Origin of the sequence: Mesorhizobium sp. M1423, from assembly GCF_040317575.1 — a bacterium.
GTDB lineage: Bacteria > Pseudomonadota > Alphaproteobacteria > Rhizobiales > Rhizobiaceae > Mesorhizobium.
Window position 1 is genome coordinate 220,465 of the sequence record NZ_JAMYKU010000001.1, and the last position, 56,126, is coordinate 276,590.

Below are 56,126 nucleotides of genomic sequence, written 5' to 3' on the forward strand. Positions count from 1 at the left end.
GGCTGTGGCGATGGAGGCGGAAGGAATGCAGCGTTTCGGGGGTCTTGTTCAGGCGATCGGCGGCTTTGCCGGGGATCGCAGCGGAAATTTCGCGGTGCTGTTTGGTATAATCAGCTCGGTGCTGGCGCTGAGTGTCGGCTTTGCCGTCAACGTGTCCCAACTCTACAATGTGAAATCGAGCCTGCAAGGCGTCGTCGACGCTGCGGTCACCTCGACGGCGCGCGACCTGACAACCGGCGTCATCAGCGAGGCCGACGCCAGCAAATCGGTGCAGGCCTTTCTCGATGCCAACAGCACGGCGGGTATCCTGCAGGACAACCAGATCGTTCTCGACAAGCTGACCGTCGACCGGACTGCAAACACGGTTCAGGCGGATGTCCATGTCAATGTCAGCTACTATTTCCCGCTTTTCGGCACGAGTGGCATGCAAAGCGTTCCCGCATCGACGATGGCGCTCTATTCGGACAAGCAGATCGAAGTCGCAATGATGCTCGATGTGACCGGGTCGATGGCCGGCCAGAAAATCATCGATCTGCGGACGGCTGCGGCGAATGCCGTCGACAGTTTCCTGGGCGGTCAGGACCCCTCCAAGCCACGAGTGCGGGTTGCCATCGTGCCTTACGCAAATTCGGTGAATGCGGGTACACTTGCGCCCAGCAGCGTCTATGTGGAAACCAGCACCAGCCAACGCAAACAGGCGCCGGCCAATGACGCCGTGCAATATATCTCGGGCTTCATCCGTCCGGACAATTGCGCCACCGAACGCAAGGGGATCTATCAATATTCGGACGCGGGCCCCGACGCCAGCATGGTCAACCGCGACTACCTGCTGTCGTCCTTCGCTTGGCAAACCGGCACCGCCGCCTGCCCGGCCGCCACGCTGATGCCGCTGACGGCGGATGCGACGGCGCTCAAGACGGTCATCAAGAATTTCGTCGCATCCGGCGGCACCGCCGGCCATATCGGCGTGCAGTGGACCTGGTACATGCTGTCGGAGAACTGGGGGAGCATCATGAGGACTTCGCAACGGCCGGCCAAGATGGATCCAAAAAAGGTCGCCAAAATCGCGATCCTGATGACCGACGGCGAATTCAACCTATCCTACTTCGATGCGAGCACGGTGAGCGACGTTTACAATGACGCCGGTAAGGAGCCGACCCGCACGGCCGCCAAGACACTCTGCGCTGCCATGCGCAACAAGGGCATTGAGGTCTTCACCATTGGGTTTGACCTAAACGAAACGAATGCCAAGGCGACGCTCCAGGATTGCGCCAGCCCGGACACCGCCAAGATCAAGCACTTTTATCAGGCGGCCAATGGAACCGAACTCAACCAGGCTTTCCAGGATATAGCGCGCAACGTCGAGATGTTGACCGTAACCAGATAGGGGACAACAGCCCAAAGGAAAAGGCCGCCGCTTCTTGCGAAGTCGGCGGCCTTCCGTGTTTCCGTCCATGGCGCGGTTCCTGGCGGCGACACTGGTCGCCAGCCGCGCATCTCGCGCCTTAACGGGAAGACTGCTTCCCGAAAGTGCAATCCGCTGAGGCCACGTTCTGGAAAACGAAATCACTCGACATCGGATCACCTCCTTTCGATTTGTTGAACACTCCCCCATGATGGGGTGTCACCCGGGAAATGGCAAGGCGCGGCATCCAAAAATCCTGAACAAGCGTGCTTGCGCACCCAGGCGGCTTGCGGCCGGCCGATCTGGCAGGCAAGATCGAGCCGCTATTGTTCCGGACCGCTATTGTTCCGGGCCACTATTTTGCCGGGTAAGGGAGGACGGGGATGGAGGCAGCCGAGAGAGCGGCCCGGATTGTTCGGACGGTCATCGAAACGATGAAGCCGGGTTTTGCGGTGAGGCTGTGGACGGGCGAGCGGATCGGCCCGGCTGCCGGCCCGGTGCTCACCATCAACGACCAGGACATCGTCTGGCAGATCGTACGTCGGCCCTCTTTATCGACGCTGATCGAGATGTGGATTGGCAAGGCGGTCGACGTCGAAGACGGATCGCTGTTCGATTTCTATGCCTTGCCCACGCACGGCAAGCTCAGGACGAAGCTCAAGACACTGCCGAAGCTGGCGATCCTGCGCGACCTGCCGGCGGTGCTGTTTTCGCGAAAACAGATGACGGCGCGAACCGATCTTTCCGGCCGCAATCCTTACGTCAGCGGTTCGAGCAAGGAGGCGATCCAGCATCACTACGACATTTCCAACGCATTCTACCGGCTCTTCCTCGACGAGCGCATGGTCTATAGCTGCGGCTACTTCAAGGACTTCGCCAACGATATCGATCAGGCGCAGAGAGACAAGCTCGACCATATCTGCCGCAAGCTTCGGCTGAAGCCCGGCGACAGATTGCTCGACATCGGCTGCGGCTGGGGAGCGATGCTCATCCATGCCGTGAAGAATTATGGCGTCGTCGGCCACGGCGTTTCGCTATCGGAGGCACAGACCGAGTTCGCCCGCGAACGCATCCGCGCTGAGGGGCTGGAGGATCGCATCACCATCGAGATAAAGTCCTATGCCGAGCTGTCCGGTTCCTTCGACAAGATCTCGTCGATCGGCATGTTCGAACATCTGGGGCTTGCCAACCATGCCGCCTATTTTTCGACCATCCATCGCCTGCTCAAACCCGGCGGCATCTATCTGCACCATGCCATCACCCGCCGCGACAAGGGCAGCATGAAGAAGACGCTGCGCAAGGGGCCGGAATTCAAAGCGCTGATCAAATACATTTTTCCGGGCGGCGAACTCGATACGATCGGCATGACGCTCGGCAATCTCGAGGCGCACGGCTTCCTCATCTATGACGTCGAAAACTTGCGCGAGCACTATGCGCGCACCTGCCGGCTATGGGCCGAGCGCCTCCACGCACGCTTTGACGAGGCCATCGCCGAGGTCGGCGAATCCAAGGCGCGGCTCTGGCTGCTTTATCTTACCGGCTGCTCGATTACCTTCGAACGCGCCTCGGCGCAGATTTTCCAGACCGTCGCCACCAGGCGCGCGCGCGGCCCAAGCGGCCTGCCGCCGACGCGGGCGGATTTATACTAATAGCTACAGGAGACGCATCGTGGCGCCGATCTCGACGCGGGCCGGTCGATCGACAGTGCAGTAGACGCCGAAATTATGGGCGTTGTGGCGGACCAGGCTGCGCAGGATTGCCGGGTCGTGGTCGAACCCGTCCTGGCCAATGATGGTGAAGCCGCAGCGGCGGCACGGCTCGGAGATGGTCAGGAGCAGGTCGCCGATCGCCAGCTTGCGCCCGATCCATTCGGTTTCGGGGAATGACCCCTCGATCTTCGGCATGTCGACGACGATGTTGGGGCGGAAGCGGCGCGGGTCGGCGGTGCCGTCTGGATGCAGCAACTTCAACTGCGCCAGCGAAGCGGTGGTCAGCAGATGAATGGGGGCTTTGACATAGCGTTCCGCCAGCAGGGGACCGGCGTATCCCGGTGTAGCATTCTCGCGGCGGAACGGCCGGATGGAGGCCGCAAAGCCGAGATAGGCGGAAATGGCGCGGTCGCTATCAGCGCCCGGTGCGGCTAGCCAGTCGCCATCCGGGACCGCAACCTCCAGTGCGCCGGCCGGCGACAGCCGGGTTCGGATGCGGGGCACCTTGTGCCATTTCACTTCGCGGTCCGGCCGTGCGATTTCATTGTTCGACGTGTCGATAAGACCAAACAGGCGGTCGCCTTCAACGGTATGCCGGGCGACCGAGATCGCCTGCTGGCGCTCGCCGGCGAGCGAGCTCGCGGGATAGCGCCAAAGCTCGGTGACGGCACCCAATATGGCTTGCATCAGCTCTTCTTGTTCTGCCGATTGGCGATCAGGTCGTCGACGACCGCCGGATCGGCCAGCGTCGAGGTGTCGCCGAGCGCGGCAAAATCGTCCTCGGCGATCTTGCGCAGAATGCGCCGCATGATCTTGCCGGAACGGGTCTTCGGCAGGCCGGGCGCGAACTGGATCTTGTCGGGCGAAGCGATGGCGCCGATCTCCTTGCGGACATGGGCGACGAGCTCCTGGCGCAATTCCTCGCTTGGCGTCTCGCCGGCCATCAGCGTGACATAGCAGTAGATGCCCTGGCCCTTGATATCGTGCGGGTAGCCGACGACGGCCGCTTCCGAGACCTTCTCATGCGAAACCAGCGCCGATTCGATCTCGGCGGTGCCCATGCGGTGGCCGGAGACGTTGATGACGTCGTCGACGCGGCCGGTGATCCAGTAGTAGCCGTCAGCATCGCGGCGGCAGCCGTCGCCGGTGAAGTACCTGCCCTTGTAGGTCGAGAAATAGGTCTGCACGAAGCGGTCGTGATCGCCATAGACGGTGCGCATCTGGCCCGGCCATGAGTCGGCAATACAAAGATTGCCGCTGGCTTCACCCTCCAGCACCTTGCCGTCACCATCAACCAGCTGCGGGTTGACGCCAAAGAAGGGCCGCGTCGCCGAGCCCGCCTTGAGGTGGGTGGCGCCCGGAACCGGCGTGATCATGATGCCGCCGGTCTCGGTCTGCCACCAGGTATCGACGATCGGCACCTTGCCGTTGCCGACAACGTTGAAATACCATTCCCAGGCTTCCGGATTGATCGGCTCGCCGACGGTGCCGAGCACGCGCAGCGACTTGCGTGACGTTTTGGTGACATGGGCATCGCCGGCGCCCATCAGCGCGCGCAGCGCCGTCGGCGCGGTGTAGAAGATGTTGACCTTGTGCTTGTCGATCACGTCCCAGAAACGCGACTGCGACGGGTAGTTCGGCACGCCTTCGAACATCAGCGTGGTGGCGCCGTTGGCGAGCGGCCCGTAGACGATGTAGCTGTGGCCGGTGACCCAGCCGACATCGGCGGTGCACCAGTAGACGTCCCCGTCGTGATAGTCGAAGACATATTGGTGGGTCATCGAGACATAGACGAGATAGCCGGCGGTGGTGTGCAGCACGCCTTTCGGCTTGCCCGTCGAGCCCGACGTGTAGAGGATGAACAGCGGATCCTCGGCGTTCATCTTCTCGGGCTTGCATTCGGCCTTAACCGTCGCGACCTCGTCATGGTACCAGACGTCGCGCCCGGCGGCCCAGCCGGTCTTGCCGCCGGTGCGGCGTACTACCAAGACCTTTTCGACTTTCGTTCCGGCCTTGGCGGCGATCTCGATCGCCTTGTCCGTGTTCTCCTTCAACGGGATAGGCTTGCCGCCGCGCAGGCCTTCGTCGGCAGTAATGACGAAGGTCGACTTGCAATCGTCGATGCGTCCGGCCAGCGCGTCCGGCGAAAAGCCACCGAAGACCACCGAGTGAATGGCGCCGATGCGCGTGCAAGCAAGCATCGCATAGGCGGCCTCCGGGATCATCGGCATGTAGATGGTGACGCGGTCGCCCTTCTTGACGCCGTGCTTCTTCATCACATTGGCGAGGCGGCAGACATGTCCGTAAAGCTCGTTATAGGTGATCTTCCTGTCGTCGTAGGGATTGTCGCCTTCCCAGATGATGGCGGTCTGTTCGCCGCGCTTCTTCAGATGCCGGTCGATGCAGTTCCAGGAAACGTTGGTCTGGCCATCCTCGAACCATTTGATTGAGACCTTGCCGTCGAAGGACGTGTTCTTGACCTTGCTGTACGGCTTGAACCAGTCGATGCGCCTGCCGTGCTTGCCCCAGAACTTGTCCGGGCTCTTGACGCTGTCGGCGTACCATTTCAGGTAGGTGTCATTGTCGATCAGCGCGTTCTTCTTCCACGCCGGCTGGACGCGATGGACATGAACATCGGACATTTCTTCGCCTTCCTCCCGAAACCAAACCGCCGGCTTGACTGCCGGCAGGATCGCAGCGTTGCGGCCGCGAATTCGCGCGCATTATTAACAGTTCGGCGATGACGGCAACATTAGACGTTGGATTTGCGCGGCGGGATGCCGCAGGTCCCTTCCCGGGTGGTGTCAGCACTCTAGCGAGACGGCTGCTAACCGCATGTTTTTGCGGCATAAATCTGGCTCGACCGCAGAAATATCAATAGACGATTAAGCAAATGGGGTGCACAATTTCAGGCTGGGAGGAAAGAGAATCAACCAGGGGACCGCAATGCGCGACCATTCCGAAATGGACCTGATGCTCAAGGGCTATGGCTTGACCACGGCCAAGATTCTTTATCACTTTCCCGATCATCCGCATCTGCTGCAGAGCTTCATCTGGCAGGATTACGACATCGCCCCGAAATTTCCGGTGCTTATCCGCTTCATCGAGTTCTGGCAGGCCAAGCTCGAAGGCCCGCTGCATTCAGTCAGCTACACGCACCAGAAGCTGATCGCGCCGAACGAATGGCGCAAGGTCGACGGCGAGTTCGTGCTGCATTAAAGCAAGCGGGCGGCAGCCTGGGAGCCGCCGCCCAGCTTTTGGAGCGTCAGACGGCGGGCGGGTTCAGCCGGGCAAAACCCTCCTGCCGGCGATAGGGAAAATACGGGTAGGGTGCGGTGACCTCGCTTGCCGTGTCCAAGATTTTCATCTGATCCGGGGTCAACGACCATCCGACGGCGCCGAGATTCTGGCGCAACTGCTCCTCGTTGCGCGCGCCGATAATGACGGAGGCGACGGTCGGCCGCTGCAGCAGCCAATTGATGGCGATCTGCGGTATGGTCTTGCCGGTTTCCTCGGCGACAACATCAAGCGCGTCGACGACCCGATAGAGATGCTCGTCGTCGACGGGCGGTCCGAAGCTTGCCGTGTCGTGCAGCCGGCTTTTCTCGGGCAGCTTCTGGCCACGGCGGATCTTGCCGGTCAGGCGGCCCCAGCCGAGCGGGCTCCACACCAGCGCACCGACGCCCTGGTCGAGGCCGAGCGGCATCAACTCCCATTCATAATCGCGCCCGACCAGCGAATAATAGACCTGGTGGGCGACGTATCGGGGATAGCCGTATCTGTCCGCCAGGCCGAGCGACTTCATCACTTGCCAGCCGGAAAAATTGGAAACGCCGACATAACGCAGCTTTCCGGCGCGCACGAGCCTATCCAGCGTCGATAGCACCTCCTCGATCGGTGTTGCGGCGTCAAACGCGTGCAGCTGCAGCAGGTCGATGTAGTCGGTGCCAAGACGCCTCAGTGCGTCCTCGACGGCCTTGATGAGGCGCGAGCGGGACGAGCCGGCGTCGTTGGGACCGTCGCCCATCGGCAGCGAGGTCTTGGTCGAGATCAGCACGGCATCGCGGCGGCCCTTCATCGCTTCGCCGAGCACCTGTTCGGAAGCGCCATTCGAATAGACGTCGGCGGTGTCGAACAGGTTGACGCCCGCCTCCAGGCAGATGTCGACCAGCCGCCGGGCTTCCGTCGCATCGCTGTTGCCCCAGGCGCCGAACAGCGGCCCTGACCCGCCGAAGGTTCCAGCGCCGAACGAGAGCGCCGGGACTTTCAGGCCCGATACGCCAAGATTTCGATAATCCATCTGTTTCTCCTATGGTGTACAAGGGTTCTTCGAGTTGCTACGAGCGGGCGGGTGCCGGTTCACCGAGCGTTGGGCGATCGAGGCGTAGCGCCAGCGCTGCCACGGAAAGCGCCGAGAGCGGCAGCAGGGCCGCGACCCAGGTGACGGCGCCGAGGCCGGGGCCATGGGCGATGACCACGCCGCCGAGCCAGGCGCCGGCCGCATTGCCGAGATTGAAGGCGGCGATGTTGAAGGACGAGGCGAGGCTCTGGCCGGCGCCTTGTGCCTTTTCCAGTACCCACATCTGCAGCGGCGCCACGGTGGCGAAGGCGGCGGCGCCGAGCAGGCCGACATAGATGACGGCCATAACCTGGCTGTGCAGGGCGAAGGTCATGGTGCCGAGCACCAGCGCCAGCACGACGAGACTGCCGAGAACGGAAGGCACCAGCCAGCGGTCGGCGAACTTGCCGCCAGCGAGGTTGCCGGCGATGAGGCCGCCGCCGAAGACCAGCAGGATCGGCGACACCGCTGCTTCCTCAAAACCGGTGATCTCGGTCAGCAACGGGGCGATGTAGGTGAAGACGGCGAAGACGCCGGCATAGCCGAGCACGGTGGTGGCAAAGCCAAGCAGGACGGGCGTGCGGCCGAGCACGGCGAGATCGGCGCGCAAATTGCTTTGCTCAGGCGCTGTCTGGCTGCGCGGCACCAGCAGCAGGATGATGGCGAAAGCGACCATGCCGACCAGGGTCACCGCCCAGAAGGTCGCGCGCCAGCCGAAGGCCTGGCCGAGCCATGTTCCGAAGGGGACGCCGAGGATGTTGGCGATGGTCAGGCCGGTGAACATCAGGGCGATCGCCGATGCCTTCTTGTTGGGCGCCACCAGTTCGGTCGCCACGACCGAGCCGACGCCGAAGAAGGTGCCGTGGGCGAAGGCGGTGAGCACGCGCGCACCCATCAGCGTCCAGTAGTCTGGGGCCAGCGCGCACGCGAGGTTGCCTAGCGTGAAGATTGCCATCAGCGCCAGAAGCACGGTCTTGCGCGGCCACCGGCCGGTGGCGATCGTCAGCAGCGGCGCGCCGATGACGACGCCCAGCGCATAGCCGGAAATCAGTTGGCCGGCAGCTGAGATCGAGACGCCGAGATCGGTGCTGACGTCGAGCAGCAGGCCCATGATGACGAATTCGGTGACGCCAATACCGAAGGCGCCGGCGGCAAGAGCGTAGAGAGCAAGAGGCATGGCGGTTCCCACTTCGATGACGGCCAGTTTCGACGACGGGCGCCGTGTCCTCTCACGCCCGGCCCGAAAGATCGTGATGCACCGAACTGTGAACCAGCCTTGCCTAGGGCACATTGCCTGTGAAATAGATTCACCAATGGCCAGGCCCGACATCAACCGCTCCGGCGAGATCGAAGTGTTCGTCCGCGTCGTCGAGGCCGGCAGCTTTTCGGCCGCTGCACGTGCGCTGCGCATGAGCCCGTCGGCGGTTAGCAAGCTGATCGCGCGGCTGGAGGGGCGTCTTGGCGCCCGGCTGGTCATCCGCTCGACGCGCAAGCTGCGACTGACACCGGAAGGGGCGGCCTTCTTCGACAGCGGCGTGCGCATCCTGGCCGACATGGCGGTAGCCGAGCGCGAGGCAGCGGCGGGCGCCGCGCCGCGTGGCCGGCTGCGGATCAATAGCTACGTGCCTTTCGGGCAGCACCGGCTGATCCCGCTTTTGCCGCGTTTTCTAGAACGATACCCCGAAATCTCGGTCGATCTGGTGTTGACCGACAGTGTTATCGACCTGATGGAGGAGCGCGCCGACGTCGCCATACGTGCCGGCCCGCTCGGCGAATCACGGCTAGTGGCGCGCAAGCTCGGGCAGAGCCGAGTGGTCGTCGTTGCCGCGCCATCGTATCTCGAAGCGCGTGGCACACCCAAGACGCCCGCCGATCTCGATCGTCACAACCGGATGGGCTTCTGCTTCGCGCGCCACGTCGAGGGCTGGCCTTTTGTCGACGCGGCCGGCAAGCCGATCACCATATCGATCGTTGGAAACACGCTGGTCAGCGACGGCGAGGCGATGCGGTTGATGGCGCTCTCAGGGGCGGGCATCGCCCGGCTGGCACGCTGGCACGTGGAGGCCGACATTGCCGCCGGCCGGCTGCTGCCGCTGCTGGAAGAGTTCAACCCCGGCGACGAGGAACTGACCCATGCGGTTTATGTCGGCCAAGGCAAGCATTTGCCGGCGCGGGTACGGGCCATTTTAGATTTCCTGGCCGAAACCGCGCGGCTGGGCTGAAGCGGAAGGCATTCGGGAGCCACTTGGCTCCCGAATTTGGCTGCCGAAATGTCACGTCGACAAGGAACTACTTCTTTGGCGTGAACGGCGCCGGCCTGCGGCCCGCCGCCTGGCGTTCGAGCATCCAGCCCGGATATTCGGGCGGGAGCGCGCTGACTTCGTCGAGACGAGCAAGATCGTCGGCATCGAGCTTCAACTCGGTTGCCGCAAGGTTCTGTTCCAACTGGTCCATGCGGCTGGCGCCGATGATGACGCTCATCACGAACGGTTTGGCCAGGACAAAGCCGAGCGCCACCGTGGCGACGCTGACGCCGTGCTTGGCGGCGATCTCGCGCATGACGGCGACCGCTGCCCAGGCACGGTCCTCATTGACCGGCGGGAAATTGAAGCTGGCGCGGCGACCTTCGCCATTGCCGGGGGCACCGGGTCCGTACTTGCCCGAGAGCAGGCCGCCCGCCATCGGTGACCAGACCATCAGCCCGAGCTTCTCCTCGTTGAGCAGCGGCACGATCTCGCGCTCGAGATCGCGGCCAGCGATCGAGTAATACGATTGGACGGTTTCGAAACGGGCAAAGCCCTTGCGCTCGGCAATACCCAACGCCTTGGCGATGTGCCAGGCCTGCCAGTTCGAGACGCCGACATAGCGGACCTTGCCAGCGGCAACCAGGTCGTCGAGCGCCCGCAGCGTTTCGTCTATCGGCGTGACCGTGTCGGTGCCGTGCAGCTGATAGAGATCGATATGGTCCAGCTGCAGCCGTTCGAGGCTACCTTCGACCGAATCCATGATATGGCCGCGCGAAGAACCGCGCTGGTTCGGGCCGCCGCCCATGGCGCCGTGAACCTTGGTGGCGATGATCACGTCCTGCCGATTGACGCCGAGATTTCTCAGCGACTGGCCGAGAAGCCGTTCCGAGGCGCCGAAGGAATAGACATCCGCCGTGTCGAAGAAATTGACGCCGGCGGCGAGCGAGCGGGCGACGATCTCGTCGACGCCCTCCTGGTCGAGACTGGCGATCAGGCCCCATTGGGCATTCTCGCCGGCGGCGCCGAATGTCATCGTACCGAGGCAAAGTTCGGAGACGAACATCCCCGTATTTCCAAGTTGATTGTAACGCATGGTGGCTCCAGAGGCTTTGGGATAACTCGAACCATATAGGAACGAAACGTTCCGTTTCTATTGCTGGCATAGTCAGCGTCAGCCTGTGGCCTAAGGCCGGCTGCGCCTCATCTGGCGCCGAAAATCGCCGATCCAACCCTGACACTGGTCGCGCCGAAGGCGATCGCCGTTTCGTAGTCGCCGGACATGCCCATAGAGAGCTTGTCAACGCCGGCCTCAAGCCCAAGCTTTTCTAGCAGCGCGAAATGCGGACCGGGGTTCTCGTCCGCCGGCGGAATGCACATCAGCCCTTCGATGGCGAGGGCGTGAACCGAGCGGCAGCGGGCGACGAAGGCGACCGCCTCGCGCGGCTCGATGCCGGCCTTTTGCGGCTCGGAACCGGTGTTGACCTGGACGTAGAGCCTTGGCGTCCTGCCCTGCCTGGCGATTTCCTTGCCGAGTTCGGCGGCGATCTTTTCACGGTCGACGGTTTCGATGACGTCGAACAGCGCCACCGCTTCCTTTGCCTTGTTCGATTGCAACGGCCCGATCAGGTGCAGCTCGATGTCGGGGAAAGCTTCCTTCAGCGCCGGCCACTTGGCTTGCGCCTCCTGGACGCGGTTCTCGCCGAAGACGCGCTGGCCGGCCTCGATAACCGGACGGATATCGGTGGAATCGAAGGTTTTCGAGACCGCAACCAGCGTCACCGCCCCGGCCTCGCGTCCGGCCTCGCGCTCGGCAGTGGCGATCCTTGCCTTGACGGTGAAAAGCTGTTCGACGGCGCTCGCCATGCCTATATCCTGCCTGTGTTTGGCTTTTCGCCGGATCGCCGCAGTTGACGGGTCCGGTAATCCATGGTGAACACCGCGACGACATTTCCTGAGCCGCCCGGGCATTGTCCGGCGGCTCGCGCATGCTTTTAAGTGAAAAACACCCGATGGCAACCGAACGATACAATCCGCGCGCGTCAGAGCTCAAATGGCAGAAGGCCTGGGACGCCAAGAAGCTGTTCGAAGCCGACAACGATGACCCGCGCCCGAAATACTACGTGCTGGAGATGTTCCCCTATCCATCGGGGCGCATCCATATCGGCCATACCCGCAACTATACGATGGGCGACGTGGTGGCGCGCTACAAGCGGGCCAAGGGTTTCAACGTGCTGCACCCGATGGGCTGGGACGCCTTTGGCATGCCAGCCGAAAACGCAGCAATGCAGAACAAGGTCCATCCCAAGGACTGGACCTATCAGAACATCGCTGCCATGCGCGAGCAACTCAAGGTCATGGGCCTGTCGCTCGATTGGGCACGCGAGTTCGCTACCTGCGATGTCGATTATTACCACCGCCAGCAGATGCTGTTCCTCGATTTCGTCGAGAAGGGCCTGGTGACGCGCAAATCCTCCAAGGTCAACTGGGATCCGGAGGACATGACGGTGCTTGCCAACGAGCAGGTCATCGACGGGCGCGGCTGGCGCTCGGGCGCGCTGGTGGAACAGCGCGAGCTGACGCAATGGTTCTTCAAGATCACCGACTATGCGCAGGATCTGCTGGATTCGCTCGACCAGCTCGACGACTGGCCGGAAAAAGTGAAGCTGATGCAGGCGAACTGGATCGGCCGTTCTGAAGGCCTGCTGATCCGCTGGCCGCTGGCCAAGCCAGTCGCCGGCGAGCATGAGCTCGAAGTCTATACGACAAGGCCCGACACCATCTTCGGCGCCTCCTTCATGGCGATTGCGGCCGACCATCCGCTGGCCAAAAAGGCGGCCGAAGACAATCCGGCGCTGGCAAAGTTCATCGACGAGGTCCGCCACATGGGCACGTCGGTGGCGGCCCTGGAGACGGCCGAGAAGAAGGGCTTCGATACCGGCATCCGCGTCGTCCATCCGTTCGACGAGAAGTGGACGCTGCCCGTCTATGTCGCCAATTTCGTGCTGATGGACTACGGCACCGGCGCCGTTTTCGGCTGCCCGTCCGGTGACCAGCGCGACCTCGACTTCGCCAACAAATACGGCCTGCCGGTCATTCCAGTGGTGATGCCGGAAGGCGAGAATCAAGGAAGCTTCCAGATCATCGACGAGGCCTATGTCGGCGACGGCGTGATGATCAATTCGCGCTTCCTCGACGGCATGAAGCCGGATCAGGCATTCGACGAGGTGGCGAAGCTGCTCGAACAGAAGACCATCGGCAACCGGCCGATGGCCGAGCGCAAGGTGAATTTCCGCCTGCGCGACTGGGGCATTTCGCGCCAGCGCTATTGGGGCTGCCCGATCCCGATGATCCATTGCGAGGATTGCGGCGTTGTGCCGGTGCCGAAAGCCGACCTGCCGGTCAGGCTGCCTGACGATATCGAGTTCGACCGGCCGGGCAATCCGCTCGACCGTCATTCGACATGGCGGCACGTCAAATGCCCGCGTTGCGGCAAGGATGCGCGGCGCGAAACCGACACGATGGACACGTTCGTCGATTCGTCGTGGTATTTCGCGCGCTTCACCGCGCCCTGGGCCAACGATCCGACCGATCCCAAGGCCGCGACTGAATGGCTGCCGGTCGACCAGTATATTGGCGGCATCGAGCACGCCATTTTGCACCTGCTCTATTCGCGCTTCTTCACCCGCGCCATGCGCGAGACCGGCCATGTCGATCTCGCCGAGCCGTTCAGGGGCCTGTTCACGCAAGGCATGGTGGTGCACGAGACCTATCGGGTTGGCGGCGCCTCGAACGGCCGCTGGCTTGCGCCGAGCGAGGTCAGGCTGGAGGACGCCGACGGCAAGCGCCGCGCCTTCGAAATCGCCACTGGCGAAGAGGCGGTGATCGGTCCGCTCGAAAAAATGTCGAAGTCGAAGAAGAATACCGTTAGCCCGGAAGAGATCACCGACGGCTACGGCGCCGATACGGCGCGCTGGTTCATGCTGTCGGACTCGCCGCCCGAACGCGATGTCGAATGGACCGACGAGGGTGCGGCCGGCGCGCATCGCTTCATCCAGCGCATCTGGCGGCTGGTGTTGACGGCTGCCGATTCGCTCGCCGGAGTTCGGCCAGAGGCGGCGAAGGACGGCGAGGCCGGAACAGTGTCCAAGGCCGCGCACAAGATCCTCAAGTCTGTCGGCGAGGATATTGAAAAGCTCGCCTTCAATCGTGCCATCGCCCGTATCTATGAGCTCGCCAATGCCTTGACCGTACCGCTCAACGAGGCAGCCGAAGGCAAGGCCGGTCCGGCGCTCCAAGCGGCCTGCCGTGAAGCCGTCGAGATCCTGGTGCACCTGATCGCGCCGGTCATGCCGCATCTGGCCGAGGAGTGCTGGCAGACGCTCGGCGGCACCGACCTTGTCGCCGAACGGCCCTGGCCGGACTACGATCCCTCGCTTGTCGTCGACGCCGAGATCGTGCTGCCGGTCCAGGTCAACGGCAAGAAGCGCGGCGATTTGACAATTGCCCGCGACGCGGACCAAGGTGCGGTCGAAAAAGCGGTTCTGGCTCTCGACTTCGTGCAGAAAGCGCTCGAAGGTAAGGCACCGCGCAAGGTGATCATCGTGCCGCAGAGGATCGTCAATGTTGTTGCCTGATCCGAAAAAAGCGGAGCTGACGCCGCGCCGTATCATGCTCTACGGGCTGCTCGCTTCGGTGGCGCTGGTTTCCGCCTGCACGGTGCGGCCGCTCTATTCAAGCGCGCCGCTGATCGCCGGCTCTCAGGTCGGCGCTGCTGCCGAACTGGCATCGATCTCGGTCAAGCCGGTCAAGACCCGCTACGCCCAGCAGGTCCGCAACAATCTGATCTTCGCGCTCGGCCAGGGCGCCGGCGAGCCTGCTTCGCCGGTCTATTCGCTTGATCTCGGCGTCTCCGAACTCGTCGAATCGGCGGCAATCGAGCAGGTCACGACCGACGAGGACGAGCCGACCGCCGGCACAGTGACGCTGACCGCCAACTATGTGCTCAGCGATGCCAAGACCGGCACGGTCATAGCGAGGGGCAAGCGCTCTATCCCGTCCTCATACGATAGGCCGCGCCAGGAATTCGCGTCATATCGGGCGCAGATCGACGCCGAGAACCGCGCGGCGCGCGAACTGGCGGATGTGCTGCGGCTGTCGATCGCCCAAGATCTGATCAAGCACGGCAAGCCGGCGGCAAGCTAGGTCTTTCCATCCTGGATTGAAGCGCTCCGTCTGTGGCGGATTGCGCTGTCAGCAAGAGGCCGATTGCTCGGCCTTTTTTGTTCGACGTAGGATATTTCGCTTCAGCCGATCTTCTGGCCGGTCTTTGCCCAGTCGGCGAGAAACTGCTCCAGGCCCTTGTCGGTCAGCGGGTGCTTGACCAGCGCCTTGAGCGTCGCCGGCGGGGCGGTGATGACGTCGGCGCCGATCAGTGCCGCCTGTTTGACATGGTTCACCGTGCGCACAGAAGCGGTCAGGATTTCGGTCTGGAAATCATAATTGTCGTAGATGGTGCGGATATCGGCAATCAGTTCCATGCCGTCCCAACCGCTGTCGTCGATGCGGCCGACGAAGGGCGAGATGAAGGAGGCGCCGGCCTTGGCGGCGAGCAGCGCCTGGGTGGCCGAGAAGCACAGCGTGACGTTGACCATGCGGCCGTCCGACCGGATGTCCTTGCAGGCTCTCAGGCCGTCGAGCGTCAGCGGCACCTTGATGCAGACATTGTCGGCGATCCTGGCCAGGATCTTGGCCTCCGTCATCATATCCTTGTACTCGGTGGCAACGACTTCGGCTGAGACCGGTCCCTTGACGATCTCGCAGATCTCTCTGGTGACGTCGGCGATCTTGCCGCCCGATTTCAGGATCAGCGACGGATTGGTGGTTACGCCGTCGAGCAGCCCCAAATCGTTCAGCTCACGGATTTCCTTGACATCGGCGGTGTCGACAAAAAATTTCATGGCGGTCTCCTGAAGATTTTTCATGTGCAGGTCATGCACATTCGGGGTCGGACTTTGATCTAGACCAAAGTCGGGGCAAGGTCACGCCTCATGATCGAAGATTCGCCCTTTGTCGCGGCCGCACCGGTGCTGGTCCCAATGCCTGCTGAGCGCCCCTACACCTATGCTGTGCCGGCTGGCATGCGCGTGGTGCCGGGCTCGATCGTGCGCGTTCCGCTTGGGCCCCGCCAGGTCGCCGGCATCGTCTGGGACGGCGCCGTCGAAAAGGTCGACGCGAAGAAATTGCGGCCGATCGAGCAGGTTTTCGACTGCCCGCCGATCGACCGCGCGATGCGGCGTTTTGTCGATTGGGTGGCGCAGTACACGCTGTCGCCGCCCGGCATGGTGGCGCGCATGCTGCTCAGGGCGCCGGAGGCGTTCGATCCGGAGCCGTGGATCGAAGGGCTGCAGCGCACCTTCGCCAAGCCCGACCGGATGACGGAGGCGAGGACGCGCGTGCTGGAAACGGCCGAAGGTGGGCTCGCCTGGACGCGGTCGGGCCTGGCGCATGCGGCAGGCGTGTCGTCGACGGTGGTGGACGGGCTGAGGGCGCAGGGGGTATTCGAGACGGTGATGATCCCGCCGCGGCCGGTGGTCGCAGCACCCGATCCCGGCTACGCCGTGCCGGCACTGATGCCCGACCAGAGCGATGCCGCCGAGATGCTGCGCGCCAATGTCGCGGCCGGCATATTCGGCGTCACTCTGCTCGACGGTGTAACCGGATCCGGCAAGACGGAGGTCTATTTCGAGGCGGTTGCGGCCGCGCTCGATCGCGGCACGCAAGTGTTGATCCTGCTGCCGGAAATCGCGCTGACCCACGCCTTCCTCGAGCGCTTTCAGGAGCGGTTCGGCGCCAAGCCGGCTGAGTGGCACTCGGACCTGCCGCCAAGAATGCGCGAAAAGGTCTGGCGGCAGGTGGCGGAAGGCGGCGTGCGGGTGGTCGCAGGCGCGCGCTCGGCGCTGTTCCTGCCGTTCAGGGAGCTTGGGCTGATCGTCGTCGACGAAGAGCACGACCCCGCCTACAAGCAGGAGGATCGCGTCTTTTACAACGCGCGCGACATGGCCGTGGTGCGCGGCCATATCGGCGGGTTTCCGGTCGTGCTCGCCTCGGCGACACCGTCGGTCGAAAGCCGGGTCAATGCCAGCCAGGGCCGCTACAGCAGGGCGGTGCTTTCGGCGCGCTTTGCCGAGGCGGCACTTCCCGATCTCAAGACGATCGACATGCGCCGTGCGCCGCCTGCACGCGGCGGCTTCCTGTCGCCTGTACTGCTCGGCCATATACGGCAGACGCTGGAAAGAAAGGAACAGTCGCTGCTGTTTCTCAACCGGCGCGGCTATGCGCCGCTGACGCTCTGCCGGGTCTGTGGCCACCGCTTCGGCTGTCCGGTCTGCTCGGCCTGGCTGGTCGAGCACCGCTTTCGCGGTCAGCTCGTCTGCCACCATTGCGGGCACAATGAACGCCGGCCCGAGGCCTGCCCGGAATGTGGCACGCTCGATCATCTGGTCGCCTGCGGGCCGGGCGTAGAGCGCATCGCCGAGGAGGTCGTCGCGCATTTCCCTGATGCCCGCACCATCGTACTGTCGTCCGACCTGATGGGCGGCGTGCGGCGGCTGCGGCTCGAGCTCGAAGCCATAGCCAATGGCGAGGCCGACATCGTCATCGGCACGCAACTCGTCGCCAAGGGCCACAATTTCCCCAACATGACGCTCGTCGGTGTCGTCGATGCCGATCTCGGCCTGGCCAATGGCGACCCACGCGCCGCCGAGCGCACCTTCCAACTGCTCAGCCAGGTGACCGGCCGCGCCGGCCGCACCGGCAAGAAGAGCCTTGGCCTGCTGCAGACCTTCCAACCCGACCACCCGGTGATGCGGGCGATCGTCTCCGGCGATGCCGAGGCCTTCTACGAGCGCGAGATCGCCGAACGCGAGCGGGCGGGGCTGCCGCCCTTCGGCCGGCTCGCCGGCGTCATCGTCAGCGCGGCGACCCGGGCGGAAGCCGAAGGGCACGCCCGCGGCCTGCGCCGTGCCGCGCCGCAAGCCATCGACCTGTTCGTCCTCGGTCCGGCCGAGGCGCCGCTGTCATTGATCGGCGGCCGCCATCGCTTTCGCCTACTGATCCAGGGCGAGCGGCGCGCCGATATGCAAGGGTTCATCCGCACCATGCTGGCCGAGGGACCGAAGATAAGGGCCTCGGTGCGGGTCCAGGTCGATATCGACCCGCAAAGCTTTTTGTAAGGTGTCGATTACCCTTTCGAGACGCGTTCGGTGAATGGGTTCAGGTAAGGCACGTCGAGAATCGCAAAATGCCGGGTGTTGGCCGTCAAAACTGACAGGCCGTGCAAACGGGCGGTAGCTGCGATCAGAATGTCCGCCAGTCCCGGATTGGCGCCTCTGGCGATAGTGGCGTCTTCCAGTTTTCCGGCTTCTCGCGCGATTGCTAAATCGATGGGAAGGATGCGCTGGTTGAACTCTAGAAGCAACCTTTCGAACCACTCATTGATGCGCTCCGCCTTCATATGCCCGCCCGCCCGCTTCAGTTTCGCGATTCCTCGTTCCACCTCCAAGATGACGATCGACGAGAGCTGCCAAGAGCCGCGTTCTCCTTGTACAGCAACCCAGTTCTGCACGTGTGACGGAAGCAGAGGCCGACCAGGTGCAAATGCCGAGAGAAAAGACGTATCAAGCAGATAGCCGGTCAAAACTCCACTTCCCGCGACGGCGATTCGTTTCGCTCAAGCTCGATGCCGCCTGGATACCGAAGCAGGAAATCCACGAAGTCTTTTTGGCTGTTCTGCGGATAAAGTTTCCGTCCCTCACCGATTGGCACCACCATGACTGCGGGCTTGCCGTGCTTGGTGATAACCGTGGGCTCACCGTTCTCAGCGGCCTCCACGAGCGCGGAAAGGCTGGCCTTTGCCTCTCGCAGTTGCATCGTCTTCATGCGCGGAACCCCTTGTGGTCTCATGTAGTCACAATATAGGAATTGTGCAGAAAAAAACAGCCCATTGTTTACGTCCTGTTAGCCCGGTCGAGACAACGGTCGCGCTCGCGTTGAGCTGACGCGCCCTGCAAATTGCCGACGGCCCATCTGGCGCATGTCAGTTGCTTCGCTAGAATGCCCGAAATTTTGAATATCCATTTACGAGGGGACAAGGATGGAATTTGCGTTTCCATGGCCGATGAGCCAGGGCGAGTGGCTGGCATGGTCGAGCGCGGTCGCGACTCTATTGCTCGGCCTGTTGCTATTCCTGGCTCCACAGCTGGCGTTCCGCATCCTGCGGCTGCAGGTCAGACCGGAGAAGGCAGCGGCGATCGCCGAGGGGCGCGGCCGGATGTCGGGCTTCTATCTCGGCGTCAGCCTGTGCTGCATCCTCTTGGCGCAGCCGCTGCTCTACATGGCGCTCGGCTTCTCCTGGCTATTCACCGCCTTCGGCCGGCTGCTGTCGATGATGTCGGACGGCGCCAATACGCCGTTCAACTGGGCATCCATCGTCGTCGAGCTGGTGCTGGCGGCGCTGCCGCTTGCGTTCGCCTTCGGCTTTTTGCCCTGAATCACAGAGCAATCCGGGGTTGGTTGCTGAACTCGGCGAGCGGATGCGACAATAGTGCCTGAAAACCATGCCGGACGACGCATTGCGGTCTGAAAATGCCTGTGCTAGACGGCAATCGACTTTCGACCGGGGATAGCGGAAGCCGCGCCTCCGTGCTTGGAAAAATGCAGTAAGGTCAAAGATTTAGCCAGAGTTTTTGCTCGCGCCAACAATCTGCGGCCTGTCAGACAAGAGAAAAGACGGTCCGTGGCCCAATCGTCATCGCCAATCTCAGGTGTCGCAGAACGCTATGCGGGTTCGCTGTTCGAACTCGCGCTGCAGGCCAATTCGGTGGCCAGCGTCGAGACCGACCTCAACAGTTTCGAAGCGATGCTCGAAGGCAGCGCTGACCTTTCGCGGCTGATCAGGAGCCCGGTTTTCTCCAGCGAAGACCAGGCCAAGGCGATCGCCGCGATCGCCGACAGAGCGGGGATCACGGGCCTCACTGGCAATTTCCTGCGCGTCGTTGCCCAGAACCGCCGGCTTTTCGCCGTGCCAGGAATGATCAAGGCGTTCCGCCAGATCGCCGCCGAACACCGCGGCGAGACCGCCGCCGAGGTCACCTCGGCGCATGCGCTGACGCCTGCCCAGGAAACCGAGCTGAAAGCGGCGCTGAAAAGCGTCGCCGGCAAGGATGTGGCGATCACCGTCACCGTCGATCCGTCGCTGCTCGGCGGGCTGGTGGTCAGGATCGGCTCGCGCCAGATCGATACGTCGCTCAAAACCAAACTCAATTCGCTCAAGCTTGCACTGAAAGAGGTCGGCTGATGGACATCCGCGCCGCGGAAATTTCCGCAATTCTGAAAGACCAGATCAAGAATTTCGGCAAGGAGGCCGAGGTCTCCGAAGTCGGCCAGGTGCTGTCCGTCGGTGACGGCATCGCCCGCGTCTATGGCCTCGACAATGTCCAGGCCGGCGAGATGGTCGAGTTCCCCGGCGGCATCCGCGGCATGGCGCTCAACCTCGAAGCCGACAATGTCGGCGTCGTTATCTTCGGCGCCGACCGTGACATCAAGGAAGGCGATACCGTCAAGCGCACCGGCGCCATCGTCGACGCGCCTGTCGGCATGGGCCTGCTCGGCCGCGTCGTCGATGCGCTCGGCAACCCGATCGACGGCAAGGGCCCGATCCAGGCCACCGAACGCAAGCGCGTCGACGTCAAGGCGCCCGGCATCATCCCGCGCAAATCGGTGAACGAGCCGATGTCGACCGGCCTCAAGGCCATCGACGCGCTGATCCCGGTCGGCCGCGGCCAGCGCGAGCTGGTCATCGGCGACCGCCAGACCGGCAAGACCGCGATCATCCTCGACACCATGCTCAACCAGAAATCGGTGCACGACAACGGCCCGGAGAAGGAAAAGCTGTACTGCGTCTATGTCGCCGTCGGCCAGAAGCGCTCGACCGTGGCGCAGTTCGTCAAGGTGCTGGAAGAGCGCGGCGCGCTCGACTATTCGATCATCATCGCTGCGACCGCGTCTGATCCGGCGCCGATGCAGTTCCTGGCGCCGTTCACCGCCTGCACCATGGGCGAATATTTCCGCGACAACGGCATGCACGCGCTGATCAGCTATGACGATCTGTCGAAGCAGGCCGTCGCCTATCGCCAGATGTCGCTGCTGCTGCGCCGTCCTCCGGGCCGCGAGGCCTATCCGGGCGACGTTTTCTACCTGCACTCGCGCCTGCTCGAGCGCGCCGCCAAGCTCAACGACGACAATGGCGGCGGGTCGCTGACGGCGCTGCCGATCATCGAGACGCAGGCCAACGACGTGTCGGCCTATATCCCGACCAACGTCATCTCGATCACCGACGGCCAGATCTTCCTGGAAACCAATCTGTTCTTCCAGGGCGTCCGTCCTGCGGTCAATGTCGGTCTGTCGGTGTCGCGCGTCGGCTCTTCGGCGCAGATCAAGGCGATGAAGCAGGTTGCCGGGTCGATCAAGGGCGAGCTCGCGCAGTACCGCGAAATGGCTGCTTTCGCGCAGTTCGGCTCCGATCTCGACGCCGCCACGCAGCGCCTGCTCAATCGCGGCTCGCGCCTGACCGAGCTTTTGAAGCAGCCGCAATTCTCGCCGCTCAAGGTCGAGGAGCAGGTCGCGGTGATCTTCGCCGGCGTCAACGGCTATCTCGACAAGCTGGCGATCAACCAGGTCGGCAAGTTCGAGCAGGGGCTGTTGTCGCACATGCGCTCGGCCGGCAAGGACGTGCTCGACGGCATCCGCAAGGAGAAGGCGCTGTCCGACGATCTGCGCGCCAGGCTGAAGGCAGAGATCGACGCCTTCGCCAAGACCTTTGCTTGAGTGGGCCGGACGGGATCAGGTTTGAAGCATGCCTTCGTTAAAAGACCTTCGTAACCGTATCGCCTCGGTCAAGGCGACGCAGAAGATCACCAAGGCGATGCAGATGGTCGCCGCGGCGAAGCTGCGCCGCGCGCAGGAAGCGGCTGAAGCGGCGCGTCCCTATTCGGAGCGCATGGGCGCGGTGCTGGCCAACATCACCCAGGCGATCGGCGGTGGCGGCGATGCCCCGGCGCTGATGACCGGCACCGGCAAGGACGACGTGCATCTGCTTGTCGTCTGCACGGCCGAACGCGGCCTGTGCGGTGGCTTCAATTCGCAGATCGCCCGCTTTGCCCGCGACCACATCCGCAAGCTTCTGGCCGACGGCAAGCAGGTCAAGATCATCTGCGTCGGCAAGAAGGGGTTCGACATATTGCGCCGCGACTACGGGGCGCTGATCATCGAGCGTGTCGATCTGCGCGAGGTCAAGACGCTGGGCTTCGTCAATGCCGATGCCATCGCCAAGAAGGTGATCCACCTGTTCAACGAAGGCGGCTTCGACATCTGCACGCTGTTCTATTCGCAGTTCAAGTCGGTGATCAGCCAGATCCCGACAGCGCAGCAAATTATCCCGGCGGGCGTGGTTTCGGATGCTGCTGAAGCGAAGGATGGTGGCAGCGCTGTCTACGAATACGAGCCGGAGCCGGGCGAAATCCTCTCCGATCTCATCCCGCGCAACATCTCCGTGCAGGTCTTCCGCGCGCTGCTCGAGAATGCGGCCGGCGAGATGGGCGCCAAGATGAGCGCCATGGACAATGCGACGCGCAATGCCGGCGACATGATCAACAAATTGTCGATCACCTACAACCGCCAGCGGCAGGCGCAGATCACCAAGGAATTGATCGAAATCATTTCGGGCGCCGAGGCGCTCTAGGCACGCTCCCAAGGAGGTCATCGACCTCAAGCGTGTGAGAAACAAAGAGACGAAAAGGGTAAAGACGATGGCGAAAGCAGCGACCCCGAAGACGGCAGCCCCTAAGGCCGCGGCACCAGCAAAGGCTCCGGCGGCAGCAAAGGCCGCTCCGGCCAAGAAGGCGGCAGCAACCAAGGCCGCCGCCGTGAATACGCCGGCCGCTACCATCAAGAAAACCGGCTTGGCGGGCAAGGTTCGCCAGGTCATCGGCGCTGTTGTCGACGTGCAGTTCGGCGAACATCTGCCGGCGATCCTGAACGCGATTGAGACGATCAATGTCGGCAATCGCCTGGTGCTCGAAGTGGCCCAGCATCTCGGCGAAAACACCGTACGCTGCATCGCCATGGACTCCACCGAAGGTCTGGTTCGCGGCCAGGACGTCTATGACACCGGCGCGCCGATCACCGTGCCGGTCGGCCCTGGCATGCTCGGTCGCATCATCAACGTCATCGGCGAGCCGGTCGACGAGGCAGGCCCGGTCGACGGCATCGAGATGCGCTCGATCCACCAGCCGGCGCCGACCTATGTCGAGCAGTCGACGGAAGCGCAGATCCTGGTCACCGGCATCAAGGTGCTCGACCTGCTGGCCCCCTATGCCCGCGGCGGCAAGATCGGCCTGTTCGGCGGCGCCGGCGTCGGCAAGACGGTGCTGATCCAGGAACTGATCAACAACGTCGCCAAGGCGCATGGCGGCTTCTCGGTGTTCGCCGGCGTCGGCGAGCGCACCCGCGAAGGCAACGACCTCTATCACGAGTTCATCGAGTCCGGCGTCAACAAGAAGGGCGGCGGCGAAGGCTCCAAGGCCGCGCTCGTCTATGGCCAGATGAACGAGCCGCCGGGCGCGCGCGCGCGCGTCGGCCTGACCGGCCTGACGGTTGCCGAATACTTCCGCGACCAGGGCCAGGACGTGCTGTTCTTCGTCGACAACATCTTCCGCTTCACGCAGGCGGGCTCGGAAGTGTCGGCGCTGCTCGGCCGCATTCCTTCGGCCGTGGGCTACCAGCCGACGCTGGCCACCGACATGGGCGCGCTGCAGGAGCGTATCACCACGACGACCAAGGGTTCGATCACCTCGGTGCAGGCGATCTATGTGCCGGCCGACGATTTGACCGACCCGGCACCGGCGACTTCATTCGCCCACCTCGACGCGACGACCGTGCTCAACCGCGCGATTTCGGAAAAGGGCATCTATCCGGCGGTCGATCCGCTCGATTCGACTTCGCGCATGCTCGACCCGATGGTTGTCGGCGAGGAGCACTACCAGGTCGCGCGCCAGGTGCAGTCGATCCTTCAGCGTTACAAGTCGCTGCAGGACATCATCGCCATCCTGGGCATGGACGAGCTGTCGGAAGAGGACAAGCAGACGGTTGCCCGCGCCCGCAAGATCGAGCGCTTCCTGTCGCAGCCCTTCTTCGTCGCCGAAGTGTTCACCGGCGCGCCGGGCAAGTTGGTCGACCTCGCCGACACCATCAAGGGCTTCAAGGGCCTTTGCAACGGCGATTACGACCACCTGCCGGAGGCCGCCTTCTACATGGTCGGCGGCATCGAGGAAGCGGTCGAGAAGGCACAGCGCCTGGCGGCTGAAGCGGCGTAAGCCAAAGCGAATAGCGAATAGGGAGTAGCGAATAGGGGTCTATGAGCCGGACGAGTTTCTTCACTACTCGCTACTCACTATTCCCTATTCGCTAAATTGATCATGCCTGAAGCTTTCAAGTTCGAACTGGTCTCGCCGGAGCGCCTCTTGGTTTCCGAGCAGGTCGAATCCGTCGTCATCCCAGGCGCCGAGGGCGAAATGACCGTGATGGCGCATCACGCACCGGTCATGACCACGATCAAGCCGGGCGTCGTCACGTTGAAGACCGCTTCCGGCAAGGAAGAACGCTACGTGGTGTTCGGCGGCTTTGCCGACATCGTTCCGGCCGGCTGCACGCTGCTGGCGGAATCGGCTGTGGCCGTCGGCGACATCGACCGCGCCGAGCTTGCCCGCCGCATCCAGGAGGCGAGGGAAGACGCCGCCGACGCCAAGGACGACCAGACCCGCAGCAAGGCCGAGCAGTTCCTTAACCAGCTCACCACGCTTGAAGGCGCCATCCTGCCGGCTTAACGCGAAGGATCAGTTCGGCGTCGAGAAAGCGAGGCTTGCCTCGCTTTTTTATTTGGTGAACAGTCAGGCTGCCTTGGCGTGGGGGGCCGATGACAGAACAAACAGTGCAACAAGAAACAGTCTCGCGATCCAGATGGTCGACGGCCCTGGTGTCGGCCCTTGGCGGCCCGTTTGGCGGATTTCTATGGATTGGCGCTGGCAAACTGGCTGTCATAAGCCTGTTTGTGACCAGTGCTGTCAGCATCGCGCTTTGCTACATCGGAATTCCGGTGGTGCCGGGCATGGATCTTGCGGCGGCGGGCAACTTTTCAGGTATCGGCTTGATGATCCTGTGGGCGACGCTCGTTGTTCCCTTTGCGCATCGGTTCAAGCCGGACAAATGGTATGCGCAAGGGGTGTCGGTGTTCGTGTTGGCGTTTTACGCCTCCATCGTGGCTGCGTTTGTAATCCGCTCGTTGGTGTTCCAATCGTTTTCGATCTCGTCTGGCAGCATGACGCCGACGTTGCGGGAGGGCGACTATCTCTTCGTGTCCAAATCCGCATACGGCTACAGTCGCTACAGCGTGCCCTTCAACGTGCTCTCATTTGACGGGCGCCTATTGGGCGCGGAACCCAAAAGGGGAGATGTGGTGGCATTCAAGTTCCCGCCCGATCCGAGCGTGAACTACATCCAGCGGATCGTCGGCTTTCCGGGCGAAAAGATCCAGATCATCGACGGGATGCTTTACATCAACGAGGTAGCGGTGGGGCTCGAGGATATCGGCTCTTTTTCGTCCGAAGAGTTCCCCGATCCAGTCAAACTTCAACGTGAAACTTTGCCAGAGGGCGTGTCCTACACCGTTCTCAACCTGACAGATTCATCCATCGGGGACAACACGAACTCGTGGATCGTGCCCGCAGGCCACTATTTTGCACTTGGCGACAATCGGGACAATTCCTCCGACAGCCGATTCAGCGTCGGGTTTATTCCCAGTGAAAATCTGGTCGGCAAGGCCGTGCGGCTGTTCTGGAATTCTAAAGGCGTCGACTATTCTTCCCGGCAAGTATTGGATCCGTCAGGCAAATAGCTCACACCGTCAGCGCTTCCACGGCGCGCATGACGCCGCGCAGTTCGGCGAGGCCCTTCAGGCGGCCGATGCAGGAATAGCCGGGGTTCACCTTCTTGCCGATGTCGTCGACAATGGCATGGCCATGGTCCGGACGCATCGGAATCTGCCAGTCCGCCCTGCCTGCCGCCTTGCGCCGCCGCTCCTCGCCAATCAGCGCCGACACGACCGCCACCATGTCGGTGTCGCCGTCGAGGTGCTCGGCTTCGTGGAAGGAGCCGTCGGGCTCCTTGGTGACATTGCGCAGATGGGCGAAATGGATGTTCTCGGCGAAAGCCTTCGCCATTGCCGGCAGATCGTTCTGCGCGCTCGCGCCGTAGGAGCCGGTACACAGTGTCAGTCCGTTAGCCGGCGAAGCGACGGCGTCGAGCAGCGCGCGGGCATCGGCTGCCTTGGAAACGATGCGCGGCAGGCCGAACAACGAAAAAGGCGGATCGTCGGGGTGGATCGCCATCCTGACGCCGGCCTCTTCGGCAACCGGCACGATCTCGCGCAGGAAGGCAAACAGGTTTTCGCGCAGTCCTTCGGTAGAGACGTCCTTGTAGAGGTCGAGGGCGCGGCGGAAGCTCGCTCGATCGAAGATGAATTCGCGCGCCGGCACCCAGCCGATCAGGTTGAGCTCCAGTCTCGCCTTGTCGCTTTCGCTCATGCCTTGCAGCCGCACACGCGCCGCCTCGACACGGGCCGGCGGGTGATCGGCCTCCGCCCGTTTTCGCTCGAGGATGAAGACGTCATAGGCGCAGAGCTCGACGACATCGAAGCGCAGCGCCGTGCCGCCATGCGGCATCGGATAGTCGAGGTCGGTGCGCGTCCAGTCGGTGATCGCCATGAAATTATAGCAGATGGTGTTGATGCCGGCGGCAGCGACGGCGCGGATCGAGGCCTTATAATTGTCGATCAGGGTGCGCCAGTCGCCACTGCGGGTCTTGATGTCCTCGTGGACGACGATGCTCTCGACCACGTCCCAGGTCAGGCCTGCTGCCTCGATCTCTGCCTTGCGCCTGGCGATCTCGTCCGCCGGCCAGGCGCGGCCGTCATTGAGGTGATGCAGCGCGCTGACGATGCCGACGGCGCCGGCCTGACGGACATGGGCAAGCGTCACCGGGTCGTCGGGCCCGAACCAGCGCCAAGTCTGTCTCATGGCTTCTCACTCCCTATGCCAAGCGCCGCCAAGGCAGCGGCAGGCCCGCCCCGCCGCAGGCGCTCGAGATGGGCTGTCGTCAGATCAATCAGTGTCATGCGCTGGGAATGGTCCCTGGCGAAGCCGGCGAGATCGAACATCGCTGTCACAGCTTCATCAGCCGGCCGGCTGCCGAGCGCCGTAAGCCGAGTGTCGATCGGGTCGGTGAAATGGGCTTCGGGCAAGGTCTTGCCGCGCGCCTCGCAAGCGGCGATCCAGGCGGCCACCACCAGCATCAGATGGGCTGGGGGATCACCGGCACTCAGCCGCTCGACGGCCGAGGCGACGATGCGCTGTGGCAGTTTCTGGCTGCCGTCATTGGCGATCTGCGCCGTGCGATGGGCCAGCGCCGTGTTCGAGTAACGTTCGGCGAGCTGGGCCGTGTAGCCGGCCGTATCGAGCCCGGCGTCCTGCGGCAGCGTCGGGATCGCCTCGGCCCACAGTCCGTCGACGAATTGCCGGATCGCCGGATCGGCAAAGGCGCGGTCGACCGTGTCGTAGCCGCTGAGCAGGCCGAGATAGGCGATTGCCGAATGCGAGCCGTTGAGCAGCCGCAGCTTCATGTCCTCGAACGGCCCGACGTCGCCGACCATAGTGACGCCGAACTTTTCCCAGGCCGGCCTGCCGGCCGGAAAGTCGTCCTCGACCACCCATTGGCAGAACGGCTCGGTCATCACCGGCCAGGCATCCTCGACGCCGAGCTCTACGGCGATACGCGCCCGGTCGGCATCCGTGGTCGCCGGCACGATGCGGTCGACCATGCTCGACGGAAAGGCGACGCCGTCGGCGATGTGTGCGGCGAGCCTGGCATCGCCTGAAGTGGCGAGCCTGGAATCGCGCAGTGCGGCGAATTCGACCAGCAGGCGGTGCAGCGTGGCGCCATTGGCCGGAAGGTTGTCGCAGCAGAGCACGGTGAAAGGCTGGATGCCGGTGGCACGGCGGCGCGACAGCGCCTCCGTCAGGAAACCATGCCCCGTTCGTGGCATTTGCGGGTTAGCCAGATCATGGACGATGTCGGGGTGGGTATTGTCCAGTCCGCCGCCGGCTGCCCTCAGATAGGCCTTTTCGGTGATCGTCAGCGTGACGATACGGGTGAGCGGATCGGTCAGAGCGGCGAGCACCGCAGCCGGATCTTCCGGCGCCACCAGCAGCGACAGGATCGAACCGACGACGCGCAGCTCTTCTTCGACGCTGCTCCTGATCGCCAGTGTGTAGAGGCCATCCTGCGGCGCCAATGCGTCGCGCGTGTCTGGACTGCGCAAGGACACGCCGACAATGCCCCAGCCTGTCTCTCCAGCCGCCAGACAGTCGTCGACATAGGCCGCCTGGTGGGCGCGGTGGAACGCGCCGACGCCGAGATGGACGATGCCTGGCGCAATAGCGCCGCGGTCGTAGCGGGGAACCGCGACCGAAGCCGGCAGTGCCTTCAGCGTGCTGTTGGAAAGGCGTCTATTGGTCATTGCGCGGCGTGTCTGATCGAGGTTGCTGGGTCACTGTTGGCAGGCGGCGTAACACCCGTTGCCGTCACGCACAATGGGCAATGGCCGACGAAAAGTCATCATACAACAACCCATTTTTTGTATGTTGACATTATTTCTTTCCAACCCTACCGATGTCCGGATTGGGAGGATTTACGTGGCCGCATTGACGGATCCAGATTTGCTGTTTGCCGCCGAGGCGCGCCCGCTTTCGCTGGCCCGCGATCTCTACGCCGCGGTCAAGGACCTGCCGATCGTCAGCCCGCACGGCCACACCGATCCGCGCTGGTATGCGCTCAACGAGGCGTTTCCCGATCCGGCGCAGTTGCTGATCGTGCCGGACCACTACATTTTCCGCATGCTGTTCAGCCAGGGTGTTCGGCTTGAGGAGCTTGGCGTGCCGACGCGTGACGGTTCGCCGGTGGAAACCGACGGCAGAACGATCTGGCGGCGCTTCGCCGAGCATTATTACCTGTTCCGCGGCACGCCGACCCGGCTGTGGTTCGACCATGTGCTCGCCCATCTGTTTGGTATCGACGAGCCGCTGAATGCCAAGACGGCCGACCGCCACTACGACACGATCGCGACGCTGCTGCAGTGGGAGAATTTTCGCCCGCGAGCGCTGTTCGAGCGCTTCAACATTGAGGTCATCGCGACGACCGAAGGCGCGCTCGACGATCTCAGATGGCACCAGATGATCCGCGACAGCGGCTGGGAGGGCCGCGTCGTCACCGCCTATCGGCCGGATGCGATCGTCGATCCCGACTTCGAAGGCTTTTCGGCCAATCTCGACCGGCTTGGCGAGATCACCGGCTGCGACACCGGCAATTGGGCCGGCTATCTCGATGCGCATCGCCAGCGGCGCGCCTTCTTCAAGAGCTTTGGCGCGACTTCCTCCGATCACGGCCATCCGACGGCCGAAACCGCCAATCTCTCGGATGCCGCCGCCGAGGAGCTGTTCAACCGCATCCGCCGGGGCTCGAACGACGAGCGCGAGCGAAAGCTGTTTCGCGCCCAGATGCTGACCGAGATGGCCAAGATGAGCCGTGACGACGGGCTGGTCCTGCAAATCCATCCCGGCTCCTGGCGCAATCATTCGCCGGCTGTCTTTCAGAAGTTCGGCAGGGACAAAGGCTTCGATATCGCGACTCGAACCGATTATGTGACGGCGTTGAAGCCGCTGCTCGACTGTGTCGGGCTGGAGCGCGATCTCACCATCATCCTGTTCACCCTCGACGAGACCAGCTATGCGCGCGAGCTGGCGCCGCTCGCCGGTGTCTACCCGGCATTGAAGCTCGGGCCGGCCTGGTGGTTCCACGACAGCCCCGAAGGCATGCGCCGGTTCCGCGAGATGACCACCGAAACGGCCGGTTTCTACAACACCGTCGGTTTCAACGACGACACCCGCGCCTTTCCATCCATACCGGCCCGCCATGATGTGGCGCGCCGGGTCGATTGCGCATATCTGGCGCGTCTCGTCGCCGAGCATCGGCTCGGCGAGGACGAGGCGCACGAGCTGGCGCAGGAACTTGCCTATACGCTCGCGAAAAAGGCGTACCGGCTCTAACGGCGCTTGCCGCCATCGTTCAAACGGGAGGAAACCAATGCTGCATTTTTCAAGACGGGCGGGAGCTACGCTACTTGCCGCCGCACTGCTGGCCGGAACGGCAAGCGCCCAGACGGTCCTGCGCTCGTCTGACACACACCCGGACGGCTATCCGACGGTCGAGGCGGTCAAATATTTCGGCGAGCTCGTGAAAGAGCGCACGGCCGGCCGCTATGTGGTCGAACTCTATCCTTCCGCGCAACTCGGCGAGGAAAAGGACACGATCGAGCAGGTGCGCACCGGCGTGATCGATCTCAACCGCGTCTCGATGGCGCCGTTCAACGGGCTCATCCCGGAGACCACCGTACCCTCGCTGCCCTACATCTTCCGTTCGGAAGACCATATGCACAAGGTCATGGACGGGGCGATCGGCGACCAGATCGCGGCGGCGTTCGACCAGGTCGGGCTGGTGCTGCTCGCCTTTTACGATGGCGGCTCGCGCTCCTTCTACAATTCGAAGAAGCCGATCAACACTGTAGCCGACATGGCCGGCATGAAGTTCCGCGTCATCCAGTCCGACATCTTCGTCGATATGGTGGCGGCACTCGGCGCCAACGCGACGCCGATGCCGTATGGCGAGGTGTATTCGGCGATCGAGACCGGGGTGATCGACGGTGCGGAGAACAATTTTCCGAGCTACGACACCGCCAAGCACGCGGAAGTCGCCAAATACTATTCGCTCGACGAGCACACGATGGTGCCGGAAGCCTTCGTCATGGCGAAGTCGAGCTGGGACAAGCTGACGCCGGAAGACCAGGCGATCTTCAAGGCGGCCGCCAAGGAGAGCGTCGCCAAGCAGCGCGAGCTGTGGACCGCCAAGGTCAAGGAATCGCGCGCCAAGGTCGAGGCGGCCGGTTCGCAGATCACGACGCCGGATAAGCAGCCCTTCATCGACGCGATGGGCCCGGTCTACGAGAAGCACGTCAAGGACGACAAGCTGAAGGCCATGGTCGAAGCCATCAAGGCCGTGCAGTGATCAAGCGGCGGCGCGGACATCCCGCGCCGCCGTCCTCTTGCGGAGAAAACCGGTGACTTCCAGCCTAAAACCAAGACCGCTCCTGTCCGGCGTCGCGCAAGTGATGTCGCGCGTCAGCACGGCGGCGCTGTCGATCGCCGGCATCGGGCTGGTGCTGATGACCGCCTTTGTCGCCTGGCAAGTGTTCGGCCGCTATGTTCTGAATCGTTCGCCGAGCTGGACCGAGCCGGGCTCGGTGATGCTGATGAGCTGGTTCATTTTCCTCGGCGCTGCCGTCGGCGTGCGCGAGAACTATCATCTCGGCTTCGACGTCCTGCTCTACGTGCTGCCAAAAGGCGGCAAGCGCTGGCTGCGGATGATTTCGGACCTCGTCGCGCTCGCCTTCGGCATCGGCATGATCTGGTATGGCAGCCAGCTGGTCGCATTGACCTGGGGCTCTGTCTTGCCGTCACTCGGCATATCGGGGGGCTGGGACTATGTCCCGCTTGTCGCGGGAGGCGCGCTCATCGTGCTCTTCACGCTGGAGCGCATCGTGCTTCGCCTCTCCGGCGCGCCGATCGACGATGCCCTCGATGAATTGCCGCCGGCCGAAGTCGCAGCCGAACTCGACACCGCCAACGTGAAGGTCTGACGCCATGGAACTGTGGATTCTCTTCGGCGTCTTCACCCTGCTGATGCTTATCGGCACGCCGATCGCTTTCTGCCTCGGCGTCGCAAGCCTGGCCACCGTCCTCTATATGGGCCTGCCGCCGCTGATCGTCTTCCAGCGCCTGAATTCCGGCATGAGCGTCTTTTCGCTGCTGGCCATTCCGTTTTTCATCTACGCCGGCGACTTGATGGTGCGCGGCGGCATCGCCAGCAAGATCGTTGCCTTCGCCGGCTCGCTCGTCGGCCATTTGCGCGGCGGCCTCGGGCAGGTCAACATCGCGACCGCTACACTATTCGGCGGCATTTCGGGCTCCGCGGTGGCGGAGGCAGCCGCGGTGGGCGGCCTGATGATCCCGCAGATGAAGGCGCGTGGATATGGAGCGGACTACGCCGTCAACGTCACGTCGATGGCGGCGCTGATCGCGCTGCTGCTGCCGCCGTCGCACAACATGATCATCTACGCGATCTCGGCAGGCGGAAAGATCTCCATCGCCGATCTGTTCACGGCCGGCATCATCCCGGGCCTGCTGCTGGCCCTGTCACTGATGGTCACCGCTTATTTCGTGGCGCGCTCCCGCGGCTATCCGACCGAGCCGTTTCCGGGCTTCACCGCGGTCGCGCATCTTTTCGCCGTCGCGGTGCCCGGCCTGCTGCTGATCGCGATCATCTTCGGCGGCGTACGATCGGGCGTCTTCACGGCCACCGAGAGTTCCTGTATCGCCGTCATCTATGCGCTGCTCGTGACTGTCTTCGTTTACCGGCAGATGACCTGGGAAGGGTTCGTTCATGCCACCCATGGCGCCGTGCGCACCACGGCCATGGTGCTGCTTATCATCGGCATGGCGGCGGCATTCTCGTGGCTGATGGCCTTCCTGAAAGTACCGGCAGCGCTGATAGCCTCCATGAACGCGATCTCGGACGATCCGCTGGTCGTGCTTCTGCTGCTCAACCTCTTGATGCTGTTCCTCGGCACGTTCATGGACATGGGGCCGACGATCATCATTTGCACGCCGATCTTCCTGCCCGTGGCGCAGGCCTACGGCGTCGATCCGGTGCATTTCGGCGTCATCATGATCCTCAATTTCGGCATCGGGCTGAACACGCCGCCGGTGGGCGCAGTGCAGTTCGTGGCGTGCGCAGTGGGCAAGATATCCGTCTGGGAATCGATGCGCTCGATCTGGCCGTTCTATGGCGCAGGCCTCGTGGTGCTGGCGCTCGTCACTTACATTCCAGCCATTTCGCTATGGCTGCCGAGCGTCTTCAAATAGGGGTTGCGACATGGCATCGGACACCGCAGTCGGGCTCCGCGTCGAACGAAGACCGAAGCTTTCGGAAACCGTCGTCGCCGCGATCCGCAAGCAGTTGCAGGCGGGCGAGATCCAGCCTGGGCAAAAGCTGCCGACCGAGGGCCAGTTGACTGAAACCTTCGGGGTCAGCCGCACCGTGATACGCGAGGCGCTGGCCAAGCTTGCCGCGGACGGCCTGGTCGAGCCGCGCCAAGGCGCCGGCGTCTTTGTCACCGAGCATATCTCGACAGCGTTCGGGGCTCTGGCAGCGGAGATGGGCAGCAAGGATTCAATTGCCCTCAACGTGCTCGAAGTCAGGTTGGCGATCGAGATCGAATCCGCCGGGCTCGCCGCCCTCCGCCGTAACGCCGCACAGGAAGCGGCGATCCAGGAAGCCTTCTTCGAGTTCGAACGGCTGCTCCTCAACAGCGAGCCGACGGGACCGGCCGACCTCGCCTTCCACCGCGCAATCGCCAGCGCCACCAACAATCCGTTCTATGTCGAGATGCTCGATGTGCTCGGCCGGCGCGCCATCCCTTGCGATGTGACCTCGCCCTGGTCGACCGAATTCGCGCAGTCCGACGCCTACCAGCGCGGCCTGCAGCGCGAACACCTGATGATCCTTAATGCCATCTCGGCAGGCGATGCCGAGGCGGCACGGGAGGCGATGCGCGCGCATCTCGGTGCCAGCCAGCAGCGCTATCGCGAGCGCCTGCACGCGCGCCAGGTGTTTTATGCCGACTCGGTCAAGGCCGCGGCAACTGAATAAGCAATTGAGGCAGCTCCATGGGACAGCAATGAATCACACCGACAATCACACGGATTTTACCTCGCGCTTCGCCATCGATCCTGTTTCTGCCGCGGCGATGGGTACGGACGAACTGCGTCACAATTTCCTGATCGAGGACTTGTTCCAGCCAGGCCGTATCAGCCTGACCTACACCCACTACGACCGCATGATCGTCGGTGGTGCCATGCCCGCCGGCGCGCCGCTGCCGCTGCGGGCGATCAAGCCGACCGGGACCAAGAATTTTCTCGACCGCCGTGAGATTATCATCGTCAACATCGCCGGTGCAGGCATCGTGACAGCCGGCGGTCAATCCTACGAGCTGCAGGCGCGCGACATGCTCTATCTCGGCATGGGCACGGATGAGGTATCGTTCGCTGCGACCAATCCGGCTGAGCCGGCTAAGTTCTACCTGCTCAGCGCGCCGGCGCATCAGAGCCATCCCAACCGGCTGATCCGCATCGGCGATGCCAAGCGGCTTGATCTCGGCAGCCAGGCGCCCTCCAACGAACGCTCGATCTTTCAGTTCATCCATGCCGATGGCGTGAAGACCTGTCAGCTGGTCGTCGGCATGACCCAGCTTGCCCCTGGTTCGGTCTGGAACACCATGCCATGCCATGTGCATGACCGGCGCATGGAGGCCTATCTCTATTTCGACCTGCCGGAGACGGCGCGGGTGTTTCACTTCATGGGCGAACCGGACGAAACGCGTCATCTCGTCGTGCGCAACGAGGAGGCGGTGCTGTCGCCGGGATGGTCGATCCATTCGGGCGCCGGCACCTCGAACTACACCTTCATCTGGGCGATGGCCGGCGACAATGTCGACTATACCGATGTCGACCTGGTGGCGATGGAGGAGCTCAAGTGAGCGACCTCGCGGCCTTCAGCCTTGCCGGCAAGCGTATCCTCGTCACCGGCGCCAATACCGGCATCGGCCAGGGCATCGCCGTGTCGATCGCGCGTGCCGGCGGCGCGGTCGTCGGCGTCGGTCGCTCGGCGATGGACGAGACGGCGGAGAAGATTGCGGCGGCCGGCGGACGCTTCGAGGCGGTCCGCTGCGACCTTGGCGATGATGCCGCCGCCCAGGCGATGCTTGACCGCGTCTGGGACGATACGGGGCCGCTCGACGGCCTGGTCAACAATGCCGGCATTATCCGGCGTGCCGATGCGGTCGACTTGACCGAAGCCGACTGGGACGACGTCATCGGCGTCAACCTCAAGACGGTGTTCTTCCTCAGCCAGAGTTTTGCCAGGCGCGTGCTTGCCGACCCGGGACGGCGTGGCAAGATCGTCAACATCGCCTCGGTGCTGAGTTTTCAGGGTGGCATCCGTGTCGCCTCCTACACCGCCTCCAAACATGGCGTGCTCGGCATCACCCGACTGCTCGCCTGCGAATGGGCGGCAAAGGGCATCAACGTCAACGGCATTGCGCCAGGCTATATCGAGACCAACAACACCGAGGCGCTGCGTGCCGATCCCGACCGCAGCGCTTCGATCCTGGCGCGCATTCCGGCCGGGCGCTGGGGCGCGCCGGAAGACATCGGCGACGCAGCCGTCTTCCTGCTGGCGCCGGCGTCGAACTATATGCACGGCGCGGTGGTGCCGGTGGATGGCGGCTGGCTGGCGCGATGAACAACAAAAGATGAGAGTTTGGCGATGACCGGAACCAAGATCTTCTCGCATGCCGGCGAGGGTGCGTGGACGCCGACGCCGGATGGCAACCGCCGGCGCGTGCTCCTGCACACGGACGAGCTGATGATGGTCGAGTTCGGTTTCGACAAGGGCGGCGTCGGCGCGCTGCACTCACACCCGCACGTCCAGGCGAGCTACGTCGCCGAAGGCCGTTTCGAGGTCATCATCGACGGCAGGACCGAGATCCTGGAAACCGGCAGCAGCTTCATCGTTCCTTCCAACCTTGCCCATGGCGTCAAGGCGCTGGAGGCGGGACGACTGGTCGACAGCTTTACGCCGCACCGCGCCGATTTCCTCGACTGAGCTGCGGGCCCGAAGATCAGGCAGCCGGTTCTCGGAACGAAAAACCCGCGCCTCCGGAGAGACGCGGGCGTGTTGCCTGGGCGCTTGTGGCGCCGCGGTACTCAAAACATCACCGCAGAACCTGAACCTGCCGAATGATGGTGAAGATAGGATTAACCGCTCCGAGGCGGCGCGATATTCACAGTCAAGGCGAATAGGGGCTGGAACGACGATCCGATATCGGCCAATGAGAGAGAAGTTCGCTCCAGGCGGTGCCGCGGACAGGACCAGAGGGGTCGATAAATGTTCGAATCTGCTGTCCAGGCAATCACCTGCCAATTCGCCGGGAAATTTCGGCAGGCCGTGTCCGCGAAAGTTCTGTAATGCAGATTGCGGCAAGCATCCCGGCAGAGGATTCCAAGCGGCGCGTCCTGAAGGATGTCTTCGGCTTCGATGATTTTCGTCTCGGCCAGGCGGCCGTGATGGAGGCGCTGCTGGCCGGGCATCATGTACTGGCCGTCATGCCGACGGGTGCGGGCAAATCGCTCTGCTACCAGGTCCCGGCGCTGGTGCTGGGCGGGCTCACCATTGTCGTTTCGCCGCTGGTAGCGCTGATGCAGGATCAGGTCGCCGCACTGCGCCTTGCGGGTGTGGCGGCCGATACGATCAATTCCTCGCTCGACCGGGATGCCAATGTCGCTGCATGGCGCCGCGTCGCGGCAGGGCAGACACGGCTGCTCTATCTTGCGCCGGAGCGGCTGATGACCCCGCGGATGCTCGAGGCGTTGACCAAGCTCGATGTCCGGCTGATCGCCATCGACGAGGCACATTGCATCTCGCAATGGGGACCGGCGTTCCGGCGCGAATATGAAGAATTGTCGCGGCTGCGCGATGTCTTCCCGAAAGTGCCGATCATTGCGCTGACGGCGACGGCGGACGAGACGACGCGCACCGATATTGCCGCGCAGCTGTTCGACGGGCGCGTCGATACCGTGGTGCTCGGCTTCGACCGGCCGAACATCAAGCTAGGCATCGAGCCCAAGCAGGACAGCAAGCGCCAATTGCTGGGTTTTGTGCAGCGCCATGCCGGCCGCAGCGGGATCGTCTATTGCCTGTCGCGCAAAAAGACCGAAGAGATGGCGGCGTTCCTCGAGCGGAACGGCGTACGCGCGCTCGCCTATCATGCCGGCATGAGCAAGGACGCGCGTGAAGCGAATCAAAACGCTTTCATGACCTTGTCCGGCGTGGTGATGGTGGCGACCATCGCCTTCGGCATGGGGATCGACAAGCCGGATGTCGCCTATGTCTTCCACACCGACCTGCCGGGCAGCTTGGAAGCCTACTATCAGGAAATCGGGCGGGCGGGCCGCGACGGGCGGGCGGCCGAGGCACATATGCTCTACGGTCTCGGCGATATCCGCATGCGCCGGCTTTTCATCGAAGACGAGGACGCGCCGGCTGAGCACAAAAGGCGCGCGCATGGCCGGCTCGATACGCTGATCGGCTATTGCGAGACGACGCAGTGTCGCCGCCAGATCCTGCTTGGCTATTTCGGCGAAAGTGCCTCGCCTTGCGGCAATTGCGACAACTGCCTCGACCAGGCGCCGCATGCGGATGGCGACGCGGAGGCGGGGATCATCCTGGCAGCGATCACACAGACCGGCGAGCGCTTTGGCGCTGCCCACGTTGTCGATGTCCTGCTCGGCCATGAGACCGAGAAGGTCCTGGCCAGGAACCACCACAGGCTTGCTAGCTTCGGCACCGGTGTGGCGCATAAGAAGAGTCTCTTGCTGTCGCTGCTTCGCCAACTCGTCGCGGGAGGGTTCCTGACATTGGACTCAGCCGGCCATGGCGGCCTCGCCGTCGCCGAGAAAGGCCGTGAACTCGCCCGGGGCGAGGCTTCATTCCGGTATCGCGTGGACGCGCGCCAGTCATCGCGAGGCAAGATACGTCCTGTGGATACCGCAGCAGGCACGGAAGGTCTGGATTCGGCGCTGCTGGCCGCGCTCAAGGCGGTACGGCTGCGTCTTGCCCGGGAACGCCAAGTGCCGGCCTTCGTGATCTTTTCGGATCGTACGCTGATCGATATGGCCGAACGCTGCCCGCGTGATCTAGACGCCTTCGCCGCGGTCAACGGCGTCGGCGCCGCCAAGCTCAAGGATTTCGGCGAGATATTCCTCGGCGCGATCGCTGCGCATCAGTCCGGTCTCTCGGGTTGAAGACCCACTCCAGCGACGCAATCAGCACCTGCTTCGTCTCGCCGCTGCAATCGCAGCCTCCTGCTGCCGCAAGCGCTCGATCTTCGCGCTTTGGCGGGCAGCGACGGTCGAGGCGACACGCTGCCCTCCCCACAGCCAGTCCGGAATGTTGGTGTGGACGACTTTGCCGCGAGCGATGGCTGTTGCCGACATCTCGTCAGCGACCGTGCCGATCGCCACGTTGAGCTCGACGCAACTCATCTTGTCGTATTTCGCAGCATCAAAGGATGCAGGCAAAGGCGATGCACAACTTCCGACAAACATCAGGCTGCATATCACAGGCGTGGCCGTGGAGATCGGCTTCATTCTCTTATCAAGCACGTTGATGCCGGACAGACGAATATCGGAGGATTCGCGACCTCGGGCCGCGAAGCACTCCCGAGGTTCCGCGTAACTGAAGCATGTGACCTCTACAACCCTCTGTCCTGACCGTCCTATTTGTCCTCGAAGAATTCCGAGAGAACCGCTGCTACCGTGTCGGGGTGCTCTTCTGGGAAAAAGTGCCCGCCTTGGACAGCGCGTCCTTCCACTCTGTCAGCCCATTTCCTCCAGATAGCCAGCGGCCCGCCTTCTTGCGCATACCAGTTCTCCAGGGCGCCTTCGCCACTCCATAGCGCCATTAGCGGGCACTCGATGCGACGACCGTTTGCCTGGTTCAGCGCGTCATGTTCACGATCGATCGTCGCAGCGGCGCGATACTCTTCGCAGATCGCATGAATATGCGCGGGATCGCGAAGCGCATCAACATAGGCGTCCCTGACCTCTTTGGAGACCATTTTCGTCGACGATCCCCATTGCGTTATTGCATCGTCGACGACTGCATCGGGAGCCGCGCCGATCAGACGTTCCGGCAGGGGCTCCGGCTGGGCAAGCAGGCTCCAGGGCCAGAAGCCGAGCGCCAGTCTGGCATCCGCCCGATCCCATGTTGCGGCGGTGGGGACGATGTCGAGGACGGCGATTTTGAGCACTTTGTCGGGATGGTCGAGCGCCAGGCGATAGGCAACCCGCCCGCCGCGATCATGCCCGGCAACCATGAACCGCTCAAACCCCAGTTGCTTCATGGCTTGAACCATGTCGCCGGCCATGGCGCGCTTGGCGTATTGGCTGTGATCGGCAGAGGAAACCGGGCATCCGCTTTGGCCATAGCCTCGAAGGTCGGCGGCGACCACCGTGAAGCGGGGCGCCAAGGCTGCGGCGATATCCCTCCACATCAGATGCGTCTCTGGAAAACCGTGAAGAAGCAGCAGCGGCGGACCGGTGCCACCGACCCTTGCGAAAATGGTCGTATAGTCCAGTCGCAAGCTGGTGGCTCTGAAACCTGCAAACACCGTCAGCCTCCTCCGGCGCCGTCAGACAAACTCTCTAAGGGCGCTAACGGTCGCCTGAGGCGAAAACCCCGGCCGCGATGGCCAGGGTTCAAGCCGGCCAATTGCTAGAATCGAAACCAGACCCAGACGCGCCTGCGGAAGCACCGCCTGCGCCGATAGCCATTCCGCCAGTAAACGCGACAGACCCTTCTCCAAGCACGCCGGCGGCGCCGGCGCGGCCGGTGCCACCGGCGATGATAGACTGGTTGCAACTCTGCTTGAGTATCGTCGTCGAAGGTCTCGACGTCCGGCGCCTCGAGTTCATCGAGAATGCCGTTTCTGGCAGTTGGAACGCCGGCCACTGCGTTGATTGGCCGAACCGTGCTTGCAAGGGCCGCGGCCCCGGCAATGCCAAACATTCCTGTCAAAAATAGTCGCCGATCCATGGAAACCTCCCAATCTTCAACCAGCGATAGAACAAGGCTAACGATGGGGAGATAGCGCAGTCGGTGCAAACGCCTAGTGCCGCGCGGCGATTGCGATGATCCGGTCGGCCGAAGGGTGTCGCCTTCTCCTCGAAGTGGGACGGCTACTTCGATCGACAAACACTCGGCGCTTTTTTGAATTGATGGCGGCCGAGACACAAGGAACATCGAATGACGTCTGCGCCATAGCCACCCAATTCCACGCTACTGCTCTCGCTTTGGTCGTTGCGTTGCAAGAGGGCTTGACTGCCATCCTACCAGAAGGTAGGTAGGGGCATGGGCAACGTGTCTACTACCTCCGACGACATCCTGGCTTGTGCGCGTTCTCTGATCGTCGCTGGCGGCTACAACGGTTTCAGTTATGCCGACATCGCTGATGTGGTCGGGATTCGTAAGGCGAGCATCCATCACCATTTCCCAAGCAAGGTCGATCTGGTCCGAACGCTGGTTGCGCGGTATCGGGAAGAAGCTGAAGCGGGGATGGCGAATCTCGAACTTCAGGTCTCCGATCCGCTCGAACAGCTTCAGGACTACGCTGGCTATTGGGAAGTCTGCATCGCGGATGCCAGCGCTCCGTTTTGTATCTGCGCGCTGTTGGCAAGCGAGCTCCCCGTGCTGCCCGAGGAAGTTGGCCTTGAGGTCCGGGCGCATTTCCGCTCCCTGTCGGCTTGGCTGACATCCGTGCTGGAGCGCGGTGCGCGGCTCGGCCGATTCCAACTGATGGGTGCCCCTCGTGCCGAGGCTGAAGCGTTCATGGCGACTGTCCACGGCGCGATGCTTTCGGCACGGGCCTATGGCGATCCGAAGATATTCGCCGTCGTGACACGCCCGCTCCTGGAGCGGCTCGCTCCGCGTTCCCTCCAGATACAATCCTAAGACCTCAAATAACCATCGCCGTAACGGCTCTGCGACGTTCGTCGAGAGACCTACCTACTAGTCGAAAGGACATCCAATGACGGTTCACAATAGCGATCTTTCCCGCGCCAGCCAGGAACAATGGCTCAAGCTCTATTACTTCGCACGGACGGCGGTCTCGGCTGTCTGGGTGGCGGCTGCCTTTACAGTGGGACAGAATTCCGGGGTGGCGGCGGCGGTTTTGCTCGTGGCTTATCCTGCATGGGATGCCCTCGCCAATTTTGTCGACGCATCGCGCAGCGGAGGATTGGGACAGAATCGCACCCAGACCATCAACGTCGTGGTCAGTGTGGCGACAACGCTCGCGGTCGTTGTTGCGCTGAAGATGAGCATGAATTGGGTGCTCGGGGTGTTCGGCCCATGGGCGATCCTGTCTGGCCTGCTTCAACTCGGCACCGCGGTCCGCCGTTGGAAGAGCTCTGGCGCGCAGTGGGCGATGATCCTGAGCGGAGGGCAATCAGCACTGGCAGGCACGTTTTTCATCGCGCAGGCGCGGATGCCGATGCCGCCATCCATCACCAACGTGGCCGGCTATGCCGCAGTAGGCGCCCTCTACTTCCTGGTTTCGGCGGTGTGGCTGAGTGTGAGCCAATTGCGGCGGAAGGCTGCATAGCCCGCCATCTTGAGCCATCACCGACCCGATCAGAGGGCTGCCAGCTGCTAGTATCGGTTCGCCAAACACAACGACCCGCCCTTATCCTTAAGGACCGATATGTTTGGAATTTCACCACCCGGCTGGGGGCTAGCCGCTCATCCAAGGCATCTCGATCGCGCCGAACGATACAGCGATCCCGAGGGCCATCAGCGCAATGCCCAAAGCAACTTCGAAGCGGCGGCCGCGCTGCAGCAGCTTCTCGACGAAGACGACCAGCGTCAACAGCAGCATCCAGGCGATGCTCATGATGCCCACCGCGACCAGCACGGCAAACAGCGCCCAGCAGCAACCAAAGCAATAGAGCCCGTGCCGCAGCCCCATCTCGAGTGCGCCAACCCGCCCGTCGCGCCAATGCTGCGCAACGAAAGCGAGCGGCGAACGGCAATGGCTGAGGCAAATGTGCTTGAGGGTCGTGAATTGGTAGAGTCCGGCGACGCCAAGCGTGATACCGAGCGCGAGCGGCGCCCATTTCGAACGCTGAGGCGGATCGAGGCTGGTCGCAAACTCGCTTCCGAACTGGACCAGGACATACACGAGAAGGCCCGCCGCCGCCCAGACGAGCATGTAACCCGCGACGAATATCCACGTCGGGATGGCAACGTGCTGTTCGCGCATGGCCTGCGCCGCCGCGAACATAAAGATCATGGGCGCGGCCGCCGGCAGCATCATGGCAGCCATCATCACCGTCCATACAGCAAGAAAGGCGGCGGCGCCGGCGAGTGACCAGCCGTCGGCGGCAATTCCGGCCATCGCCATGCCGGCCATGCCTTCCATACCCTCCATCCCGCCGCGCACCGCAATGCCCATAGGCATATCCATGCTGAGGGTCAGCGCCCACGCCGCCGCTGTTAGCACGACGAGCGATGCGAGAAGGCCGAGCGGCATGCCACGCAAATTCCGGAGCCGCGACGATTTCCCGGGGAACGCGTCAGGCATCGGCACGTCCCTAGTTCGGGCCGGTCCAGTCGAACGGAATGTGTTTGCTCGAGCGCGCCGTGCCCGTCCAGTCGAGCCCGAAGCCTTTGGTGCTCACCTCGACCGAACGCCCCCAGGTGGCAACCTGGCCCGGGCCGACCTCCGAGCCCGGCGGGTTGATCGTCTGCACCCGCTTGCCGGGTGGTGTTGTGGGACCTGAAAGCGCTTCCGCATGCCCGACGACGAGGCCAGGAATCTCGACCCGCCAGGTGGCAAGGTCGCCCGCCACCTCGAAAGTGATCGGCACGAACTCCATGCCACGCATCTCGCCGATGTTGGCGGCAAAACCCGCCGGCCAGCCGCCAACCTGCCCGCCGAAGATCGCCTGCAGGGCTTCACGTTGCCGCTCGTTCGCCTTCTCGTCGAGGTACATGCCCATCACGGCCTTTGCCTCGCCGGCCCATAGATTGCCTTCGAACTCGCCGAGCGCCACCAGCGACAGGCCGTCGAGCTTCACGTCGCCATACTGACCCTCGCGTACATGCCAGGCGAGCACGCCCTGGCAGTGATTGCCGGTCGGCCGCTGGGCGAACTCGCAAGGGCAAGGGATGTCGCAGCTGCAGATGTCGAACCAGTCGCCTGCGAGCCGCCATTGAGGCACTGCATTCATGGCTCTTCCTCCCGGAATGTAGCGCCATTTATACGTCGAAGGCGGGGCGCACTCCAGCAGTTAGTGCATCGCTCGCTGATTTTTGGTGGACTTGACGCCCCAGACACAAGTCACCGCGTTTTGATCAGGAACTGCTCGCAACAGAACCCAGCCGCCATCCAGTGCGACCACGGAAGTGGTTTCCTGCTCCGTTCCATGTGATCGATGAGGTCGTGGGTAGGTTCGCGACGGGTCGATCACCAAATACACGATCCAGCTGACGCTCGCTTGACCCACATTGCGAACCGACAACCTTCCGCAACACCGCTCGGTTGCTTGGTCAACGACCTAGCGGGCCAAAGGTTAACGCCGGGCTGCAATTGAGCTCCGCGGCTTCACGAGCATTTATGGCTGAGTTCGGCAGGCCAAATCAAAAAATGAAGTTAGTATCACTGGCGGAGAGGGAGGGATTCGAACCCCCGATGGGCTTGCACCCATGCCGCATTTCGAGTGCGGTGCATTCGACCACTCTGCCACCTCTCCGCGGTCATGGTCCGCCGTTGCCGGCGCGGCGCACTAGATAACGGCTGGACAGGCAGGTTACAAGGGCCAATCTGCCCCGGCGCCGCAGGTTCCCGTCCGTGCTGCGTTCAAAGCTGCGGTGCCCGATGTTCCATGTTTGCCGGACTGGGCTCAGCCCATTCGCAGCTTGCCCGCGGCGCTTGCCTTGACTCAAGCCGAACCTTCGGTTAGGGACAGCGCGCAATCGGCGTGGAGGGATCTTCCGCGCCGCTTGTTTTTTGAACCCGCAGACTGACAAAAAGACGGCCGAACCGCCTCAGGCGGTTCATCAAGGCCGACCGAACAGCGAAAGGCAAAAAATGTTCGCAGTCATCAAAACGGGCGGCAAGCAGTATCGCGTTGCCGCCAACGATCTCCTGAAGATCGAAAAACTCGAAGCCAATGTCGGCGACATCGTCGAGATCGGCAATGTGCTCGCGCATGGCGAAGGCGAGAACGTCACGTTCGGCGCGCCGTTCGTCGATGGTGCGATGGTCACCGCCGAAGTCGTCGAGCAGGGCAAGAACCGCACGGTCATCGCCTTCAAGAAGCGTCGCCGGCAGAATTCGCGCCGCAAGATCGGCCATCGCCAGCTTTTGACCACTGTCAGGATCGCCGAGATCCTGCTGGGTGGCGCCAAGCCGGCGAAGAAGACCGCCGCCAAGACCGAAGCGAAGGCCGAAGTTGCCGCCAAGACCGAGGCGAAGGCTGAAGCTGCGCCGAAGGCCGCAGCCAAGGCAGAGGCTGCGCCGAAGAAGGAAGGCAAGGCCGAGGCAAGTGAAGCCGCCGCGCCGTTGTTCAAGGCGCCGAAGGGCGAGCCGGATGACCTGACGGTGATCAAGGGCATCGGCCCGGTTGCCGCCGGCCAGCTCAACGAACAGGGCATCACCACCTTCGCCCAGATCGCCAAGCTGTCCGACAAGGATGTCGCCAAGATCGACGAGCACATGCCGTTCAGCGCCGACCAGATCAAGGACTGGCGCGAGCAGGCCAAGGAATTGGCGAAGAAGTAGAACGAACCGGCGCAATCGTCGCCGGATCGGACTTGAAACGGAACGCGAACGCGTTCATAAGATCGTTTAGGCGCCTTGCGGCGCATCGGAGTAGTTAGATGGCACACAAGAAAGCTGGCGGATCGTCGCGCAATGGTCGCGACTCCCATTCCAAGCGGCTCGGCGTGAAGAAGTTCGGCGGCGAAGCCGTGATTCCGGGCAACATCATCATTCGTCAGCGTGGCACGACGTGGCATCCCGGCACCAATGTCGGCATTGGCACGGACCACACGCTGTTTGCGCTGGAAGCTGGCGCAGTCACCTTCAACAAAAAAGCCAATGGCCGAACCTACGTATCGGTGAACCCGATGACGAAGGCAGCGGAGTAGCCGGTTCCGCAAGAGAACACCGGCACCCATCTCGGGACCGGTGTCTGGCCAAGCCAGGAAATGGATCAGGGGAGATGGGTTTCCATCTCCCCTTTTTCTTGCCTGGAGGACTGACATGGTTGCCGAAGCGGAAGCGACAGACGACGAAAGTTACGCGATAGATTGCCCGGTCCTGGTCACCGAGCGGCTGGTCATGCGGGCCCCGCGTGAAAGCGACATCGAGCAATTGGTGGCGCTCGCCGATAACCGCCATGTCGCGGAAATGCTGGCCCGCATGCCGCATCCCTATGGCGAGGCCGAGGCACGCGCTTTCCTGGCTATGACGGCATCGCGCCGGGCCGGAATCGCCTATGCGTTGACGCTGGCCGGCACCGAGACCTTCGTCGGCTGTGCCGGGCTCAACACCACGGATCGCGGGCTGGAGCTCGGCTATTGGATCGGCGAGCCGTACTGGAAACGCGGCTACGCGACGGAGGCAGCGCACGCACTGGTCGACCTTGCCTTCCAGAGAACCACGATCCAGGTGCTGCACGCCTCGACGCGGGTGATCAATCCGGCCTCGCGCCGGGTCATCCACAAATGCGGCTTCCAGTATGCCGGCCAGGGCATGCTGAATTCGATCGTTGCCGGCCAGGTGCCGGTCGAGCGCTACCGCCTCGATCGCAAGACCTGGACCAGCCTCAGGAATTGGGTGCATTTTTGATGGATGCGGCTCACGCCATCTCGACCCAGACCGGCAAGTGATCCGAACCGGCCGCTTGCCGGTCGACCCACAGGCGCCTCAGCGATTTGGTAAGCGAGGCGCTGGTGAAGATGTAGTCGATGCGCTTGTGGCGGCTGGCATCGCCCGGCCGCTTGGGGTCGACCCAGGTGACGAGATCGGCGCCGGCCGCGCCGAGGCGCGCGGCGGCATCGACGGCGAGGTCGGCGGTCACCGGCATGCCGAATTCATGGTCAGGCTGGCCGGCGAGTTCGACGTGTTCCGGCGATCCGGCGAGCATGTTGAAGTCGCCCATGACGACGAAGGCTTCGGGACAAGGCAAGTCCGGTAAGCCGATCTCGGCGACGCCGGAGAGCCCACCGCCCTCGAGCGGGTAGTTCAACAGGCGTTCGCGCAGAAAGCGGATCTGGCTCAGGCGTTCGACCGGGCTGCGATGGTCGAGATGAGTGGAATAGAAGCGGACGAAGCCAAGCGGCGTTTCGATCAGCGCCTCCAGCGCGCCGCGCTGGAAGTTCATCGCCTCGAAACTGCGGCTGCGCGGCAAAAGGAGATTGCGCGACAGATGGATCGGCGTTCTCGACAGCACCATGTTGCCGAGCTGGAAGGTGGTCGTGATGGCGCGGCCGTTCTCCAGGCGCGATCCGGCGTCGGCTTCGAAATTGCTGCCGTAGACGGCAAAATAGTCGGGCAGCGCCTCGCCGAGCTCGGCCACCATGTCGCGGCCGCCATTCTTCGGGTTGGCGCGGGTGACCTCCTGCAGCGCGATCACGTCGGCGCCGCGCACCGCATCGGCGATGCGACCGACATCATAGCGGCCGTCGAGGCCGATGCCGTAGTGGATATTGTAAGTTACCAGCTTCATTCCGACATCTCGCGCTTGGAAAGCCGAAGATCGATTTTCGGCAAGGGTCAACCAAATGCTACGCGTCCAGAGATACGCGCGACGTTACAGTAGCAAAAACGGCCCTCGCCCTTCGACCCGCCTTGCTTTAGAGCAATCCCGCAAAGCCAATAGCAGAAACCATACAATCCGATGAAATTTCTCGATCAAGCCAAGGTCTACATCCGCTCCGGCGACGGCGGCGCCGGTTCGGTGTCGTTCCGGCGCGAAAAGTTCATCGAGTTCGGCGGCCCGGACGGCGGCGACGGCGGCCGCGGCGGCGATGTCTGGGTGGAGGCGGTCGACGGACTAAACACGCTGATCGACTATCGCTACCAGCAGCATTTCAAGGCCAAGACCGGGACGCACGGCATGGGCCGCAACATGACCGGCGCCAAGGGTGCCGACGTGACGCTGAAAGTGCCGGCCGGAACACAGGTCTTTGCCGAGGACAATGAGACGCTGATCTGCGATCTGACGGTCGTCGGCCAGCGCTTCCTGTTGGCCAAGGGCGGCAATGGCGGCTTCGGCAACCAGCATTTCAAGACCTCGACCAACCAGGCGCCGCGCCGCGCCAACCCCGGACTGCCGGGCGAAGAGCTCAATATCTGGCTCAGGCTGAAGCTGATCGCCGATGCCGGCCTGGTCGGGCTGCCCAATGCCGGCAAGTCGACCTTCCTGGCGGCCGTCACCGCGGCCAAGCCGAAGATCGCCGACTATCCCTTCACCACGCTGCATCCGGGCCTTGGCGTGGCCCGCATCGACGGGCGCGAATTCGTCATTGCCGACATTCCCGGCCTGATCGAAGGCGCGCATGAAGGCGTCGGCATCGGTGACCGCTTTCTCGGCCATGTCGAACGCACGCGCGTCCTGCTGCACCTCGTCTCGGCGCAGGAAGAAAATCCGGGCAAGGCCTACAAAACCGTGCGCGCCGAACTCGACGCCTATGGCAACGGGCTGACCGACAAGGTCGAGATCGTCGCTCTTTCGCAGGTCGACATACTCGATGCCGACGCACGCAAAAAGAAGGCCGCCTCGCTGAAACGCGCCGCCGGCCGCGCGCCGATGCTGCTTTCGGCGGTCACCGGCGAGGGCGTCGAGGCGGTGTTGCGAGCGCTGATGGCTGTGGTGGCGGAGGCGCGCGAAGCTGTCGCTGCGCCGGTCGAGACGCGCTGGAACGCATAGCCATGGCCGCGCAATCGCTGAAAAATTATCGGCGCATTGCCGTCAAGATCGGCTCGGCGCTGCTTGTCGACCGCACGACGGGCCTGAAGCGCGACTGGCTGGCCTCGCTTGCCGACGACATCGCCGTGCTGGCCAATGGCGGCGCCGAAATTCTCGTTGTGTCTTCCGGTGCGATTGCACTTGGCCGCACCATCCTTGGCCTCGGCAAGCGGGCGCTGAAGCTCGAGGAGAGCCAGGCGGCGGCCGCCGTCGGGCAGATCGCCTTGGCCGGCGCCTGGTCGGATGCGCTCGGCAAGAATGGTTTGAAATCGGGCCAGATCCTGTTGACGCTCGGCGACACGGAAGAGCGCCGCCGTTATCTCAACGCGCGGGCGACGATCTCGACGCTGCTCAAGATGAAGGCGGTGCCGGTCATCAACGAGAACGATACGGTGGCCACCTCCGAAATCCGTTATGGCGATAACGACCGGCTGGCGGCGCGCGTCGCCACCATGATGGGCGCCGACCTTTTGGTGCTGCTCTCCGACATTGACGGGCTCTACACGGCACCGCCTGCGCGTGACCCGCACGCTCGGTTCATTCCGATCGTCGACCGCATCACCCCCGACATCGAGGCGATGGCGGGTGCCGCCGCTTCGGAATTGTCGCGCGGCGGCATGCGCACCAAGCTCGATGCCGGCAAGATTGCAACCGCCGCCGGCACCGCCATGATCATCACATCAGGCACGCGGCTGTCGCCGCTGCTGGCAATCGAGCGCGGCGAGCGCGCCACCTTCTTCCGGCCGAGCAGCAGCCCGGTCAAAGGTTACAAGACCTGGATCGCCGGGCAGCTCGAACCGGCTGGCCGGCTGACCGTCGATGCCGGCGCCATCGGCGCGCTGCTCTCCGGCAAGTCGCTGCTGCCGGCCGGCGTCAAATTGGTCAGCGGCAATTTTGCGCGTGGCGACACGGTGGCGATCCTGTCGCCCGAGGGCCGCGAGATAGCGCGCGGGCTGGTTGCCTATGATGCCGCCGATGCCGTAAGGATCGCTGGGCTGAAGACGACCGAGATCGAAACCGTGCTCGGCTACGAGGCGCGTTCGGCGATGATCCACCGCGACGACCTTGTGGTGAGCCATGCCGGTGGTGAGCAAGTAGTCGGTGACCAGGTTACATAGCGGAGGATGAGCCATGCTGACGCTGCATGAAAAATCCCGGGATGACACCGTCGCGCTGATGGCCGATATCGGCCGCCGCGCGCATGCCGCGGCCCGACCGCTGGCCATCGCAGCGGCCGAGCGCAAGCACAAGGCGCTGGTCGGCATGGCTCAGGCGATCCTTCGGCATGAGCAGGATATCCTCGACGCCAACGCAATCGACATCAGAAATGGCGAGGAGGCTGGCCTATCGGCAGCGTCGATGGATCGGCTGAAGCTCGATCCCGTCCGCATCCGCGCCATGGCAGACGGCATCAGCGAGATCGCCGAGTTGCGCGACCCAATCGGCGAAATCATTGCTGGATGGGACCGGCCGAACGGGTTGCACATCGAACGGGTGCGCACGCCGCTAGGCGTCATCGGCGTCATCTATGAGAGCCGGCCGAACGTGACCGCCGATGCCGGTGCGCTCTGCCTCAAGGCGGGCAATCCGGTGATCCTGCGCGGCGGCTCGGATTCAGCGAATTCTTCCGCCGCGATCCATGCCTGCCTGGTCGAGGGGCTGAAGGCAGCCGGGCTGCCGGAGGATGCCATACAATTGGTGCCGACCACCGATCGCGCCGCCGTCGGCGAAATGCTGAAAGGGCTTTCCGGCAATCTCGAGGTCATCATTCCGCGCGGCGGCCGCAGCCTGGTCGAGCGTGTGCAGAAGGAGGCGCGGGTGCCGGTCTTCGCCCATCTCGAGGGCATCTGCCATCTCTATATCGACCGATCGGCTGATCTCGACATGGCGGTCAAGATCGCGGTCAATGCCAAGATGCGGCGCACCGGGGTGTGCGGCGCTGCCGAGACGCTGCTGGTCGACCGTGCCGTCGCCGTCACGCACCTGGTGCCGATCCTCGAGGCCCTACGGGCGGCAGGATGCGAGATCCATGCCGATGCCGAGGTGCTGAGGCTTTATGCCGATGCCCAGCCCGCGACCGATGCAGACTGGGTGACCGAATATCTCGACGCGATCATCGCTGTGAAGCTGGTCGACGGCATTGGCGGCGCGATCGAGCATATCGAGACGTTCTCCTCGCATCACACCGAGGCGATCGTCGCCGAGGACGCCACAGCGGTCGACCGGTTCTTCAACGAGGTCGATTCGGCGATCCTTCTGCACAACGCCTCGACCCAGTTTGCCGATGGCGGCGAATTCGGCATGGGCGCCGAAATCGGCATCGCCACCGGCAAGATGCATGCCCGCGGACCGGTCGGCGTCGAGCAACTGACGTCGTTCAAATATCGTGTACGCGGGTCGGGACAGGTGAGGCCTTGAAGCTTTGTGTTCAAAGAACCTGAAGCCTTGCGCCCAGCCACCCCCCTCTGTCCTGCCGGACATCTCCCCCTCAAGGGGGGAGATCAGCTCTCGTTCGCGATTTCGCCAATTGCCGGGCGGGCAGAATTCAAGCTGTCATTGAAGCTGACAATCTCCCCCCTTGAGGGGGAGATGCCCGGCAGGGCAGAGGGGGGTGCCTGACGCATGCTTGCCTTGTCCGAACATGCCATATCCTCCCGTTACCTCAAGATGCCGCATGCCGGGAAAGGCGTGGCGGTCGGGCTGTTTGGCGGTTCGTTCAATCCGCCGCACGCCGGGCATGCGCTGGTCGCCGAGATCGCGCTCAGACGCCTTGCTCTCGACCAGCTGTGGTGGATGGTGACGCCCGGCAATCCGCTCAAGAACGCTGGTGAACTTGCGCCGCTGGCCGAGCGGCTGCAGCTGTCTGAAAAGATCGCCAAGAACCCGAAGATCAAGGTCACCGCCTTCGAGGCGGCCCACCACGTCCGCTTCACCGCCGACACGCTGGCGTTGGTCAAGGCGCGTAACCCCGGCGTCGATTTCGTCTGGATCATGGGGGCCGATTCGCTTCGCGACTTCCACCGCTGGCAGCGCTGGCGCCGTATCGTGATGACGTTCCCGATCGCGGTGGTCGACCGGCCAGGTGCGACGCTGTCGTTCCTGTCGTCCGTGGTCGCCAAGACTTTCGACTATGCCCGCGTCGACGAAGGCGACGCACCGCGGCTCGCCCGCATGAACGCGCCGGCCTGGACCTTCATCCACGGCCCGCGTTCGTCGCTGTCGTCGAGCGCGATCCGCAATGTGGCAAAGGGCTGAGCGGGCGGAAGGCAAGTCCAGCCATGTCGCATTTGCCGCTGCCTTGACCTGCTTGATGGGCGATCCTCGGTCATGACGATTCTCGAGCGCGACCAGGACAAGAACGGTCTAGGGCAGCCGGCGCCCTCGATCGCCATTGCCAGCATCCTCTTCTCGATGGCGCTGATCGCCGTCGGCAATGGGCTCATGTTCGCCTATATCCCAGTCCGGCTCGGCGCCGAGGGCTTCGATCCGACTTGGGCGGGGCTGATCGTCACCGGCCTTTCGGCTGGCGGCCTCGCTGGCTGCATCCTGACCGGGCCGCTGGTGCGGCGTGTCGGCCATGCCCGCGTGTTCATGGTACTGTCGGCGCTGATCGTGCTGTCCAACGCCGCGGTCGGCGCCGGGCCGCACCCATTGCCATGGATCGCTGCACGGGCGCTCTACGGCTTTGCCATATGCGGCCTGTTCATTGTCGCGCAGAGCTGGCTGAACGATGTCGTCGCAAACGCCATCCGCGGCCGGGTCATGGCTATCTTCTACGTTGCCTATGTCGCCGGACTCGGCGTCGGCTATTCGACGCTGGCGTTGATCGATATCCGCGCGGCCGATGCGCCGCTGATCGGCATTGCCTTCACCGCGCTGTCGATCCTTCCCGTCGGGCTGACGCGGCTCGCGCAGCCACCGGCGCCGCAAGCGGCGTCGGTGGCGCTCGGCCGCGCCTGGCGAATCTCGCCGGTCGGCGTTGCCGGCATGCTTGCCGTCGGCGGCCTGTCGATGACGATTTCGGGTTTTGCGCCAATCCATGCCACCGCCAGAGGCTACAGCCAGGCCGACGTCGCCTTGCTGCTTTCGGCAATGCCGGTCGGCACGCTGATCCTGCAGATTCCCCTCGGCTGGATTTCCGACCGCACCGACCGGCGCTTTGTGCTGATCGCGGCGTCGGCGCTTGCCGCCGCGGCGGGCCTGTTTGCACTGGGTTTCGACGGTGGCGCTCTGGCGACGCTGCTCGTCATCTACGTGGTCTGGGACGGCGCCTCGGAATCGATCTATTCGCTGGCCAGCGCCCATGCTGGCGACCGCGCCGGCAAGGACGACATGGTGGCGCTGTCGAGCTCGCTCTTGTTTGCCTGGTCGCTGTCCGGCTTCGTCGTGCCCGGCATTGTGACCGGGCTTTCCGCCATCTATGGCACGCAGGCCTTCATCTATGTGGCAATCGTCATTGCCGCCGCCTACTGCTTGTTCGTTCTCTGGCGCGTCGGCATGGTGCGGCCCGTGCCCGCCACCGAGACCGGCAGTTTCGCGCCGATGACGGCGCAGGCGCCGTTGCCTGTCGATCTCGCCTTCGCGCCCGAAGATCAGCGCGGGCGCGGAGAGCTTTGAGGGCCATCTGCGGGCTGGCTTCAAATGCTCTATTGCTGCGTGGCTGAGGCCTCCGGCTGCGGCGCTTGCGGCGCCGGCGCCGGAATTGAAAGGCCTTCGTCATCGAACGCCTGCTTGACACTCTTGGTGAGGTCGATCTGGGCGGCGAAGAAATCGGCAGCCGCCGTCCAGTAGCGCAAGGTGATGGCGACAGTGCTGTCCCCGACAGTCGCGACAAAGGCGATCGGCGCCGGCTGCCGCCTGACGCGCCGGTCGGCGGCGGCGACACCGAGCATGGTCTTTTGCGCGAAATCGATGTCGTTCCACGAGCCGATGCTGAGCGTGATGTCGCCGCGGCGCACACCATTGCGGGTGAAATTGCGGACCGGCTGGTTCCACAGGGTCGAGTTAGGTGCAAGCACGTATACACCTTCGACCGTCCTCAGCGTTGTTGCAAACAGCCCGATCTCCTCGACGGTACCGGATATGGCGCCGACCTCGACATATTCGCCGATGCGGAACGGCCGCAGCGCCAGCAGCATGATGCCAGCGGCAATGTTCTGCAGCGTGCCTTGCAGCGCCAGACCGATGGCCAGGCCGGCGGCACCGATGGCGGCAATGATCGAAGCCGTCTGCACGCCGAACTGGCCGAGAACCATGATCACGACAAGCCCGAGGATGGCGTAGCGGACGACCTGCGAGAAGAAATGGCGGAGCGTTTCGTCGAAGCCGTGAACGTGGCCGAGGCCGGCATAGATCGAACGCTCGGCGAGGCCGGCGACGATGTAGCCGATGACCAGCAGGATGACGGCGCCGACCGCCGAAAGTGAGTAGGAGACGATCAGCGTGCTGAGTTGCGCCAGGCCGGATTGCACGGTGAGGAGGGCGTTCTGAGGATCGATCGGCATGTCGGGATTCCGGTTCGTGGATGAGCCGATAACCGCTGCGGGGCGAGGCGGTTCCGAATTTCTGGCCCGGAAAAGCCGCATATTCGGCCGTTACCGGGCGTCTGCTTGCGAGCGGTGTCTTGAAACTGCAACCTAACTCTGCCTATCTAAGCAGTGTCACCTGATTTGAAAGGTGATTTGGTTGTTCTTGCTGCGAAAGGAAATACACTGAGAACAGCACTGCGGAAGAAGGCCGACATCGTGCCTTCGCCGGCCGGGATCAGCGTAAACGACGCCGTGTCCCGCGCCATCAAGACAGTCCTTGCCAGTCTGGAAGACTCCAAGGCCGAAAACATCGTCTCAATCGACATTCAGGGGAAATCGAGCCTCGGCGACTACATGGTCGTCGCGTCGGGCCGATCGCACCGTCATGTCTCGGCTGTCGCCGATCATCTCCTCAAGGCGCTCAAGGATGCCGGGCTCGGCACGGCGCGCGTCGAGGGGCTGGCTGGCGCCGACTGGGTCCTGATCGATTCGGGCGACATCATCGTCCATGTCTTCCGTCCCGAGGTCCGCGACTTCTACAATCTCGAAAAGATGTGGCAGGCGCCGGATCTTGAGGAAGAGACCCTCCACTGAGCCGTATTCGTCTTGATGCATGTCGTTGTGCGACACGCATCAGCGGCTCTCCGAGGCAGGGATGAAGATTACCGTTCATGCCGTGGGCCGAATGAAAGCCGGCCCCGAGAAGCAGTTGGCCGACCGCTATTTCGAGCGTTTCGCCAAGAGCGGCCCTGCCGTAGGCCTCGAATTCGCCGGGATCGCCGAGATTGCCGAAGGCCGCGCGCAGACGGCCAATGAGCGCCGGCGCGAGGAAGGCCAGAAGCTGCAGACGCACTTGCAACCGGGCACGGCGCTGATGCTGCTGGATGAGCGCGGCAAGAACCTTTCCTCCGAGGATTTCGCCGGCCGCATAAGCTTGCTGCGCGATGGCGGGCGCAAGGCGCTGGTGATCGCCATTGGCGGCGCCGACGGCCATGACCAGTCGCTGCGTGACTTGGCTGATCTGACGGTGTCGCTCGGCGCTCTGACCTGGCCGCATCAGCTGGTCCGCGTCATGCTGGGCGAGCAGCTTTACAGGGCGGCCACGATCCTTTCCGGCCACCCCTACCATCGTTCATGAAGCCGGTTCGATCAGCGAATTGACGCCAGCCGCCCGGATTTCTGCCCCAATGCTCATCGACAGTTTGGGCTCATAGGGGTTTGCGGATGGCGGCCGGGCTCGAACATGGTTGATGGTTCGTTAACGAAGCCGCGCATAGAGTTGGGCTTCAATGTCTGAAGACTGGAAATCACGAACGGGCTCCTGGCGCGTGCGCTACGGCATCGCAGCGGCGGTGATCGTGGTTTCGCTCGGGATCGCGCGGGCTGAGAACACGCTCGACCTGGCGCCGGACCCGGACCAGAGCCGCGCCGAATACGAAAAGGTATCGAAAGAGATCACGCTGTCGTCCGAGCGGCTGGCCAAGCTCGCCGCCGACATAGCGGCGGTCAAGAAGGACCATGCCTCGATCACCGCGGCACTGATCCAGTCGGCGATGACCGAGCAGAAGCTCGGCCAGGACATCGAGGACATTGGCGGCAAGCTGGAAGGGCTGAAGGCGCAGGAGCAGAAGATACGCGCCTCACTGGCCGCCAGACGTGACGTTCTGGCCGAAGTGCTCGGCGCGCTGCAGCGCATTGGGCTCAATCCGCCGCCGGCGATCCTGGTCAAGCCGGAGGACGCATTGTCGTCGGTGCGCAGCGCCATCCTGCTCGGTGCCGTGGTGCCGGAACTGCGCCAGCAGACCGACATGTTGCTGGCCGATCTCAAAGAGCAGTCGCGGGTGACGGCCTCGATCGAGGCCGAGCGGGCGCGGCTGACGGCAGCGGTCGGCGAGCAGGCGGCGGAAAAAAAGCGGCTCGGCATGCTGCTCGAAGCCAAGCAGAAGCTCGCCGCCGATACGCAAACCGCGCTGGCCGCCGAAAAGCAACGGTCCGCGACGCTGGCGGCCAAGGCCGGCAGCCTGAAAGAGCTGATCGCATCGCTCGAGGCCGACAGGGCCCGCAAGGCGGCGGATGCGGCCAAGGCAGCCGAGCAAAAGACGGTGGACGCCGACAAGGGCCCGGCATCGGCCCCGGCGCCAACGGAACTGGCCTCGCTGCCGGTGCCGGAGAGCAACAGGCTCACCGCTGCTGCGCCGTTTTCCGCGCTTCAAGGGCAGATCGCGCTGCCGGTCACCGGCAGGATCAAGCGGCGCTTCGGGGCCAACGACGGTAACGGCGCGGTGATGCTCGGTGACATGGTTGCGACACAATCGGGAGCCATCGTCACAGCGCCGGCGGATGGAAACGTGCTTTATGCGGGGCCTTTCCGCTCTTACGGTCAACTCTTGATCCTGAATGCGGGTGACGGCTATCATGTCGTCCTAGCGGGGATGAGCAGAATCAGCGTCGCGTCTGGCCAGTCGGTGCTCGCAGGTGAGCCGGTCGGCGCGATGGGAGAGGCCCGGGTGGCGAGCACCTCGGCATCGAAGAATGGAAATGCCACGCCGGAGCTCTATGTCGAGTTCCGCAAGGATGGAAAACCCGTCGATCCGGCCCCATGGTGGGCGGACCGTTTTTCTGGAAGGACGTGAATGATGCGGAAACTGTCGCTTCTGTTTGCCGGTGCGCTGATGGGTGCATCGGCGATGAGCCTGGTCTATGGCGCGCCCGGCTCGACGGCGAAGGCTGCGGGCTCCGAAACCTATAAGCAACTGGCGATCTTCGGCGATATCTTCGAGCGGGTGCGGGCGAATTATGTGACGCCGCCCGACGACAAATCGCTGGTCGAAAATGCCATTAACGGCATGCTGTCCTCGCTCGACCCGCACTCCTCCTACATGAATGCCGAAGAAGCGCAGGACATGCGCGTGCAGACCAAGGGCGAGTTCGGCGGCCTCGGCATCGAGGTCACCATGGAGAACGACTT

Annotated in this window: 54 protein-coding genes and 1 tRNA gene (1 of these 55 running past the window's edge); 37 read left to right on the forward strand and 18 right to left on the reverse strand. The window is 63.3% G+C overall.

The window, feature by feature from the left end; all coding sequences use genetic code 11:
• Positions 1-25 precede the first annotated feature (25 nt).
• Together NKG95_RS01140 and NKG95_RS01145 are read left to right on the forward strand one after the other, a co-directional pair.
• Entirely contained in the window at positions 26-1,387 is a 1,362-nt protein-coding gene (locus NKG95_RS01140; RefSeq protein WP_353020110.1) for a pilus assembly protein TadG-related protein, read from the forward strand.
• Positions 1,388-1,788: 401 nt separating this feature from the next.
• Positions 1,789-3,054, forward strand: coding sequence for a class I SAM-dependent methyltransferase (locus NKG95_RS01145; protein ID WP_353039720.1), 1,266 nt, complete (start codon positions 1,789-1,791; stop codon positions 3,052-3,054).
• 3 nt (positions 3,055-3,057) lie between these two features.
• Here NKG95_RS01145 and NKG95_RS01150 read toward each other — a convergent pair whose 3' ends face one another.
• Both NKG95_RS01150 and acs read right to left on the reverse strand, forming a co-directional pair.
• Entirely contained in the window at positions 3,058-3,801 is a 744-nt protein-coding gene (locus NKG95_RS01150; protein WP_352858686.1) for an MOSC domain-containing protein, read from the reverse strand.
• Entirely contained in the window at positions 3,801-5,756 is a 1,956-nt protein-coding gene (gene acs, locus NKG95_RS01155; protein WP_353039722.1) for an acetate--CoA ligase, read from the reverse strand. The genes NKG95_RS01150 and acs overlap by 1 nt, the downstream gene beginning before the upstream one ends.
• A gap of 304 nt (positions 5,757-6,060) precedes the next feature.
• Between acs and NKG95_RS01160 the strand changes: the two genes are divergently transcribed.
• The gene (locus tag NKG95_RS01160) at positions 6,061-6,333 is read left to right on the forward strand and encodes an usg protein (RefSeq protein ID WP_023719720.1); all 273 of its coding nucleotides are present in this window, start codon (positions 6,061-6,063) and stop codon (positions 6,331-6,333) included.
• 46 nt (positions 6,334-6,379) lie between these two features.
• On the opposite strand, the gene NKG95_RS01165 is transcribed toward NKG95_RS01160, so the two are convergent.
• Both NKG95_RS01165 and NKG95_RS01170 read right to left on the reverse strand, forming a co-directional pair.
• Positions 6,380-7,414: an aldo/keto reductase gene (locus NKG95_RS01165; RefSeq protein WP_353039723.1), complete on the reverse strand. Its 1,035-nt coding sequence runs from the start codon at positions 7,412-7,414 to the stop codon at positions 6,380-6,382.
• 37 nt (positions 7,415-7,451) lie between these two features.
• A complete protein-coding gene (locus tag NKG95_RS01170; protein WP_352494121.1) occupies positions 7,452-8,630 on the reverse strand; it encodes an MFS transporter in 1,179 nt (392 codons plus the stop codon).
• Between the two features lie 136 nt (positions 8,631-8,766).
• Here NKG95_RS01170 and NKG95_RS01175 point away from each other — a divergent pair, with 136 nt between their 5' ends.
• Entirely contained in the window at positions 8,767-9,675 is a 909-nt protein-coding gene (locus NKG95_RS01175) for a LysR family transcriptional regulator (protein ID WP_353039726.1), read from the forward strand.
• Positions 9,676-9,742: 67 nt separating this feature from the next.
• Here the strand turns inward: NKG95_RS01175 and NKG95_RS01180 are convergent, their stop codons facing one another.
• The gene (locus NKG95_RS01180; RefSeq protein WP_353039728.1) at positions 9,743-10,792 is read right to left on the reverse strand and encodes an aldo/keto reductase; all 1,050 of its coding nucleotides are present in this window, start codon (positions 10,790-10,792) and stop codon (positions 9,743-9,745) included.
• A gap of 107 nt (positions 10,793-10,899) precedes the next feature.
• Positions 10,900-11,562 carry a YggS family pyridoxal phosphate-dependent enzyme gene (locus NKG95_RS01185; protein ID WP_353039730.1) on the reverse strand — a complete coding sequence of 221 codons (663 nt, stop codon included), beginning with the start codon at positions 11,560-11,562 and terminating at the stop codon, positions 10,900-10,902.
• Positions 11,563-11,708: 146 nt separating this feature from the next.
• Here NKG95_RS01185 and leuS point away from each other — a divergent pair, with 146 nt between their 5' ends.
• Complete coding sequence (leuS, locus tag NKG95_RS01190; protein WP_352814991.1) at positions 11,709-14,333, forward strand: leucine--tRNA ligase; 2,625 nt, start codon at positions 11,709-11,711, stop codon at positions 14,331-14,333.
• Positions 14,320-14,901 carry an LPS assembly lipoprotein LptE gene (locus NKG95_RS01195; RefSeq protein WP_023719713.1) on the forward strand — a complete coding sequence of 194 codons (582 nt, stop codon included), beginning with the start codon at positions 14,320-14,322 and terminating at the stop codon, positions 14,899-14,901. The genes leuS and NKG95_RS01195 overlap by 14 nt, the downstream gene beginning before the upstream one ends.
• Before the next feature lie 101 nt (positions 14,902-15,002).
• Here NKG95_RS01195 and fsa read toward each other — a convergent pair whose 3' ends face one another.
• Complete coding sequence (fsa, locus tag NKG95_RS01200) at positions 15,003-15,656, reverse strand: fructose-6-phosphate aldolase (RefSeq protein ID WP_352640105.1); 654 nt, start codon at positions 15,654-15,656, stop codon at positions 15,003-15,005.
• Positions 15,657-15,746: 90 nt separating this feature from the next.
• Here fsa and NKG95_RS01205 point away from each other — a divergent pair, with 90 nt between their 5' ends.
• The gene (locus NKG95_RS01205; protein WP_352480965.1) at positions 15,747-17,930 is read left to right on the forward strand and encodes a primosomal protein N'; all 2,184 of its coding nucleotides are present in this window, start codon (positions 15,747-15,749) and stop codon (positions 17,928-17,930) included.
• An 8-nt stretch (positions 17,931-17,938) separates the two neighbouring features.
• Here the strand turns inward: NKG95_RS01205 and NKG95_RS01210 are convergent, their stop codons facing one another.
• Together NKG95_RS01210 and NKG95_RS01215 are read right to left on the reverse strand one after the other, a co-directional pair.
• Positions 17,939-18,394, reverse strand: coding sequence for a type II toxin-antitoxin system VapC family toxin (locus NKG95_RS01210; RefSeq protein WP_023719710.1), 456 nt, complete (start codon positions 18,392-18,394; stop codon positions 17,939-17,941).
• A complete protein-coding gene (locus NKG95_RS01215) occupies positions 18,391-18,636 on the reverse strand; it encodes a type II toxin-antitoxin system Phd/YefM family antitoxin (RefSeq protein ID WP_023719709.1) in 246 nt (81 codons plus the stop codon). The genes NKG95_RS01210 and NKG95_RS01215 overlap by 4 nt, the downstream gene beginning before the upstream one ends.
• 214 nt (positions 18,637-18,850) lie before the next feature.
• Here NKG95_RS01215 and NKG95_RS01220 point away from each other — a divergent pair, with 214 nt between their 5' ends.
• The 7 genes from NKG95_RS01220 to lepB all read left to right on the forward strand — a co-directional run bounded on the left by NKG95_RS01220 (position 18,851) and on the right by lepB (position 25,705).
• Complete coding sequence (locus NKG95_RS01220) at positions 18,851-19,246, forward strand: AGROH133_08824 family phage infection protein (RefSeq protein WP_023719708.1); 396 nt, start codon at positions 18,851-18,853, stop codon at positions 19,244-19,246.
• 246 nt (positions 19,247-19,492) lie between these two features.
• A complete protein-coding gene (locus NKG95_RS01225; RefSeq protein WP_023719707.1) occupies positions 19,493-20,053 on the forward strand; it encodes a F0F1 ATP synthase subunit delta in 561 nt (186 codons plus the stop codon).
• On the forward strand, positions 20,053-21,582 hold the full coding sequence (atpA, locus tag NKG95_RS01230; RefSeq protein ID WP_023719706.1) for a F0F1 ATP synthase subunit alpha: 1,530 nt from the start codon (positions 20,053-20,055) through the stop codon (positions 21,580-21,582). The genes NKG95_RS01225 and atpA overlap by 1 nt, the downstream gene beginning before the upstream one ends.
• Before the next feature lie 28 nt (positions 21,583-21,610).
• A complete protein-coding gene (locus NKG95_RS01235; protein WP_023719705.1) occupies positions 21,611-22,495 on the forward strand; it encodes a F0F1 ATP synthase subunit gamma in 885 nt (294 codons plus the stop codon).
• A gap of 67 nt (positions 22,496-22,562) precedes the next feature.
• Positions 22,563-24,128 (forward strand): F0F1 ATP synthase subunit beta, encoded by a 1,566-nt coding sequence (atpD, locus tag NKG95_RS01240; protein WP_352494126.1) that lies wholly within the window; start codon positions 22,563-22,565, stop codon positions 24,126-24,128.
• Between the two features lie 102 nt (positions 24,129-24,230).
• Positions 24,231-24,638, forward strand: coding sequence for a F0F1 ATP synthase subunit epsilon (locus NKG95_RS01245; RefSeq protein WP_023719703.1), 408 nt, complete (start codon positions 24,231-24,233; stop codon positions 24,636-24,638).
• 89 nt (positions 24,639-24,727) lie between these two features.
• Complete coding sequence (lepB, locus tag NKG95_RS01250) at positions 24,728-25,705, forward strand: signal peptidase I (protein WP_502913913.1); 978 nt, start codon at positions 24,728-24,730, stop codon at positions 25,703-25,705.
• Position 25,706: 1 nt separating this feature from the next.
• Here lepB and uxuA read toward each other — a convergent pair whose 3' ends face one another.
• Both uxuA and NKG95_RS01260 read right to left on the reverse strand, forming a co-directional pair.
• Positions 25,707-26,885, reverse strand: a complete 1,179-nt coding sequence (uxuA, locus tag NKG95_RS01255; protein ID WP_352494127.1) for a mannonate dehydratase — start codon at positions 26,883-26,885, stop codon at positions 25,707-25,709.
• Complete coding sequence (locus NKG95_RS01260; protein ID WP_353039732.1) at positions 26,882-28,384, reverse strand: mannitol dehydrogenase family protein; 1,503 nt, start codon at positions 28,382-28,384, stop codon at positions 26,882-26,884. Before NKG95_RS01260 ends, uxuA begins: the two co-directional genes overlap by 4 nt.
• A gap of 175 nt (positions 28,385-28,559) precedes the next feature.
• Here NKG95_RS01260 and uxaC point away from each other — a divergent pair, with 175 nt between their 5' ends.
• From uxaC to recQ, 9 genes are all read left to right on the forward strand, one after another.
• On the forward strand, positions 28,560-29,969 hold the full coding sequence (gene uxaC / locus NKG95_RS01265) for a glucuronate isomerase (protein ID WP_353039734.1): 1,410 nt from the start codon (positions 28,560-28,562) through the stop codon (positions 29,967-29,969).
• A gap of 37 nt (positions 29,970-30,006) precedes the next feature.
• Positions 30,007-30,984: a TRAP transporter substrate-binding protein gene (locus NKG95_RS01270; protein ID WP_023719698.1), complete on the forward strand. Its 978-nt coding sequence runs from the start codon at positions 30,007-30,009 to the stop codon at positions 30,982-30,984.
• A gap of 103 nt (positions 30,985-31,087) precedes the next feature.
• Positions 31,088-31,615: a TRAP transporter small permease gene (locus tag NKG95_RS01275; RefSeq protein WP_023719697.1), complete on the forward strand. Its 528-nt coding sequence runs from the start codon at positions 31,088-31,090 to the stop codon at positions 31,613-31,615.
• A 4-nt stretch (positions 31,616-31,619) separates the two neighbouring features.
• Positions 31,620-32,900: a TRAP transporter large permease gene (locus NKG95_RS01280; RefSeq protein WP_023719696.1), complete on the forward strand. Its 1,281-nt coding sequence runs from the start codon at positions 31,620-31,622 to the stop codon at positions 32,898-32,900.
• Between the two features lie 10 nt (positions 32,901-32,910).
• Positions 32,911-33,687 carry a FadR/GntR family transcriptional regulator gene (locus NKG95_RS01285; RefSeq protein WP_352480962.1) on the forward strand — a complete coding sequence of 259 codons (777 nt, stop codon included), beginning with the start codon at positions 32,911-32,913 and terminating at the stop codon, positions 33,685-33,687.
• Between the two features lie 28 nt (positions 33,688-33,715).
• Positions 33,716-34,573, forward strand: a complete 858-nt coding sequence (gene kduI, locus NKG95_RS01290; protein WP_353039736.1) for a 5-dehydro-4-deoxy-D-glucuronate isomerase — start codon at positions 33,716-33,718, stop codon at positions 34,571-34,573.
• The gene (gene kduD / locus NKG95_RS01295) at positions 34,570-35,337 is read left to right on the forward strand and encodes a 2-dehydro-3-deoxy-D-gluconate 5-dehydrogenase KduD (RefSeq protein ID WP_352845254.1); all 768 of its coding nucleotides are present in this window, start codon (positions 34,570-34,572) and stop codon (positions 35,335-35,337) included. Before kduI ends, kduD begins: the two co-directional genes overlap by 4 nt.
• A 24-nt stretch (positions 35,338-35,361) precedes the next feature.
• Positions 35,362-35,700, forward strand: a complete 339-nt coding sequence (locus tag NKG95_RS01300; protein ID WP_353039738.1) for a cupin domain-containing protein — start codon at positions 35,362-35,364, stop codon at positions 35,698-35,700.
• A gap of 362 nt (positions 35,701-36,062) precedes the next feature.
• The gene (gene recQ / locus NKG95_RS01305; RefSeq protein ID WP_353039740.1) at positions 36,063-37,898 is read left to right on the forward strand and encodes a DNA helicase RecQ; all 1,836 of its coding nucleotides are present in this window, start codon (positions 36,063-36,065) and stop codon (positions 37,896-37,898) included.
• Between the two features lie 21 nt (positions 37,899-37,919).
• Here the strand turns inward: recQ and NKG95_RS01310 are convergent, their stop codons facing one another.
• Positions 37,920-38,174, reverse strand: a complete 255-nt coding sequence (locus NKG95_RS01310) for a hypothetical protein (protein ID WP_245278615.1) — start codon at positions 38,172-38,174, stop codon at positions 37,920-37,922.
• A gap of 197 nt (positions 38,175-38,371) precedes the next feature.
• Entirely contained in the window at positions 38,372-39,265 is an 894-nt protein-coding gene (locus tag NKG95_RS01315; RefSeq protein ID WP_353039741.1) for an alpha/beta fold hydrolase, read from the reverse strand.
• Between the two features lie 740 nt (positions 39,266-40,005).
• Between NKG95_RS01315 and NKG95_RS01320 the strand changes: the two genes are divergently transcribed.
• Entirely contained in the window at positions 40,006-40,605 is a 600-nt protein-coding gene (locus NKG95_RS01320; protein ID WP_352494133.1) for a TetR/AcrR family transcriptional regulator, read from the forward strand.
• A gap of 76 nt (positions 40,606-40,681) precedes the next feature.
• Entirely contained in the window at positions 40,682-41,257 is a 576-nt protein-coding gene (locus NKG95_RS01325; protein ID WP_353039743.1) for a DUF308 domain-containing protein, read from the forward strand.
• A 129-nt stretch (positions 41,258-41,386) separates the two neighbouring features.
• Here the strand turns inward: NKG95_RS01325 and NKG95_RS01330 are convergent, their stop codons facing one another.
• The 3 genes from NKG95_RS01330 to NKG95_RS01340 all read right to left on the reverse strand — a co-directional run bounded on the left by NKG95_RS01330 (position 41,387) and on the right by NKG95_RS01340 (position 43,406).
• The gene (locus tag NKG95_RS01330) at positions 41,387-42,235 is read right to left on the reverse strand and encodes a DUF2182 domain-containing protein (RefSeq protein WP_353039745.1); all 849 of its coding nucleotides are present in this window, start codon (positions 42,233-42,235) and stop codon (positions 41,387-41,389) included.
• 10 nt (positions 42,236-42,245) lie between these two features.
• Complete coding sequence (locus tag NKG95_RS01335) at positions 42,246-42,884, reverse strand: DUF1326 domain-containing protein (RefSeq protein ID WP_353039747.1); 639 nt, start codon at positions 42,882-42,884, stop codon at positions 42,246-42,248.
• Between the two features lie 432 nt (positions 42,885-43,316).
• Positions 43,317-43,406 (reverse strand) — tRNA-Ser (locus NKG95_RS01340).
• A 338-nt stretch (positions 43,407-43,744) separates the two neighbouring features.
• Between NKG95_RS01340 and NKG95_RS01345 the strand changes: the two genes are divergently transcribed.
• The 3 genes from NKG95_RS01345 to NKG95_RS01355 all read left to right on the forward strand — a co-directional run bounded on the left by NKG95_RS01345 (position 43,745) and on the right by NKG95_RS01355 (position 45,508).
• Positions 43,745-44,437: a 50S ribosomal protein L21 gene (locus NKG95_RS01345; protein WP_352961881.1), complete on the forward strand. Its 693-nt coding sequence runs from the start codon at positions 43,745-43,747 to the stop codon at positions 44,435-44,437.
• A gap of 98 nt (positions 44,438-44,535) precedes the next feature.
• Entirely contained in the window at positions 44,536-44,805 is a 270-nt protein-coding gene (gene rpmA, locus NKG95_RS01350; protein WP_023678077.1) for a 50S ribosomal protein L27, read from the forward strand.
• A 115-nt stretch (positions 44,806-44,920) separates the two neighbouring features.
• Positions 44,921-45,508, forward strand: coding sequence for a GNAT family N-acetyltransferase (locus NKG95_RS01355; protein ID WP_352480956.1), 588 nt, complete (start codon positions 44,921-44,923; stop codon positions 45,506-45,508).
• A gap of 10 nt (positions 45,509-45,518) precedes the next feature.
• Here NKG95_RS01355 and NKG95_RS01360 read toward each other — a convergent pair whose 3' ends face one another.
• A complete protein-coding gene (locus NKG95_RS01360) occupies positions 45,519-46,388 on the reverse strand; it encodes an endonuclease/exonuclease/phosphatase family protein (RefSeq protein WP_352588214.1) in 870 nt (289 codons plus the stop codon).
• A 171-nt stretch (positions 46,389-46,559) separates the two neighbouring features.
• Here NKG95_RS01360 and obgE point away from each other — a divergent pair, with 171 nt between their 5' ends.
• The 5 genes from obgE to NKG95_RS01385 all read left to right on the forward strand — a co-directional run bounded on the left by obgE (position 46,560) and on the right by NKG95_RS01385 (position 52,247).
• Complete coding sequence (obgE, locus tag NKG95_RS01365) at positions 46,560-47,591, forward strand: GTPase ObgE (protein ID WP_023719681.1); 1,032 nt, start codon at positions 46,560-46,562, stop codon at positions 47,589-47,591.
• A gap of 2 nt (positions 47,592-47,593) precedes the next feature.
• Positions 47,594-48,748: a glutamate 5-kinase gene (proB, locus tag NKG95_RS01370; RefSeq protein ID WP_023719680.1), complete on the forward strand. Its 1,155-nt coding sequence runs from the start codon at positions 47,594-47,596 to the stop codon at positions 48,746-48,748.
• A 13-nt stretch (positions 48,749-48,761) separates the two neighbouring features.
• Entirely contained in the window at positions 48,762-50,048 is a 1,287-nt protein-coding gene (locus tag NKG95_RS01375) for a glutamate-5-semialdehyde dehydrogenase (RefSeq protein WP_352480953.1), read from the forward strand.
• A gap of 249 nt (positions 50,049-50,297) precedes the next feature.
• Positions 50,298-50,885 (forward strand): nicotinate-nucleotide adenylyltransferase, encoded by a 588-nt coding sequence (locus NKG95_RS01380; protein ID WP_031194203.1) that lies wholly within the window; start codon positions 50,298-50,300, stop codon positions 50,883-50,885.
• 72 nt (positions 50,886-50,957) lie between these two features.
• Positions 50,958-52,247, forward strand: a complete 1,290-nt coding sequence (locus NKG95_RS01385; protein ID WP_353039749.1) for an MFS transporter — start codon at positions 50,958-50,960, stop codon at positions 52,245-52,247.
• A 29-nt stretch (positions 52,248-52,276) separates the two neighbouring features.
• On the opposite strand, the gene NKG95_RS01390 is transcribed toward NKG95_RS01385, so the two are convergent.
• A complete protein-coding gene (locus NKG95_RS01390) occupies positions 52,277-53,134 on the reverse strand; it encodes a mechanosensitive ion channel family protein (protein ID WP_353039751.1) in 858 nt (285 codons plus the stop codon).
• 240 nt (positions 53,135-53,374) lie between these two features.
• Between NKG95_RS01390 and rsfS the strand changes: the two genes are divergently transcribed.
• The 4 genes from rsfS to NKG95_RS01410 all read left to right on the forward strand — a co-directional run.
• Positions 53,375-53,752, forward strand: a complete 378-nt coding sequence (rsfS, locus tag NKG95_RS01395; protein ID WP_023678068.1) for a ribosome silencing factor — start codon at positions 53,375-53,377, stop codon at positions 53,750-53,752.
• Positions 53,753-53,813: 61 nt separating this feature from the next.
• Complete coding sequence (rlmH, locus tag NKG95_RS01400) at positions 53,814-54,296, forward strand: 23S rRNA (pseudouridine(1915)-N(3))-methyltransferase RlmH (RefSeq protein WP_023719675.1); 483 nt, start codon at positions 53,814-53,816, stop codon at positions 54,294-54,296.
• Between the two features lie 151 nt (positions 54,297-54,447).
• A complete protein-coding gene (locus NKG95_RS01405; RefSeq protein WP_353039753.1) occupies positions 54,448-55,791 on the forward strand; it encodes a murein hydrolase activator EnvC family protein in 1,344 nt (447 codons plus the stop codon).
• Positions 55,792-56,126 carry the 5' end (the start) of a S41 family peptidase gene (locus NKG95_RS01410; protein ID WP_353039755.1) on the forward strand. Its footprint extends 991 nt past the window's final position, so the window shows 335 of its 1,326 coding nt (coding positions 1-335); the start codon lies at positions 55,792-55,794; its stop codon lies off the right edge, out of view.

Coding starts and splice junctions, on each gene's coding strand:
- NKG95_RS01165 (WP_353039723.1), bottom strand. CDS start 7,414: ATGGATTATCGAAATCTTGGCGTATCGGGCCTGAAAGTCCCGGCGCTC.
- NKG95_RS01260 (WP_353039732.1), bottom strand. CDS start 28,384: ATGACCAATAGACGCCTTTCCAACAGCACGCTGAAGGCACTGCCGGCT.
- NKG95_RS01405 (WP_353039753.1), top strand. CDS start 54,448: ATGTCTGAAGACTGGAAATCACGAACGGGCTCCTGGCGCGTGCGCTAC.
- NKG95_RS01360 (WP_352588214.1), bottom strand. CDS start 46,388: ATGAAGCTGGTAACTTACAATATCCACTACGGCATCGGCCTCGACGGC.
- NKG95_RS01170 (WP_352494121.1), bottom strand. CDS start 8,630: ATGCCTCTTGCTCTCTACGCTCTTGCCGCCGGCGCCTTCGGTATTGGC.
- proB (WP_023719680.1), top strand. CDS start 47,594: ATGGCCGCGCAATCGCTGAAAAATTATCGGCGCATTGCCGTCAAGATC.
- NKG95_RS01325 (WP_353039743.1), top strand. CDS start 40,682: ATGACGGTTCACAATAGCGATCTTTCCCGCGCCAGCCAGGAACAATGG.
- NKG95_RS01300 (WP_353039738.1), top strand. CDS start 35,362: ATGACCGGAACCAAGATCTTCTCGCATGCCGGCGAGGGTGCGTGGACG.
- NKG95_RS01275 (WP_023719697.1), top strand. CDS start 31,088: ATGTCGCGCGTCAGCACGGCGGCGCTGTCGATCGCCGGCATCGGGCTG.
- leuS (WP_352814991.1), top strand. CDS start 11,709: ATGGCAACCGAACGATACAATCCGCGCGCGTCAGAGCTCAAATGGCAG.
- acs (WP_353039722.1), bottom strand. CDS start 5,756: ATGTCCGATGTTCATGTCCATCGCGTCCAGCCGGCGTGGAAGAAGAAC.
- NKG95_RS01345 (WP_352961881.1), top strand. CDS start 43,745: ATGTTCGCAGTCATCAAAACGGGCGGCAAGCAGTATCGCGTTGCCGCC.
- NKG95_RS01185 (WP_353039730.1), bottom strand. CDS start 11,562: ATGGCGAGCGCCGTCGAACAGCTTTTCACCGTCAAGGCAAGGATCGCC.
- fsa (WP_352640105.1), bottom strand. CDS start 15,656: ATGAAATTTTTTGTCGACACCGCCGATGTCAAGGAAATCCGTGAGCTG.
- atpD (WP_352494126.1), top strand. CDS start 22,563: ATGGCGAAAGCAGCGACCCCGAAGACGGCAGCCCCTAAGGCCGCGGCA.
- kduI (WP_353039736.1), top strand. CDS start 33,716: ATGAATCACACCGACAATCACACGGATTTTACCTCGCGCTTCGCCATC.
- NKG95_RS01330 (WP_353039745.1), bottom strand. CDS start 42,235: ATGCCTGACGCGTTCCCCGGGAAATCGTCGCGGCTCCGGAATTTGCGT.
- NKG95_RS01175 (WP_353039726.1), top strand. CDS start 8,767: ATGGCCAGGCCCGACATCAACCGCTCCGGCGAGATCGAAGTGTTCGTC.
- NKG95_RS01285 (WP_352480962.1), top strand. CDS start 32,911: ATGGCATCGGACACCGCAGTCGGGCTCCGCGTCGAACGAAGACCGAAG.
- NKG95_RS01160 (WP_023719720.1), top strand. CDS start 6,061: ATGCGCGACCATTCCGAAATGGACCTGATGCTCAAGGGCTATGGCTTG.
- lepB (WP_502913913.1), top strand. CDS start 24,728: ATGACAGAACAAACAGTGCAACAAGAAACAGTCTCGCGATCCAGATGG.
- NKG95_RS01180 (WP_353039728.1), bottom strand. CDS start 10,792: ATGCGTTACAATCAACTTGGAAATACGGGGATGTTCGTCTCCGAACTT.
- NKG95_RS01245 (WP_023719703.1), top strand. CDS start 24,231: ATGCCTGAAGCTTTCAAGTTCGAACTGGTCTCGCCGGAGCGCCTCTTG.
- NKG95_RS01355 (WP_352480956.1), top strand. CDS start 44,921: ATGGTTGCCGAAGCGGAAGCGACAGACGACGAAAGTTACGCGATAGAT.
- NKG95_RS01320 (WP_352494133.1), top strand. CDS start 40,006: ATGGGCAACGTGTCTACTACCTCCGACGACATCCTGGCTTGTGCGCGT.
- recQ (WP_353039740.1), top strand. CDS start 36,063: ATGCAGATTGCGGCAAGCATCCCGGCAGAGGATTCCAAGCGGCGCGTC.
- NKG95_RS01140 (WP_353020110.1), top strand. CDS start 26: ATGCAGCGTTTCGGGGGTCTTGTTCAGGCGATCGGCGGCTTTGCCGGG.
- NKG95_RS01280 (WP_023719696.1), top strand. CDS start 31,620: ATGGAACTGTGGATTCTCTTCGGCGTCTTCACCCTGCTGATGCTTATC.
- NKG95_RS01215 (WP_023719709.1), bottom strand. CDS start 18,636: ATGAAGACGATGCAACTGCGAGAGGCAAAGGCCAGCCTTTCCGCGCTC.
- NKG95_RS01205 (WP_352480965.1), top strand. CDS start 15,747: ATGATCGAAGATTCGCCCTTTGTCGCGGCCGCACCGGTGCTGGTCCCA.
- NKG95_RS01195 (WP_023719713.1), top strand. CDS start 14,320: ATGTTGTTGCCTGATCCGAAAAAAGCGGAGCTGACGCCGCGCCGTATC.
- obgE (WP_023719681.1), top strand. CDS start 46,560: ATGAAATTTCTCGATCAAGCCAAGGTCTACATCCGCTCCGGCGACGGC.
- rlmH (WP_023719675.1), top strand. CDS start 53,814: ATGAAGATTACCGTTCATGCCGTGGGCCGAATGAAAGCCGGCCCCGAG.
- NKG95_RS01385 (WP_353039749.1), top strand. CDS start 50,958: ATGACGATTCTCGAGCGCGACCAGGACAAGAACGGTCTAGGGCAGCCG.
- NKG95_RS01335 (WP_353039747.1), bottom strand. CDS start 42,884: ATGAATGCAGTGCCTCAATGGCGGCTCGCAGGCGACTGGTTCGACATC.
- NKG95_RS01270 (WP_023719698.1), top strand. CDS start 30,007: ATGCTGCATTTTTCAAGACGGGCGGGAGCTACGCTACTTGCCGCCGCA.
- NKG95_RS01380 (WP_031194203.1), top strand. CDS start 50,298: ATGCCGCATGCCGGGAAAGGCGTGGCGGTCGGGCTGTTTGGCGGTTCG.
- uxuA (WP_352494127.1), bottom strand. CDS start 26,885: ATGAGACAGACTTGGCGCTGGTTCGGGCCCGACGACCCGGTGACGCTT.
- NKG95_RS01145 (WP_353039720.1), top strand. CDS start 1,789: ATGGAGGCAGCCGAGAGAGCGGCCCGGATTGTTCGGACGGTCATCGAA.
- NKG95_RS01390 (WP_353039751.1), bottom strand. CDS start 53,134: ATGCCGATCGATCCTCAGAACGCCCTCCTCACCGTGCAATCCGGCCTG.
- rpmA (WP_023678077.1), top strand. CDS start 44,536: ATGGCACACAAGAAAGCTGGCGGATCGTCGCGCAATGGTCGCGACTCC.
- NKG95_RS01220 (WP_023719708.1), top strand. CDS start 18,851: ATGGAATTTGCGTTTCCATGGCCGATGAGCCAGGGCGAGTGGCTGGCA.
- NKG95_RS01150 (WP_352858686.1), bottom strand. CDS start 3,801: ATGCAAGCCATATTGGGTGCCGTCACCGAGCTTTGGCGCTATCCCGCG.
- atpA (WP_023719706.1), top strand. CDS start 20,053: ATGGACATCCGCGCCGCGGAAATTTCCGCAATTCTGAAAGACCAGATC.
- NKG95_RS01235 (WP_023719705.1), top strand. CDS start 21,611: ATGCCTTCGTTAAAAGACCTTCGTAACCGTATCGCCTCGGTCAAGGCG.
- NKG95_RS01375 (WP_352480953.1), top strand. CDS start 48,762: ATGCTGACGCTGCATGAAAAATCCCGGGATGACACCGTCGCGCTGATG.